We start from the raw sequence: 57,481 nt of genomic DNA, 5'->3' as shown, positions 1-57,481 counted from the left end.
TACAACGCGCTTTTTCGGCTTATGCTTATTGGTATAATCATAAACGATTACATTCTTCGTTAGGCTACTTGCCTCCCGTTGAATTTAAAAAACACTTACCCCTTAATTTTTTTGTTTGAAAATGTGTTGCCATTCCAATGTTTCTCTTTTAATTCATCAAATGGATTAGATATATGTGATATCTCTTTCCTGTTATTTTTTCCAACTAAATTTTTTACCCGATTGTTTTTTTTGTAAACATTCTTCAGTAGTATATTGTTGTGGGCAGGCAAAGCAGTCTTTTGTATTTTCATTGGTAAAATTTAAATCATCAGGGATTTTTATGATACCATTTATTGGTTTTATATCTTGACTTAAGCAGATCAAATTTGCTCTTTCAGCAGTATAATCATCTTTTGCTGTTTCTATTGTAAAAACTATACTATCCCAACCAGTTTGTTTGAAAATTTCCAATTTCTTATTTCTTTCTCGAATAAATAGTTGATAGGTGCTTACGCCTATTCTGTTTTGTATTTCGACAATAGCAAAATCCGATTTATTTATCAGAGAGATTTCAAAAACTCTTTCATAGATATTTAGTTGATCTAAAAAAACATCAGATTGCAAAATTATCTTATGAGAAAAAATATCAAAAGTATCCAAAATATAAGTACTTTCGAAATCAGCTTTTATGATGGGTGACATAGTTTTAGCCGTTTCATGAATATTCTTTTTTTCATTGAAGGAACTAACTTCCACATTTTTTTTATTTAATTGTTCATTGCTACAACTAGATAGTAAAACAATAATAAAAATATAGATTATTTTATTTTTCATATAGCTATCGGTTAGGACATTTTTTATCATATTCTATAAATTCTTTGATCCATTGAGTATATTTTTTTCTTTCTTCATTGTTAATAAATTTATATTGTCAGAATACTTTTTTATGCGCTGCAATCCATAGTATAAAAATCTAGAATGGTTAAATACCATTTATTATCCAGTTGTGTAAGATAAAATATGAAAATATTTTTTTCATCATTCGGTAATATACCTGGAAAGTTTTCTATATATACAACTTTAACTGTTTTAGAGGCTATTTTATCGGCAATGGATTGGTACTTCTCCCAAATAGGGCTTTTTTCAAATTGATAGTGTTTTAATTCCCAATGATAATAATCAAGCGCTATTTTTAAAGCCTCAATATTTTTTTCTTTTGGATTGGCATACAGACCTAGTTTAGTGACTTTTTCACTACATGGATTAAATGTAGGATATTGTTCATATTGTATTTTAGGATTGCCAGATATTGAAACCCCTAGCAATTCATCTTCTATCCAAGACGGTATAGTATTTTCAATTATTTTATTATTAGATTTTAAATTGTTCAATTCTTCAATTCTTCAATTCTTCAATTCTTCAATTCTTCTCATTGTTGGGCTGGTACTCGCATTATATACAATGAAAAGTCCTATATCTTTATGAATATATTGGTTAATTCCTTCAAAATCCTTTTTATTAAAAAAGTTAATAAGTTGATACACCGTTGGTTCAAACTCTTGTTGTGGGGCGGTTTGAGTAACTGCTTGTTGATTTTCTATTTTTTGACTGCATGATAGGTTAGCCAAAGACCATAGAATTAGTAATAATATTCTCATTTTAATTTTCCAAAAAATGGGCATTTGTTTTATAAGTATCCTTATTTTCGTGATAAGAATAAAAATTTTTTAAACCATCCTAAGTAAACGGTAAGGTATGTATAATAATGATTTTTATCATTTTTTAATCTCTTTTATGAACTTCAATGATTTTATTATCCATAATGTCCGGTGATTGAAAATAATATCTTTTATCCTTAATAAACAGGGTAAAGATAAAATTGCCTTGCGTTTGTTCTTTTGCTAATCCTTGATAAACTCGAATACTATCATCCTCTTTTAGAAATAGTGGTAAATCATAATCAAGCGTATTAAGTTTAATCTTAGTATCACTAATAGTAAGTGTTAAATTAGTGGAGAAATAATGCCCATTAAAATCTTTTAAGGTAGTAGGTTGATATTGCAAAATAGTGTTAATTGCTGTTTGATCATGTTGTTTGTACCGTTCTTCTAACTCAGGATGTTGTTCGACTAATGCCTCGGTGACAAAGTCACCGATAAAGTATTGTGAAATTTTAGGATCTCGACAAGAAAAAAGCTGTGATTTATCGGTATGCTTTTCGGTAAGTAAAAACCAAGATTCTGAGCCTAACAGAACATCATAAAGTTTATTATTTTTTGTTAATTCAGCTTTAATATAGATACCATCAGGGGTAAAACCATAAAAATGTCCAAAATCAACATCATTGGGTAAGTACTCTTCGTGCTTATTTTGAATAATTTCCAGGATATTGTCTGCACTTAAATTCCAATCTAAACACATTTGATAATAAATTAGATTTCGAAATTTTAAATCATTACATGACTTAGAAATATTGGTTATCTCATCTTGTGCTTTACAAGAGAAAATTATTAATAGGCTTGTTATCAGTATTAAAAATTTATTCATTATTTTCAATCTATATCGTTATTTTTTATATCATATTTGGAATGGCTAAATTTTCAAATAAAAAAATGATAAAGGTGAGCATTGTCTAATATATTGGTGAGGATCACACTGCTCGCTTTTTAGGTTAAATTTTTGTAAAAAATATTCAGGATTCTATACCGTCTAAAGATTAAAAAAATGATAAGAGTGATACGAACTTTAAATTGAGATATGACATAGCCAAAAAATATTTAGCAATTTAAATGATATAAAATAGAAACTTAAATGATTTTTTAAATTTTATTACAGTTAAACCGCATAAAACGATTTTGGAAAAAACACATTATGCATTTTAATTTTCATATTTGTGATCCAAATCTATTATTTGTCAGACAAAATAAATGTCAGCATAAATCAATTGTTGTACATTAAATGCAAAGACATGAAAATTAATTTATCTTGGGCAGTTATCATAAATAAAGAGGATCTATTTATGCAGTCAATCCCTGTTTTATCGGTTGATTTAACCAGTGAAGTTACGAATCTGAAATCATCCATCATTAATTTAATGGCTGAAACTAGCCAACCTTATTTAATAGATGTTAAAAGTTTTTTTGAAGATGTGATGGCTCATGAGCAAGAAATGGAAACAGATGTGTTGCCAGATATTGCATTGCCTCATGCTAAAAGTACCGCAGTTAATACACCATTTATTGTTGTCGGTAAATGTATTGATGGCATAGTTTGGAATAATGGTAATAAAGTTAAATTAGTTATTTTAATTGGTGCACCAGAGCATGCCAATAAAGAGCATTTATCCATTATTGCTAAATTAGCATCGAATTTAGCTAATGATGATTTTGTCGAAGATTTGCTCAAAAGCGATATTCAATCTGTGGCAAACAAGATTAGAGGTTTATATGAGTAGAAAAAAAATTGTTGCGATTTGCGCGTGTACCGCAGGCATGGCGCATACATATATTGCTAAGCAAAAAATTGAAAATGAAGCCAAAAAAAGAGGGTGGGATTATAAGGTTGAAACGCAAGGCGCTGCTGGAATTGATAACCCATTAACGGAGCAAGATCTTAAAACAGCGGATGTTATTGTATTAGCTACTGATATTTCAATCGAAAATGCTGATAGACTGGAACCTTATAAAAATATTATTAAAGTTAGTACTGGTGAAGCTGTAAAAAATACCGTTACAATTTTTAATAATGCGGATCAAATATCAACCAAAGAAGTTAAAGATAGTATAGGCAAAGAAATATTTAGAGCGTTAAATACAGGTATTAGTAAATTTTTACCAGTTATCATCGCATCAGGAATACTTTTTTCAATTGTGTTAATGACAGGCGATGTTACTAATGACGATATCTTACCAAGCAATCAATTTTTTGTCGATTTAAAACAGGTTGCACTATATGGTTTTGCCATGATGGTTCCCGTACTAGCGGCCTACATGGCTTATTCCATTGGAGGAAATGCGGCTTTAGCGCCAGCATTTATTATGGGATATGTAGTGAATAATCCAATTGGTGTTAATCAAGTCAGTACAGGGTTTATTGGTGCAATGATTTTTGGTATTTTAATCGGCTATTTCGTGAAATGGTTGAAAACGATTAAAGTCCATCCGGTAATTGCCTCGATTATGCCAGTGATGCTCATCCCTACGGTGACGATATTAGTGATGGCACCACTTTATATTTATGGATTATCTTATCCTCTCGATTGGTTTGTTAAAGTTATGGTCGCTACTTTAAAAGGGATGTCAGAGGTGAATGCCGCATTTTTAGGTATTGGAATCGGAGTATTAGCGGCGCTTGATATGGGAGGTCCATGTAGTAAAGCGGCGACTGCATTTACCTTAGCAGCAATGGCTGAGGGGGTTTATGGTCCAAATGGCGTGTTTCGTATGTGCTGCGCTATTCCACCATTAGGTTTAGCGGTGTCATCATTGATTATTTCACGTTCAAAATATACTAAAGAAGAAAAAGAGTTTGGAATAACAGCTTTTTTCTTATCGTTAGCCGGGATAACCGAAGGTGCTATTCCTTTTGCCGCCAAAGATCCTAAACGCGTTATCATTGCAATTGTTGTTGGTACAGCGGTTGCAGGTCTGTTAGGCATGATAAATGGCATAGATTCGCTTGTCGCATTTGGTGGTTTAGTGGCATTAGGTGGAGTCACTAAAGGTGCAATGTGGTATGTCATTGATATGTTTATAGGTGCGTTTATTATCGCAGCTATTTTACATTTCACTAAAAAAACAGCTGTTGAGAGCGAAGTAAATACGGAAGTTGAATGATAACAGGTAACTACACTGGCGATAGTTGCCAGTGTAGTGATTTACAGCGTTAAAAACGTAAAAGTTAACTGTGCATTTTGCACTATTGTTGATAAACTGTTTTTCCGCCAACGATAGTGGTTAGTACTTTCACATTTTGAATATCGGTTGTTGGAATAGTAAATGGGTTGCGATCTAAAATAATTAAATCAGCAAATTTACCTTTTTCAATTGAACCAATATATTCATCTTGATTTAATACATATGCAGCATTGATAGTGGCACTACGTAATACTTCGGTAATAGTTAAATTACGATCGCTGTCTAATCGTGGATGATCAGCATCAATTTGTCGAGTCATAGCAATTTGGAAATCATACCATTCGTTTAAAGGATCAATTGGCCAATCACTTCCAAATGCGCAAGTTACACCTGCATTTATATATTGTCCGTGAGCTTCTAAACCATTATAACGATCAGGGCCAAATAACGTTTTATACTGTTCGATCATCGCCGAGCTACAGCCAGCCCATTGGAACGAAAAGACTACACAAGTATTCAATTGCTGATATCTAGCAAATTGATGTGACGCACTAAGCTCATTATGGGCAGTACTTGGACGAATATCTGCATCAGGCAATGCTTTACGCATTTTTTCAATGGCATTTAAAACAACTTCAATCGCACCTTCGCCTACTGTATGCATATGTGGATGGAATCCAGATCGAGATGACTCAAGAATTAAAGCATCTAGCATTTCGGTAGAATAATAAAGATCACCATAACGATCTTTTTCATTTTCTAGCAAATAAGGTTTTAATAGCCTAGCAGTCATTAATGGAGCTTGCATTACACCGTCAACAAACAACTTAGTATGCGAAATTTTAATCCCTGGTTTAGGTTGCCAGTTTTTATCATCATAACGAGCAGCAAACTGCTTTACTTTCTCAATGACATTTGGAATATCGGCGATTGATGACACATCATCAGGTGGCAATTCCCGAGCGCCGAACAGACGGATAGAAAGCCCATCTTGTTGCTGTAGTCTTAAAAAGGCATCGGCTTGGGTTTCAGTAATTCGAGCATCCATAACAGCAGTAACGCCTTGTTTATTTAATTCTGCTTGCGATAATTTAGCAATATTAAGTGCTTGTTCATCTGTTAGTTTAGAAATACTATCAAAAGCACGCATGGCAGGGGCATCTTCTAATATACCATTTAATTCGCCGTCATCAGTACGACCAATTTTACCATCCGATGGTTCTGGAGTGTTTCTATCTAAACCAAATTTCTCTAATGCTATACTGTTAGCAACCAAAGTATGGCAATCATTTGAAAACAAAATAACAGGGCGTTTTGTATTGAGTTTATCAAGATCAAAACGAGTAATATCTGTACCAATTGGTAACACTTCTTGGCGTAACCAACCACGGATTTGTAGCCAATGATTATTATCGCTTATAGAATCTTTATCTAAATATTGTTGTATAATGGCTAAAGTCTCATCAATAGTTAAACTTTGGTAATTTAAATTACATGATGATAATTGCATGCCACCCCAAAAGGTGTGTAAATGTGAATCAATAATGCCAGGCATCATTGTTTTGCCTTGCAAATCATAAATTATTGTATGATTATCAATATAGTGACTGTTATTTATTTCTTGCGTGGAGCCTGTTGCAATAATATAGCCATTTTCAATTGCGATAGCTTCACACACGCTGTCTTGCTTATCTGCGGTGTAAATATAGCCATTAATATAAATAACATCAGCTTTAGCCATTATGTAGGGTTCCTTAAATAAAAAGAGCAAAATGAAAGGCTCACGATAACAGATTTATAAAAAATTTGTCAAACGCAATAATTTTCTTTATTGTGTGAGCAGATTATGCTACAAATAGCTATTTAGTTACAGCGTCACAAGATGAACGGATGAAATATCAACAGCTAGAAAACCTTGAATGCGGTTGGAAATGGAACTATCTAGTTAAAAGGCACTTAGAAGGCGAGTTAATTACACGCTATATTGAAAAAAGCGCTGCGCAACATGCGGTCAATGAGTTATTGTTGTTAGAACATAACCCAACTGGTGTTGTTGATTGGATAAAACAGCATTTAAACCCTGACTTAGATAATCGCCTGAAGCAAACTATTCGGGCAAGGCGAAAGCGCCATTTTAATGCAGAACAACAATATACTCGGAAAAAATCCATTGATTTGGAATTTTTAGTCTGGCAACGATTGGCTAATTTAGCTAAACGCCGTGGATGCACGTTGTCACAAACAATTACACAGCTAATTGAAGATGCTGAGCAGAAAGAGCAGTATGCAACAAAAGTATCAACAATTAAAGATGATTTGCTGTCAATGCTTGATGTAGAGCAAAACAGTAAATAACGTAAATTACAGGATAAATAGGTTTAATTATGGGAAAATCCCTTGTTATTGTGGAATCACCAGCCAAAGCAAAAACGATCAATAAATATCTTGGCAAAGATTTCGTGGTTAAATCAAGTGTAGGTCATATTCGCGATCTACCTGTGAGTGGTAGCAGCCAACGAGCTGAAAAATCAACAAAAGACAAAAAAGATAAGGCTGAGAAAAAAGTTAAACGATCAGAAAAACAGGTATTGGTTGATCGAATGAGCGTCGATCCATATAACGGTTGGAAAGCTCATTATGAAATTCTACCCGGTAAAGAGCGGGTTGTATCTGAACTTAAAAAACTAGCAAAAGACGCTGACATGATTTATCTCGCAACTGACTTGGATAGAGAAGGAGAGGCTATTGCTTGGCACCTTAAAGATGTCATTGGGGGCGATGATAGTAAATACCGCCGTGTGGTATTTAACGAAATTACCAAAACCGCAATCAAAAATGCGTTTAATCAGCCATCAATGCTGGATATGGATCGGGTTAATGCACAGCAAGCACGTCGATTTATGGATCGGGTTGTTGGCTTTATGTTATCGCCATTACTTTGGAAAAAGGTTGCTAGAGGATTATCCGCTGGCCGTGTACAATCTGTTGCTGTACGCCTTGTTGTTGAGCGTGAACGCGAAATTCATGCTTTCATTCCTGAAGAGTACTGGGATCTGTTTGCTGATTTGAACACGGCTAAAAATGAGCCATTAAGTTTACAAGTTACTCATTATAAAAATGAAGCATTCGAACCTAAAGATAAAGTTGCCATTGATATTGCATTAGCTGAACTTAGTAAAAACCAATATCAAGTAACTAATATTGAAGAAAAGCCAACTAAGAGTAATCCAACGGCACCTTTTATTACCTCAACTTTACAGCAGGCTGCAAGTACACGTCTTGGTTTTGGTGTTAAAAAAACCATGATGTTGGCTCAAAGATTATATGAAGCAGGTTACATTACCTATATGCGTACTGACTCGACCAATTTAAGTCAGGATGCGCTAGTGATGGTACGTGATTATATCGGTAAAAATTTTGGCGATAAATATCTACCAAAATCGGCTAATGTATACAGCAGTAAAAAGAACTCCCAAGAAGCGCATGAAGCGATTCGCCCATCAGATGTTACTATCTTAGCTGATAATCTTAGTGATGTTGAAGCTGATGCCGCTAAATTGTACCAACTAATTTGGCGCCAATTTGTAGCTTGCCAAATGACATCGGCTGAATATAACTCAACAACAATTACGGTTAATTCAGGTGATTTTACTTTAAAAGCCAAAGGTCGGACATTGCGTTTTGATGGTTGGACTAAAGTGCAGCCACAACTAGCCAAAAATAATGAAGATAAAATATTACCATCACTATCAATAAACGATAAGCTTGATTTTATAAACTTAAATCCAAATCAACATTTTACCAAACCACCAGCAAGATATAACGAAGCATCTCTTGTTAAAGAGCTTGAAAAGCGAGAAATTGGGCGACCATCAACTTATGCAACCATTATTTCGACAATTCAAGATCGTGGTTATGTGCGTTTAGATAATCGTCGGTTTTATGCTGAAAAAATTGGTGAAATTGTTACCGATAGGCTTAGTGAAAATTTCAATGATCTAATGAGTTATGATTTTACAGCACGTATGGAACATGCTCTGGATGAAATTGCTCATAAAAAACAAGAATGGCGGGAAGTACTTGATCAGTTTTTCAGCGACTTTAGTCAGCATCTTGAGGTTGCTGAACAAGCGCCAGATAAAGGAGGAATGCAGCTTAATCCATTAGTGCTAACACCTGAAATTAAATGTCCAAATTGTGGGCGTGAAATGGGTATTAAAACTGCCGGTACCGGTGTATTTTTAGCTTGTTCAGGCTATGCGTTGCCACCTAAGGAGCGTTGTAAACAGACCATTAACTTAATTCCTGAGCACGAAACATTAAATATTCTAGAAGAAGCTGAAACAGCAGAAACTGATGCTTTAAGAGCACGCAAACGTTGCCCAAAATGTCACACGGCGATGGATAGTTATCTACTTGATAATGAACGAAAACTACATATCTGTGGCAATAACCCGATTTGTGATGGTTTTATTGTCGAAAAAGGTAACTTTAAGGTTAAAAGTTACGAAGGACCAATTATTGAATGCGAAAAATGTGGTTCAGAAATGCATTTAAAATCAGGGCGATTTGGTCTATATATGGGCTGTACTAATCCTGATTGTAAAAATACACGTAAAATTCTAAAAAATGGTGAAGTTGCACCACCGAAAGAAGATCCTGTTGATTTACCGGAACTTCAATGTAGTAAATCCGATGCGCATTTTGTGTTACGTGATGGTGCTTCAGGAATCTTTTTAGCTGCGCATAACTTTCCAAAATCAAGGGAAACACGTGCCCCTTTGATTGAAGAGTTACAACGTTTTAAAGATCGCTTACCAGAAAAGTTTATTTACTTAACCGAAGCTCCAAATAAAGATCCTCAAGGCAATCCTTCTATTGTTCGTTTTAGTCGTAAAAATAAACAACAATATGTCACTTCTGAAGTTAATGGAAAATCGACAGGTTGGATTATGCAATATGTGGATGGCAAATGGGTTAATGGTAAAAAATAAGTAAGAACCTTTAAATTTTGTTAAAAACTTTCAGGAAAGTATGCGTTTGAGTATAAAAACAATTGTTTTTGTGCTGATGTGTAAAAAACTTACTTTCTAAATTCTCCCTTTTGAAGCATTATTAAAAGGGAGAAAAGTATACAGTTAAAGGAGCGTTTGAGTGTTATGAAATTGCAACAATTACGCTATATTGTTGAGGTCGCAAATAATGATCTTAATGTATCGCTGACATCCGATAAACTGTATACCTCTCAACCCGGTATTAGCAAACAAATAAAGCTATTAGAAGATGAACTTGGTGTGCAAATTTTTACTCGAACAGGTAAACATCTTTCTCAAATCACACCTGTTGGTGAAAAAATCATTGCTATTGCTCGAGAGATCCTCAATAAGTCCAATGATATTAAGATTATCGCCAAAGAGTTTAGCCAACCAAATCAAGGCTCATTAACGATTACCACTACCTATACTCAAGCACGTTATTCCTTGCCAATTGTGATTCAACAGTTTATGCAGCAATATCCAAGTATCACATTGCATATGGAGCAAGGATCATCCACTCAATGTATTTTACAAACTCAAGCAGGTCTGGCTGAATTTGCTATTGTGACCGATATCTCACAGCTTAGTGATGATATGATTGCCTTACCTTGTTATCACTGGAACCAAGCTGTGATAGTGATGAAAGATCATCCGCTTGCCAAAAGTAAATTAATTTCGATTGAAGAGCTTTCAAAACATCCGTTAGTTAGTTATGATTTTTCTAATGATGGTTCAGATTTAAATCAAGCTTTCTTGCGTGCTAACCAATCGCCTAATATTGTTTTTAGCACAACGGATGCTGAGTTAATTAAAACTTATGTTAAATTAGGCGTTGGCGTTGGTATTGTTGCAAAAATGGCGGTGATCAATACTTCAGATGACGATTTAGTTGTACTTAATGCTGGGCATATTTTTCCTTACAGCACGACTTATATCGTTTTTCCTCGCTCATTATATTTACGCAGTTATATGTATGATTTTATCAGTCAGTTTTCGCCTCATTTGAATCGACAAGCTGTAGATAAACTTATGTTATGTGAAAACAATTCCGAAGTATTAACGATGTTTAACGGGGTAAAATTACCCGTTTACTAATTTATTCTATCTTTTTATGAGAATAAAAAATTGAAACATTGAAATATTGAAACATTGAAACAAAGTGCGACATACTCGCACTTTGGATGGATTATAACTATTTATGTCTTGCTTTTAAAATACCAATGACATCTTGTAAAGACAAATTCTGGTCTTGGAGTAAAACTAATAAATGATAAATTAAATCGGCAGATTCATTTTTTAGTTCCTCTCTGTCATGAACTGTTGCAGCAAGGGCTGTTTCAACGCCTTCTTCTCCCACTTTTTGGGCTATGCGCTTAGTTCCGTCATGATACAGTTTTGCGGTATATGATGATTTAGGATCGGCATTTTTGCGCCCTGCAATTATCTGTTCTAATTCAAACAAAAATCCCCATTGGGTTTTAGTCGAAGCAAAACAACTTGTTGAGCCGGTATGACAAGTTGGGCCAACTGGATCAACTAAAATCAATAACGTATCATTATCACAATCCGTTGAAATACTCACAACATTAAGAAAATTGCCAGAAGTTTCACCCTTTGTCCAAAGGCGCTGTTTGGTTCGTGAATAAAAAGTGACTTTGCCGCTATTTTGTGTTTGTGCTAACGCTTCTTGATTCATATAGCCAAGCATTAACACATCGCCCGAAACATAATGCTGAATAATGACCGGCATTAAATTATCCACTTTTTGCCAATTGAGTTGTTGTAAATCTAATTGGGTATTGCAATTTTGCGTTAACATAATCGAATATTTACTCCATGCTGTGCCAAATATTGTTTAAGTTCACCAATATTAATAATTTGTTTATGAAAAACTGAGGCAGCTAATGCTCCATCAACTTGTGCTTCATTAAATGCCTGTAAAAAATGCTCAATAGTACCAGCACCGCCTGAAGCAATTAGTGGCACGTTGCATACTTCTCGAACGGCGTTTAGTTGAATAATATCATATCCATTACGAACGCCGTCTTGGTTCATCATATTAAGAACAATTTCACCTGCACCACGTTTTTGTACCTCCTGTACCCAGTCGAGAGTGTTCCATTTTGTGGCAACGGTACGTTTTTCGTCACCAGTAAATTGATAAACATGATAATTGTTTGACTGTTTGTCATACCAGCTATCAATGCCAACTACAATGCACTGTACTCCGTAACGATCTGCAAGCCGTGTAATTAAACTAGGATCAGCAAGGGCAGGGGAATTAATCGAAATTTTATCAGCTCCAAAGGTTAATATTTGACCTGCATCTTCAACCGTTTTAATACCACCAGCAACACAAAAAGGGATATCAATCACTTCGGCAACTTTTGCGATCCAACTTTTATCGACAACACGGCCATCTGACGAAGCGGTGATATCATAAAAAACGAGCTCATCTGCGCCTTCATCAGCATATCTTTTTACTAAGGGGACTATGTCTCCAATAATTTCATGATTACGAAATTGTACACCTTTAACCACTTGTCCATCGCGAACATCTAAACAGGGAATTATTCTTTTGGCCAACATGAAATTGCCTCCTGAACTGTAAATTTTTCTTCAAGTAAAGCACGGCCAACAATGACACCTTTAACACCACTGTCTTTCAGTGCTTTGACATCACTCAATTGACCAATTCCGCCAGACGCTTGAAATGCAATCTGTGGGTATTTACGACTGATTTGCTGATACAACTTAACGTTTGAGCCACTGAGTGTGCCATCTTTAGAAATATCTGTACACAATACATGCCTTAAGCCATAAGGAAGGTAATCATCAATCACTTGTTCTAGTGTTTGACAGGAATCTTCTTGCCACCCATGAATAGCGACATATTTATTTCCTTGATTGTCAATGCGGACATCAAGAGCCAATACTAGCCTTTCTGCGCCATATTTTGAAAACCACTGTTTGACCAATTCGGGTTGCTTAATAGCTGTCGAACCAATTACTATGCGAGCAGCGCCGGCAGATAGCAATGATTGTATATCTTTTTCAGTACGAATTCCTCCACCAACTTGAACTGGTATTTGCACACCATTAATCAGAGTTTGTATTAGCGAAATTTGCCGTTTTTGAGGATCTTTCGCACCGGTTAAATCAACAAGATGTAATAGTTTAGCACCTTGTTTTTCATAATCCCGTAAGCGTAAAAGTGGATCGTTGCCATAATCACGTTTTTGCTCATAATCGCCTTGATGTAATCGCACAACGGAACCATCGATTAAATCAAGTGCAGGAATGATTATTGGAAAAGCTATCATAGTTACATCTCCAAAAAGTTTTTTAGCAATTTTGCACCGGCTAAGCCAGAACGCTCGGGATGAAATTGCACGCCGTAAAAGTTTTCTTTTTGTACGGCTGCGGTAAAGCTTTCGCCGTAATTGGTTTCTGCTATTGTTGCTGAGCATAATGGCATCGCGTATCCATGTACAAAGTAAAAATAAGCATCATCAGGAATACCTCGAAATAGATGATGACCGGCTTTAGGGGAAACCTGATTCCACCCCATATGTGGTAAAGGTAAACCACAATCAGGAATTTTTCTAACTTTTTCGTGAATAATTCCCAATGTGTTAACATGTCCTTCGGTACTATAATCGGCTAAAAGTTGCATACCAAGGCAGATCCCTAATACAGGTTGAGTACAGACTTTGATAAGTTCAATTAAATTACGCTCTTTTAATTTTTTCATTGCTGAACTTGCGGATCCTACTCCAGGTAAAAATAACTTATCTGAGCTGAGCACGATATCTGGGGAAAGGCTAATTATTGGATCATAACCTAATCGTTGCACGGCATATTTGACCGAAGATAGATTAGCACAGCCAGTATCTAGGATGACAATCTTCATTTATAGTACTCCTTTTGAGCTTGGTAATCGGTCACTTTCAATTTTGATGGCTTGCTTTAATGTTCTAGCAAAAGCTTTAAATAAACTTTCTACTTTATGATGATCATTATCGCCTTCTGTTTCAATATGCAATGTAATAGCCATAGCATAACTTATTGAGTAAAAGAAATGTTCTACCATTTGCGTGCTCATATCGCCAACTTTAGGGTGAGTAAACTCTGCTTTAAATTTTAGATAAGGGCGTCCTGAAATGTCTATTGCACATTTGGCCAAACACTCGTCCATAGGGATAACAGAGGCATAACGGGTAATACCACGTTTATCACCGAGTGCTATTTTTAGTGCCTCTCCTAAAGCTAGTCCAGTATCTTCTATGGTATGATGATCATCAATATGTAAATCACCATCAACTTGGATATTGAGTTTAATTCCGCCATGAGTCGCAATTTGATCGAGCATATGATCAAAAAAACTAATTCCAGTATTAATTTGACTGCCACCTTGGCGATCAAGCCACACTTCAACAAATATTTTAGTTTCTTTGGTATTACGTTCAACTTTTGCATAACGATCTTTAGTGGTTAATCGTTGGGCGATTTCGTCCCAGTTTAAATTTTCAGGATGATATCGTAATCCTTTGATTTGCATGTTTTCAGCCAATCGAATATCCGTGACCCTGTCACCAATAACATAACTGTTTTGTTTATCTAATTTACCACTAGTAAGATATGGCAAAACTAATTGGATTTTCGGCTTACGACACTCACAATTATCTTCTGGAAAGTGTGGGCAAATTAAGACATCCTCAAAATTAACACCTTGCGATTTAAAAATCTGCATCATTAGATTGTGTGGACCATCAAAATCAGCCTGTGGATAACTACTAGTCCCAAGCCCATCTTGATTGGTGACCATCACTAAATGGTATCCCGCAGTTTGTAGCTTGAGTAGGGCTGGGATCACATTAGGTTCAAAAGCCAATTTTTCAAACTGATCAACCTGAAAATCAACCGGCGGTTCAGTAATTAATGTGCCATCTCGATCAATAAATAAGTACTTTTGTAACATTTTTGCTCCTATTTAATTGTTTTGAGCGCAGAAATGACTGCTTCGCACTCGGCTTGGGTACCAATGGTAATACGAATAATATTTTGTTGCCCAATAGAGCTACTTTGATCTCGTAAAATAATACCTTGGCGCCATAAAATATTAAATACATCTTTATCATGTTGAAATTTAACACATAAATAGTTGGAATAACTCGGATAAACTTTTTCGACAATTGGCAATTGTCGAAGTAATTTGGTAAATTTTTCCTTTTGATTATTTAAATTTACCACATGTAGCTTCATGGTATTCACACCATCTTTACTCAATGCTTGAGCTGCAATATCAGCAACTGGGGTTGCTAGAGGGTATGGTGCAATAACCTTCTGTAAGGCTTCGATCACAGGTTTATTAGCAATGGCAAAACCGCAACGTAATCCAGCCAAAGCAAAGGCTTTGGATAATGTCCGTAAAATCACCAAGTGAGGATAGTCATTAAGCCAACTAACGACACTAGATTCAGGCGAAAACTCAATATAAGCCTCGTCAATAATGACCAAAGCACGATCTTTGGCAATATTAAGTAAAGCTTTGATATCATCAGAATCGATTAAATTACCGGTCGGATTATTTGGTGAACAGACATAAATTAGTTTTACAGTATCAATATTTTGTTTTATACCCTCAAGATCAAGCTGCCAATCAGAAGTTGTTAGCACGGTTTTAGTTTTAATACCTAATGTCTCAGCACTCACTTGGTACATGCCATAAGTTGGTGGACAATATAAAATACTATCGTGCTGAGGCTCACAAAATGCACGCATTAAAAGCTCAATGGCTTCATCAGCTCCACGGCTAACAATTAACTGATCGGGTTGCACACCTGCATATTGTGCATAACGCTGAATTACTTTTTCAGGCTGTGGTTCTGGATAACGATTTAAGGTTTGCTCGGACAACTCAAAATGTGGTGCGACGGGGTATTCGTTCGCATTGAGCCACACATCGCCTTGACCACCAATTCGCCGAGCAGATTGATAAGGTGTTAATTGCTGAACATTTTTTCGAACTAATTTATTGATATCCATTTTAGCCACCTATTTTTGATTTGTTGAATTTAATACCGCAAGCCTAAGGCTAACTGCTTGTTTGTGGGCGGTGAGTTGTTCAGCCTCTGCCATAAGCTCAACGGCATTACCTATTGCTTTTAATCCTTCTGGTGTTAATTTTTGCACCGTCATACGTTTTTGAAAATCAGCAAGCCCAAGGCTAGAATATGTGGCTGTATAGCCATAAGTTGGCAAAACATGATTGGTTCCTGAAGCATAATCGCCTGCTGACTCTGGTGACCAATCACCCAAGAAGATCGAGCCAGCACTAGTAATTTGTTCAACTAATTCATCCGCATTCGCAGTTTGAATAATTAAGTGTTCTGGACCATAGCGATTGCTAATAGCAACACATTCATCCAAATTTTTAGTTACAATAAGGCGACTTTCTTGTAATGCTTTTTTAGCGATATTTTGGCGCGATAGTTGCGTAAGTTGCTTATCGACTTCAATCGATACTGCTTGTGCTATTTTTTCATCAGGTGTTAACAAAATAACTTGTGAATCAGGACCATGTTCAGCTTGCGACAAAAGATCGGCAGCAATAAAAGCAGGATTTGCTGAACTATCTGCAATCACTAGTACTTCAGACGGACCAGCTGGCATATCAATGGCTGCGCCATCAATGCATTGACTAACTTGGCGTTTAGCTTCGGTAACGTAGGCATTTCCTGGACCAAAAATCTTAGCTACTTTAGGCACTGATTCGGTACCAAATGCCATAGCTGCAACCGCTTGGGCTCCGCCAAGCTGGTAAACTTCGGTCACGCCACAAAGTTCAGCCGCATATAATATTTCATCAGCAATGGGCGGTGGTGAACATAAAATAACTTGACGACAACCCGAAATTTTAGCAGGTGTTGCAAGCATTAACACAGTAGATAATAAAGGGGCAGAACCACCTGGAATATAAAGCCCAACTGAATCAATAGGGCGCGTTACTAACTGACATTTTACGCCCGGCATTGTTTCGACCATAATGGGTTGATAGGCTTGCGCTTGGTGGAATTTTTCAATGTTGGCAACCGCTAATTGCATAGCTTGTTTTAATTCAGAATTAACACGATTTGCGGCGGTTTTTATTTCTTCTTTTGTGAGTTTTATTTGTTCAATTTTAACTTTATCAAATTTGCGACTTAATACTTTTAGTGCATCATCGCCGTACTGTTTTACTTGTTCCAAAATATCTGCCACCGCTTTACTAATTGAATCAGAAGCATTAATTGCAGGGCGAGTAAGTAGTTTATTTCGTTGATCGTTAGTACATTGTTGCCAATAAGAGAGCTTCATATTATTACTCCATCATTTTTTCAATTGGTAATACAAGAATTGAACTTGCGCCTAGTGCTTTTAGTTTTTCCATGGTTTCCCAAAAGAGTGATTCACTACTCACCATATGTAACGCAACACGATTTTGCTCGCCTGTTAACGGTAAAATGGTTGGATTTTCGGCACCCGGCAATAGCGCAACAATATCATCTAACACCTCAGTAGGGGCGTGGAGCATAATATATTTAGATTCACGCGCCTGAATAACGCCTTGAATGCGCGTCATAATTTTATCGATTAACGCCTGCTTTATCGGGGATATTTCGCCTTGACGTTGAATTAAACAGGCTTTTGATTTATAGATAACTTCAATCTCTTTTAGTCCATTGGCCTCAAGCGTTGCACCACTCGAAACCAAATCACAAATTACATCAGCAAGCCCTGCACGTGGCGCAACTTCGACCGAACCATTAAGCAAACATGTTTTAAAGTTAACATTATATTGAGCAAGATAACGACGGAGCAGGTGAGGGTAAGTGGTGGCAATACGCAAATCATTTAAACATTCTGGTCCTGTATACTCAAAATCACGAGGTGCTGCGATCGACAACCGACAGCCACCAAAATCTAAACTGCGCAATTTTTTAAATTGTGGATCTTCGCCTTCGGCCTGCCTATCTAATACTTCCTCCTCTAAAACATTTTCGCCGACAATCCCAATATCGACAACGCCATCAATAACCAGTCCGGGGATATCGTCATCACGAACACGTAAGATATCAATGGGCATATTTTCGGCAAAAGCAATTAACCGTTGTTCTTGAAGATTAATCTTAATACCACATTGTGCCAGCAACCTTTTTGATTCATCACTTAAGCGACCAGATTTTTGCAACGCAATGCGTAAACGCGAATTATCCAACATATCTTTCTCCAAAGTTATCTAAAAATTTACAAACTACAAACAAAAAACCCTCGGAAGTTTGATCTTCCGAGGGTTTCTGCTTGCTTTTGCGATATCACCGGAAGACCAAAGTCTTCCAGCACCAATCGCCCGAAGACTATTCAGGATTGATGGTGATGATGATGTGTACTAATAGCATTAGTAATAAAAACGCAAAAACAATTCATAAAAATAAAAAACCTTTAACTGAGTTGATAATTAAAGCTACTGAACAAAATATAACAGAATTTATTTGCTCGCAACTTTTTTTTGTTTTTTATGTAAAAAATCTTTATACAAAAAATAGTCAACAAGTTTAGGTGTAAATTTTTAAAATAGCGTTATTTAATCACTTTTGACTGATGACTAACTTTATAACGGCAATAGAGCTCAAGTTTGTCTAAAAAATGTGGTAAGTTTTGGTCTGTAAATTCACTTTTTATAAAATAACACCCATCGCCTGTGATTTTATAAAATTCGATGATTTCTTTAAACGACATGACCATGTTTTCGAACGAGGTGAATTGATTTGAATTCATATAAATCGTTATAAACTGAAGCTGATTTGTTTTTTCTTTAATAGTAAATTTTTCAATAATATGATTATCATACAATTCTTGAACTCGCTGTCCAACAGCCTGTCCAGACAAATATACTTTTTCGCCAATTTCTTTCCATGATTGACGACTATTTTTTTTAAGTTCATCTAAAATAGCGCGATCTTTTTTATCCATACTTGTTTATCTTTTTCATTTTGAAAGTAAGTAATAATAAATACTTTCAATTCGTTATGTAACAGATAGCGTAATTATCGCATAATTATCAACTCAAACATAATTTAAGGACAAAACAATGAAACAAGGGTTAATAATTATCGACGTACAAAATGACTATTTCCCAACGGGTAAATTTACTTTAAACAATACAGAATTAACTTTACAAAATACCTTAAAACTACAAAAACACTTTAGAGCACAACAATTACCGATCTTTTATATTCAGCATATAAAGTCTGATCCTCATGCGGATTTTTTTGCTAACGGAAGTTTAGGCGCTGAAATTCATCCAAGTTTGTTACCGCTTGGTAACTTGCATGAGTATCTTGTCAAAAAAACATTCCCTAATAGTTTTTATCAAACTGAGCTACAAAAAAAATTACAACAAGAACAGATCCAGCAGATGGTTATTTGTGGAATGATGAGCCATATGTGTGTTGACTCAACAACACGTCACGCATCCGAACTAGGTTATCAACCGATATTAATCCACGATGCTTGTACAACTTGTGATCTCGAATTTGATGGTAAAACGATTCCATCCCAAGTGGTACATAACAACTTTATGTCTGCCTTAACCAATTTTGCATCGGTTGTAAGTTGTGAAATGTTTGTTCAAACCAAACTGGCTATTTTATAAATTATAGCATTGTAATTAAATGATTATGGATAATGGATGCCAAAAAAGTGATAACATAATTATAAACAATCTAAATTGGCTCGATCACAAACCGAGCCTTTTACGCTGTATTGCAATTTTAATTATAAAGATAACCAATATTGCCGTGCTGTCTACCTATATCAAAAAAATGAATTCACAACAAACCCTCAAAACTATAGTGAGTCTTACATGGACAAACAAATAGCTGCAGCCTAAAAAGCCCACCAAATTGTCACATCAATTTTTGAGGAAATGCGCATAAAACAATGAGGAGAATAATTTTTGCGTAGATACTATTGTCATTTTTATTATTAAAAAAATGCCCAAACCTAGCGCACCTAAGTATATAAAAATTTATAAGCTACAAACTCAAAAACTCGAAAGTTTAATCTTTCTTATTAGGAAGTAGTTACAAAGTATTTTTGCTTAATCGGAATCACTATAAAAAAATAGCAGCGCGACTAATTAGTCGCACCGTTATTGCTTATATTATTGTTAGTGTCTTTGAATTGATTTAAATTTTTTTGTAGTTTGTTTTAATGCCAGCTCTGTTGGTAAGCGCTCCATTGAGCTTGCCCCATAAAATCCATTACAATCAGGACAATTATTTAAAATATATTCGGCATCTTCAGGAGTGGCAATAGGGCCACCATGGCATAAAATAATAATATCAGGGCGAATTGCTTTAGCTGCTTTGGCCCATTGATTGATTAATGGTACACAATCAGCAAGTTTTAATGCTGTTTCTGCACCAATACTACCACCTGTTGTTAGTCCCATATGAGGTACTAAAATATCAGCACCCGCTTTAGCCATATCGATTGCATTTTGTTCACTAAATACGTAAGGTGTTGTAAGTAGATCTTTTTCATGTGCTTTACGAATCATTTCGACTTCTAAGTCGTATCCCATGCCTGTTTCTTCTAAATTTGCTCTGAAGTTGCCATCAATAAGTCCTACAGTTGGAAAGTTTTGTACACCAGCAAATCCTGTTTCTTTAATTTTATCTAAAAATTGGTCAAACTGGCAAAATGGATCAGTACCATTTACACCTGCTAGCACTGGTGTATGTTTGACTACAGGCAATACTTCTTTTGCCATATCCATAACAATTTCGTTAGCATTACCATAAGCTAGTAATCCTGCTAATGAACCTCTACCTGCCATACGGTAACGTCCTGAATTATAGATAACAATAAGATCAATTCCACCTGCTTCTTCACATTTTGCAGATAATCCTGTCCCTGCACCGCCACCAATAATTGGTTGACCTTTAGCAATCATATCGTAGAATTTTTTTAACAATTGAGCACGTTGACTACCCATTATATTCTCCAAATATTTATTTCATTACATTCGTAAATTCATTAATGACAAGATCACAAAACTGTGGTGAGTTTATGTGATAAGACGTTTTTATTAACTTCCTTTTTGAGGTTTGGATAAAAGTTTTTTCAAATTCATCAATAAATGCTTGATTAGCTTGTGGTGACCAAAAAATACCATCTTTAATATCTAAAGCTGAAAATCCGCCTTCAGGAATAATAAAAGTCACATAACCTTGGCATTGATTAAGTTTATTTGCAATCCAATTAGCCATTTTTTTGTTTTCTTCAGCCGTTGTTCTCATTAAAGTTACTTGGGGATTATGCGGATAGAATAAACGATCTTTATATTTTTCTGGAATGGTATCAGGACTTGCAAAATTTACCATATCAAGTGCACCGCATGAACCAATATAAGGTACTTTACTTCTAGCTATGGCACCAAAACGGTCTTCACTACAAGCTAAAACTCCGCCGAACAAATAATCGCAAACCTCAGTTGTTGTGATATCAAGGACACCACGCAATAAGTGACTGTCAGCGAGTTTTTCCATGGCTTTACCACCACTACCTGTTGCATGAAAAACCAAACAATCATATTGTTTATGTAATTTTGCTAATGCGGATTGAACACATTTAGTTGTAACACCAAACATAGTCAATCCTATTGCCGGCTTATCTTCAATAATATCTTGGCTTTTAAAAAGCATCGAACCTGCAATAAAGTTTGCAGCATTGGTTAAAACTTTTCTAGATATGACATTAATACCTGCAATATCTGTAACTGAATACATCATCGCAATATCACTTGCACCAATATAACCAGAAATATCGCCTGATGCCATTGTCGATACCATCAGTTTAGGAACTCCAACAGCTAGTGATTGCATAGCCGGAGTAATTAATGCTGTACCGCCTGAACCGCCTAACCCTAGTATTGCTTCTACATTATTTTGATCAATCAAAAATAATCTGAAAGCATCGGCCATTGCAACAATTGCTTTACCTCTATCTCCACAAAAAACAGCTTGTTTACCATTTGGGTGGTAATTAGCAACAGTTTCAGCTTCAATCGTTGCTAAATGATTAAATTGATGAGGTTGTGTAGAAATATCAACAATTTTACAATTAAGATTTCTTAAATTTAGGAGGTTTTTGATATAAACGATTTCTTCCCTTTTAGTGTCTAATGTTGTGACCAAATAAATTGTACTAGGTGATGTCATTTATTACTCCTAACTAAGTTAATTTGGTGAGTATTTATAACCAACGGTGGTTAATTGTTAAACATTATATATCAAAATGAGAATGAAGTCTCATTTATTTATTAAATGATAAATTTTAACTAATTTATTAAATATGATGTATCATATCCATAATTAATAAAAATTGAATATATGCCCAATGATTCAAAAGAATTTAATCTCTTCTTCAACATATGCAGGCGTAAAAAAGCGGACTTATGAACGTTTAATTAATACTGCATTAGAAGTGTTAGAACAAGGATGTGAACTTACTATAACTGAATTAGCTGATAAATCAGGTATTTCAAGAGCAACGGCATATCGTTATTTTCCTACACAAAGTGATTTAATTGCAGCAGTGGTTGAAAGCTCGTTAGGACCTATTTTTAGTTGGCATTCCCAAAAACAGAATGTAGAAGAACAACTTAATGATTTTTTAGCTTTTGCCTTTCCTCAAATGTTAAAACATGAAGGAGCGCTACGTGCGGCATTAAGGATTTCATTACAACAATGGGCAACAGCACGAGCCTCATCATCATTGCAAACTGAAAAATTGGTTAGAGGTAATCGAAAAGAAATCCTTTCTACAATATTATTGCCACTCAAAACTGAGTTACCTGAGGAAATTTATAATAAAGTTATTTATGCTATATCAATCATTTATGGCTCAGAAATATTTATGGTTTTAAAAGATATTTGGAAATTGGATAATCAAAAAATTGTATCATTAACACAGTGGATAGCAAAAGCTGTAATTAACCAAGCTCGGCAAGATGCATCAAAAATGTAATTTAGCCATAAAGTAATTTAGTATTAATTTTATACAGCTACGATAAAATAGTGATGATTAATAGATGAAGATTTTGATTGAATTGCTTAATTATCTCCTTTTCCCTATATACAAGCCCAATTTTTGCCAGTTAAAACAGTCTTTACAACATAAAACAATTATTATTACTGGCGCTAGTTTTGGAGTTGGTGAGGCATTATGTTATCTTTTGGCTGATATTGAGTGTCAACTTATTTTAGTGGCTAGAACAGCAGATAAATTGCAATTAATTAAGCAATCGTTATCAGGCAAAAAAGTAAAAGTTGCACTGTTTAGTGCCGATTTGCGTGATGCTAAACAGTTAGATAATTTTATTACTTATTTAGAACCTTATCATGTTGATATCTTTATCAATAACGCGGGTATATCAATTTGTCGCCCAATTATGCAATCGTTAGATCGTATGCATGATTTTGAAAGAACCATTAAACTAAACTATTTGGCACCAGTTAAATTGTGTTTGGCATTAATTCCTAAATTACAACAATCGAAAGGGCACATTGTTAATGTTTCGGCAATAAACGTTTTGTTAGCACCAACAGTTAATTGGGCGGCTTATCAAGCATCTAAAACCGCTTTTGATCAGTGGCTACGTTGTGCTAGTAGCGAGTTTGAAAACCAGCAGATAGTTGTTTCGACAGCTTATTTACCTTTGGTTAAAACCCGAATGATAGCGCCGACTAAAATCTATAAAAAACTTCCTGCACTGCAACCTAACCAAGCGGCAACTATTATTAGTCGTTTGCTTGTTACTAAAAAACGTCAATATAAACCATGGTGGGCGATTTTGGGGCAACTGGCCTCTGTTATTTTTAACGGCGTTTGGTGTAAATTAAATTATTATTATATTAAGAAAAAACAATGATAAAATCGATTTTAGCTTTGTATAAAACGCAATTACTGACCTTTAAAGGCATTGGGTATTTATTTACTAGTATTCGTCTTGTTGGTATGAATTTAATGGCTTTGCTATATATTCGCCAAAGACTTTGTCCTGAGCAAATTGCGATTAGCCAAGAGGGTGTTTGCATTAATTACCGCACGCTTTATTGCCAATCTCAACATTTGGCAATGCAATTAGCGTTACATTGTGGTATTAAACCTCATCAAAAAGTCGCTATTATGGCAAATAATCACGCAATTTTGGTTCATACTTTATTTGCAGTGGCAAGGCTTGGGGCTGATATTTATTTATTAAATACTGAGCTATCGGCAGCACAAGTTAATGATATTAGCAATAATGTGAAATTTGATTGCGTCATTTATGATCCTGATGTTACTGCGCTACCACCTATAAAAAACAGTTTGCCGACTTATCATGAAAGCCAAACTTCAGTTTATTCTTTATTAACCGCTTTGCCGTTAGCGCATCAAACTAAAATTAAAGTAACGCATTTTGCTAAAGTGACCGTTTTAACCAGTGGTACAACGGGGCGCTTTAAGATGGCAGGGCGTAGCAGTAAAGCGCAGAATTTTATGCGTCCATTTTTGCAGTTATTAGTAAAATTGAAACTTAGCCATTATAAAAAAATCTATATTGCTACACCGATTTATCATGGTTTTGGCATAGCGACTTTATGTATGTCGGTATTATTAGGAGCAACCATGTTTTTAACTAGACGGTTTGAAGCTAAAAAATCATGTCAATTAATTGTTGATAATCAAATTGAAGTGGTGACATTGGTGCCTTTAATGTTAAATCGAATGCTGACATATTCTGTTGATCAACTCAAAAGTCTAAGTTGTATTATTACTGGTGGGGCACCGATTACTGCGATGTTGGTTAAACAAACATTAGATCAGCTTGGTAAAGTTTTATTCAATTTATATGGTACGTCTGAAGCTGGCGTTTGTATGATTGCCACTCCTGATGATTTAGCTATCAAGCCAACGACAATAGGCAGGCCACTTAAAGGTCTTTGTGCTAAATTAGTAGCAAAAGAAGATAAAAAGGAGCTTTATATCAAATGCGCTTGGTCAACATTGGGCAATCGTTGGGTTGCAACTGGGGATTTAGCAGATAAAGATGCAGAGGGATTTTATTACCTAAAAGGTCGAGTAGATGACATGATTGTTTCAGGTGGGGAAAACGTTTATCCGTTTGAGCTAGAGCAACATTTACTGTCGCATCTTGAAATTAAAGATACCGCTGTTATTAGTGTTCCTGATACAGAATTTGGGCAACGGTTAGTGGCTTTTGTTGTTTTAGTACCTAATAGTAAACTAACCGAAACAGTATTATTGGGTTGGTTAAAGTCTCAAATTGCCCGTTATCAAATGCCGAAAAAGATCAATATTATTGATCAATTGCCCATGACAAAGATCGGTAAAGTTGATCGAAAACGACTAACTCAACTGTATTTGTCTTGTTAGTCATATTTTGTAATTTAATGATATTGAATTGGCTGTTCGTCGTTGACTAAAAGTAGACAGGTATTACTTGATAATACGGCTTGCTGTAATCGTTGTTTGTCTTGTTCATTGAGATTGTTGATGCAAGCAACGATATAACTACAGGTTTGGCTTCGTAAAGCCTTTTCTATTGTCGATATTAGATTTTCATTTTTTAAATTACTTAAATGAATAACTTTTTGTTTGTCTAACCCTGCAGTATTGATCCATGAACGTTTTAACATTGGGCGTTCAGAAAGCCATAATTGCCATTTTTTGGCTTTATTAAGTGATTTTAATAAAGGGCGTTGCTGTTGTAGCAATTGTTGAAAAGGTGATTCAAAATGAATTGCCATAAGTTGTTGTGATGAATGCTCGATTAACATAATAACCTCAATACTGTCTCTACGTACAGTGTATATTAATACAGTATTTTAGTGTTGTAAACTCTATTTATGATTATTTTTTGTATTATTTGTTAATTAAATCACTTTAAGAACGCAAATATTGATACGATAAAATCCCTAAAAATGTCATTAAAACTGAGCCAATTACATGAATCAATATGGCTGCTAAGCCCCAAGATATTCGACCTTCTTGTAAAAAGTTAACAATTTCGGCTGAAAAAGTTGAAAAGGTTGATAGTCCTCCACAAAAACCAGTTATCACCATTAAACGCCATTCGGCAGAAAGGTTAGAATGGTTAAAAAAAGCAATGGCAAAACCAATAATATAACCAGCAATCAAATTAGACAGTAATGTGCCTAGCGGAATAGCAAAAGCAATAATATTTAATTTAAGCGATAAAAACCAACGCAACAAACCACCCGCCACCGAACCGACCGAAATAGCTAAAATCAGTTTTAACATAATGATATATCCTTGCTTATATACTGAAATAAAAAGTTACTTTATAAAATTGAAATATGAATTTGCTATCAATATTAATAATAATTGATCAATAAACATTTGAAACGATCATACCAGTAGAAAATAGAAATAGGAAATTCTAATCAGATTGAGATAGAATATTTAGCATTATCAAGAATTGAGGTTTATATATGTTTACAGGTATTGTGCAAGGTGTTGGTCAGATCATTGATATTGAAGATAAAGATAAATTAAGAACATATAAAGTTAAATTACCCCATCAATTGCTCGATAAAATTGAAATTGGTGCTTCAATTGCTAATGATGGTTGTTGCTTGACAGTGACAAGTTTTGAGCAAGATTGGGTAACGTTTGATATTATGCAAGAAACCCTAGCGTTAACAACATTAGGCAATAAAAAAATCCACGATTTTGTCAATATTGAACGTAGCGCAAAATATGGCGATGAAGTGGGTGGGCATATTATGTCTGGTCATATTTCTTGCACAGCAACTATAATTGATATTCAAAAAACAGCAACCAATTGCCAAATGACATTACAGTTGCCAGCACAATTTAGTAAGTATGTATTATATAAAGGCTTTATTGGGATTGATGGTGCAAGCTTGACAGTTGGCAAGGTTAGCGATAACTGTTTTCATATTCATCTAATTCCCGAAACACTCGCTGTTACTACCCTAAACGCAAAAAGAGTTGGGGACAAAGTTAATATCGAAATCGACTCACAAACTCAAGCAATTGTCGATACGGTTGAGCGAGTGCTTGCCACTAGATAATCTACTTATATTAAAAATATTTGTGCTAATTTTTAATTATTTGCGTTACATAAATATTCCATTTTTATTATAAGGATATAGAGAAAGCCTAGATTTTTATTAAAAGTTTAGTTTTTGCTATAATTTTATACTTTGTCATCGATTCCTTGCGGTGCAACGACAGTAATTAACTGATCAAACAGAGGCGTTTTTTGAATTAAATACTTTTCTTCCAAAGTACTTGGAACTTTTGTTATATTTACTAACCCTAAATAAGATAAATAACGGTCAAAATTTCTAAAATAATAACAGTACTTAAGACTTTTTTTATTGTGCCTAAACTGCGAGTTGTTATTATTATCGATTAATAATTGAGGGAAAGCTTTAAAATACTTATCTGTATAAAACTCAGCTGGTTGTGGTTTGTCGCCATATTTCGCTAGCAATACTAGGGTAAACCCAAATCCCAATTGGCCAATTTCAAAATTACCATAACCATCAAAATATCCCCAATTAAATTGATAGGTTAAAACATGTAATATGCAATGTAGTAACGCAGGCTTATTATTAAGTAGTTTCTTGCCATGATGAGTTAGAGATAGTTTGTTATGGCGTTGTTTACACAAACGATAAATCTTTAATATTATTCTGGCTAACTGTACTGCAATAGTATCTTGCTCTTTAATTATGTTTTTGGAACTCATTTCAATTGCTAATTCAGGTGGGCCTAAAACATAAAGTGCTTTTACCCATTTGGGCGGTAAATTACCGACTTTTGTTAATAGTAGGTTTTCCTGCTCTTCTAAAATAGACATAAGCAAGCAGGTTTGATTAAGTAAAGGAATCTCTTTGTAGGCTTTATCTGAAAGCACATTAATCTTAAGCGGGGAGCGAGGATCATTTAAAAAATTCAGCAAAGATCCCATTTCATAAGGGGAATAACCCTCAAAATCCTCATGAGGTAAATTATTAACCTTATTAATAAGTGTATCAATATGTGATATTATCCATTCATTTTCTTGGTTTATCATAGTTAATTCCTAAAAATATTTATCGATACTTAGAATACCTAAAATCAGCACTTAAATAAAATTACTGTATTTTCTAATCTTTTTATAAGGAAAATATAAGCTTTTATGAATTTGTATTTTAACAGCAGTCGATCACATCCACCAGCATAGCTGGCGGATCGTTAGGTTAGTTGATTGTTCAGCTATAAATTATTAAATAATTGGTTTTTTAACACCTTTTTACCATTAACACTAACTTCATCACTGTCTTTAGTTAAGCTAATATCTAAATAAAAGCCGTCTGTTTTACCGTTGGTTAACGCTAAAAATGGAAAATTATATGTCAGTGATGCTGCTACCGATTGTATCAATTGATTACTTTTTGTTATTTGTTGTTGTGTTACATTGTCATCGTTAGAGTTTTCTATTTGTGCTGATATACGTGCTAATACGTCAAATGGTGCTTCAAGCTTGAATTTTAGCGAATTAATTTTTTCAGAATTTTTTTGAACAAGAGACATATTGTCTATATCAAATAGATCCAACATTAGACTAATATTTATATCGCCAGAAGGGGTGTGCCAATTGAATTTTTTGATCGATAATTTGGTATGCTGTTCTGGATTAACACTACTCAAATCTGTATAATTCATATCCAATTGGCTGCCGAGCCAATATTTATTTAACCTTTGAAGGTCAAAATCGATCGCAATATTACCTAGATTCTGTTTACCATAAATTACCGAATCAAAATTGGTAAAACACGAACTATCGATGATATTAGTTACGTTATTAAAGACATTTTTTTGATTCATTATAATGTTATTAAAAACCAGCGGTTTCATATTTGCGGTGTATGGTGATGGGAATTCTAATGTCATTTTATCAATACTGCCTTGCGAATCGCCATTTTGCGTTTTGTAGTTAAAATTTCCCGTTGATTTGATGTTATCAATATTAACCTTAGTTGGTGAATAACTGATAATACTGTATTTCATATTACCAATATTTGATTTGTAATCAATATAGTCTGAAGTGCTAAGTGATTTTAGGGATAGATTTAAATCACTAAAGCTAATATTAGCGCTGTTTTCTGAAAAAGATATTTTATCTAACTGCAATTTAGCCATCATATCAGAACCATCAATATAACTACTAAAGGTAAAATAACCTTTACCTATATCAAAGTCCTTGCTCATGGTTTTAGTTGCTTCACTTGTTAGTTTAGCAATTATATATTCGCCATAACTTATTCCCATATGCCCAGTAATAAATGGCCGATTACCTACTAATTTCCAAAGTTTTGGATTAGTTTGTTCGGTCATTTCGTATTCTAACCAAGCCATTTGTGGGGTAAATGTACCTTTTGTAAGGGCTGCAATAGGAAAAGGACCATGATGAATGGTAACATCATCATCAAACAGGGTTTGGGGAGTAGAGGCTTCATCGGAAGATTGATTCTGTGACGCGGTCACCTTTAAGTGGAGTTTAGTTGACAATATCCCTTTGTCATAGTTACTTTTTTCAACTGTAAAGGTGAAATTGTTTTGAATATGGTTAATGTTGTTTGTGATTTGAGATAATTGGTTGTCAATATCTCTTTCAATTATGTTACCCGTGTACCATGCTGTTCCAACGTAAGCGATTCCTAATACGGCAACTATTCCTATAGCGAGTGTTGTTTTTTTCATTACTATTTCCTATTTGTTAATTATTTATTCTATTTTAAATTATCACTCTTGATGATCTGCAAAATTAGGCAACAAATTTTCAATATAATCATTCGTTGTAAATTTTATTTTTACAATTTTAATCGATTTAAATTTGTTAGGCGATTAATTTTTGAATTAATTTTGGATATCAACTTATATCTATTGACAGGTTTCTTTTTAAGGGGAAAAGGGGGAAAGGAAAAACAAAATTCCACCAATAGTATTGGTGGAATTGGTTATTTTGGAAAGTAATTTGGTAAGTTATAGGTTATCAAAAAATTCTTCTTTTGACACTTTTTTACCATTTACGTTAACTTCGTCGCCGTCTTTGGTTAGACTAACATCTGAATAAATACCATCGGTTTTACCATTGCTTAATGTTAAAAATGGGGATTTATGGACAAGGAAGCCAGACATTTGTTGTATGTTTTGCTTTTCTTCAGCAATTTGTGAAGTTATATCATTGGTATCAGGAGACTTAATTTGTGCTGATAAACGAGCTAATACGTCAAATGGTGCTTCAAGCTTGAATTTTAGCGCGTTAATTTTTTCGTAATCTTCTTTATCAAGGACTTCACTATTAAAATCAGAGATATCAAACATTAGGTTAGCATTAATATCGCCACTAGATGTTTGCCAATTGAATTTGTTTAATGAAAATCTGATATTATGTTTTTTGTCGATATCATTTAAGTCAGAATCAGGGTAGTTCATGCCTATTTGATAATTAAATAGTTGTTTATCAAATCCTTGGAAATCAAAATCTAATGAAACAGTTCCCAAATTGTGTTGACCATAAATAATTGAATCAATATGACTAGAAAGCGACCCCTCAGCTGTATTTGTGTCGCTATTTAAATTAGCATTATGATTCATAACGAATTTATTAACCACCACCAAAGTAGGATCAGCTCTAAATAATTGGAAATGATTAAATGAAAACTTATCGATCTCTATTTTAGAGCTAATGTCCGTACCACTAGTATACCCGCTAAAGGTGTAACTACCTTTGCCAAGAGACAATGTACCATTGAGAATTGGAATTTCGTTTTGCCCGACCTCGATGGCTTTGTTTTTTAACTTAACAGTGAGATATTTGCCATAACTCATACCAACATGCCCAGTAATAAATGGCTGATTACCGGCTAATTTCCAAAGTTGTGGGCTGATTTGTTCACTCATTTCGTATTCTAACCACGCCATTTGTGGAGCGAATGTCCCTTCAGCAAGAGCCACAATAGGGAAAGGGCCATGGTGGATGGTGACATTGTCATCAAATAGCGTTGTTGGGGCTGTGTCTTCACCATAAAACGAATTGTTTTCTGACGCTGTTACAGTTAGGTGTAATTTAGTTGAGAAAATTCCTTTTTCATAATGACTTTTGGTAATAGAAAATGTTAAGTTATTTTCAAGTTGATTGGCTTTGTTGTTGATTAGTGCTAATTGGTTGTCAATATCTCTTTCAATTATGTTACCAGTGTACCATGCCGTACCAACGTAAGCGATTCCTAATACGGCAACTATTCCTATAGCTAAAGTTGTTTTTTTCATTTTCGTTCTCTTAAGTTATATTTTAAATTATCATTCTTGATGATTTGTAAAATCAGACAACAAATTTTTGATATATTCAATACGATCGATTCGTTGCAATTCTGATTTTTGTAATTTTAATCGATTTGAACTTTCTAAGCGATAATTTTTTGGTTCTTTTTGAATTATTTCAATTAAGTAATCGACTGAAACCTTATTACTATTACCGAATTCAATATAACCGCCTTTTTCACCAAATTCAATCTTAGTAATGCCTAATTGAGTTGCGTGATAACGGATTTTGGTAGTTTCTAGTAAAAAAAGCACTGCATCGGGCAATTTACCAAAACGATCTCGCATTTCAACTTGAATATCGGTGAGTTCGATAAGATCGGTGATACTCGCAATACGTTTATATAGTGATAAACGTGTATTAACATCGGGAATAAAATCATCAGGAATGAGTGTTGGCAAGCGTAACTCAATTTCTGTTTGTTGATTATTGAGTAATGATTCGAGTGTTGGTTCTTTGCCTTCTTTTAGTGATTTGACCGCATCATCAAGCAGTTCAATATAAAGGTTAAAGCCAATAGTTTCAATTTGACCACTTTGATCGCTGCCTAATAACTCCCCAGCACCTCGAATTTCAAGATCGTGTGTGGCTAGAGCAAAACCTGCACCTAAATCTTCAAGTGAGGCAATTGCTTCTAGGCGTTTTTTTGCATCTTTAGTGAGTAATTTAGGATGTGGAGTTAATAGATAAGCATAAGCCTGATGATAAGAACGTCCAACTCGTCCTCTGAGCTGATGTAACTGGGCTAAACCAAATTTATCGGCACGATCAATGATAATAGTATTGGCATTAGGAATGTCGATACCAGTTTCAACAATGGTTGTACAAACAAGTATGTTAAAACGTTGATGATGAAAGTCATTCATTACGCGCTCTAAGTCGCGTTCATGCATTTGCCCATGACCAATAGTAATTCGTGCTTCGGGCACCAGCTCTGCTAGTTTTTCGCTTACTTTTTCGATATCAGAAATATCATTGTGTAAGTAATAAATCTGACCACCACGTAAAATTTCACGCAAAATGGCTTCTCTAATCACGAGATCATCATATTCTCGAACAAAGGTTTTCACTGCTAATCGGCGAGCTGGAGGGGTCGCAATAATAGAAAGATCCCGCATACCACTCATTGCCATGTTGAGGGTTCTTGGAATTGGCGTTGCGGTTAGTGTTAGAATATCAATGTTTGCTCGCATTGCTTTAATTCGTTCTTTTTGGCGGACGCCAAAACGATGTTCTTCATCAACAATCAACAAGCCTAAATCTTTCCATTTGATATCTTCTTGTAACAATTTATGTGTGCCAATTACAATATCAATTTTGCCTTCACCAAGAGCTTCTATAATACTTTTTTGTTGTTTGGCGGTTTTGAATCGAGACAGGCTTTCTATGCGAATTGGCCAGTTTGCAAAGCGATCACAAAAGCTTTCGTAATGTTGTTCTGCAAGTAAAGTTGTAGGAACTAAAACTGCTGTTTGTTTATGATTAATAACGGCTAAAAAAGCAGCGCGGATCGCTACTTCTGTTTTACCAAATCCAACATCACCACAGACTAATCTATCCATGGCATAAGGAGAGCACATATCGCCAATTACTGCCCCAATGGCATTTTGTTGATCATCGGTTTCTTGATAAGGAAACCCTTGGCAAAATAGTTCATACTGCTCTCGGTCTTGTTTAAATTCAAATCCGGGTTTACTTTCACGTTCAGCGTAAATATCTAGTAATTCAGCTGCAACATCTCGTACTTTTTCGGCCGCTTTTTGCCGTGCTTTACTCCAAGCATCAGTACCTAATTTATTGAGTGGTGCGTTTTCTTCATCGCCACCAGAATAACGGCTAATTAGATTTAATGATGAAACAGGAACATAAAGCTTGGTGTCATTGGCATATAATAGAATAAGATATTCAGCCGTAATCCCCCCTGTTTCTAATGTGGTAAGTCCTGCATATCGACCAACGCCATGTTCTAAATGGACAACGGGTTTGCCGGGTGTGAGTTCAGCTAAACTACGAATAAGTGAATCAGTATTGATAGCTTGTTTATTTTCTTTTTTGCGACGAACTACTCGTCGTCCTAATAGCTCATTTTCAGTAATAAAGGCAAAATTATCTTGCTGATTGATAAAGCCTTGTTCACTAGCTCCAACGATTAAATAAAATCGGCTATCACTGCTTTTTCGTTCATCAAGTAAATTGATGGTAGTGGGATGAATACGAATTCGTCCAAGAATTTCTTGTAAAGCCTCTTTGCGTCCTTCTGATTCAACCGAAAAGATGATTGTTCCTGCAAAATTTTCAACAAATTTTTGAAATTGCAAATAAGGATCTTTTTGTTGGATCTCAATAGCAATATTAGGTAATGCTACATAAGGCAAATTAACGTTTTTATTTGATTCAGTCGTTATTGCATGCGATAAAACCATTCTTGGGTAGTTTTTGAAATTGGCAAAAATCTCGTCAGTTTTAGACCAAATAACATTTGGTGCAAGTAATGGTCGCATAGGATCGACTTTGCGGCTTTCATAACGTTGGGTAATATCTTGCCAATATTTGTTAGCATATTGCTCAATATTAACTGTATTGATAATTAAGCTATTTGCTAAAAAATAAGAGAATAGAGGTGTCAATGGTTCGTTAAAAAACAGTGCTTGCCAATATTCAATACCGGTTGGCAAAATATTTTTACTAACTTGTTGATAGATGCTTTCTGAGTCTAATCTAACCTCAAATTGTTCTCGAAATTGACTACGAAACAACTCGATAGCTGTTTTATCGAAAGGAAACTCATGGGCTGGTAGCAATTGTATTTCAGCAATTTCACCAAAGGTACGTTGAGTTTCGACATCAAAAGTACGGATGCTGTCGATTTCATCATCAAAGAAATCGATACGATAAGGCTTATCACTGCCCATGGGGTAGATATCAAAAAGTGCTCCACGAGTAGCATATTCGCCATGCTCCATAACTTGGCTGACTGAACGATAGCCAGCATTTTCAAGTTGAAGGCGTAAATGTTCTCGGCTAATTTGTAAGCCTTTTTTCATAATAAAAACATGTCCACCCAAATAACTTTGTGGGCAGACTTTTTGCATTAAGGTATTAATGGGTAAAATTAACGCCCCTTTGGTTAAATGTCCAAGATGATAAAGGCAAGATAAGCGTTCTGATACGATATCTTGATGAGGAGAAAAGCTGTCATAAGGCAATGTTTCCCAATCTGGAAAGATAATAGAAGGGAAGGATGTAAACTGCTTTAGTTCTTCATGAATGCGCGAGGTTTGTTGCATATCATCAGTGACAATCACAACAATACCTTCATGTGCATCTATAGCTTGAGCGCAAAATTGTGATAAGGAAGAGCCAACTAGCTGCCCAATTTGCTTTACTTCACCTGATTTTTGAGGAATTAAGTTTGAAATATTAACTGTTTTAGACATGATGAGTTCGTTGATGTCGCTGAAAATTTATTGTCAGATTATAACGTAAGTATGAGGTTGTTTTCTATAACTGTTTAATCCTGTATGATAAGCACCTTGCATTTAACTAGCAAAACTTTGTAAAAAAGTTTCAGGTAATATATACGTTTATGTCAAAAATATTTCGTCCATTAGTATTTTTTATTGGTTTGCGCTATGTATACGGGCAAAAAACAGATGGGTTTGGTCGCTTTGTATCATGGTTGTCGATGATTGGGATTATGTTAGGTTCAATTGGTCTAATTGTGGTCTTATCAGTCATGAACGGGCTTGAAGATCAGATGCAAAGTAGTATTTTAAAGTTTTTACCTCAAGCCCAGATCACAACACCACAAGGTAGGATAGATCCTAAGGTCATTACTCGCGAGCAATTCAATCTGATTCAAGGTGTTAATCGTATTAGTCCTTTAGTGTCGAGTGATGTGGTTTTGCAAAGTGAGCAAAGTATCACTGTAAGCACACTAATGGGCATTAACCCAGAAGATGATGATCCTATTAATGATTATATCTATAGTGGATCGTTCTTAGATCTTCAAGCAGGGCAGTACAATGTTATCATAGGGCAAACGTTAGCTAATCAATTAGGTGTAACCGTTGGCGATAAAATACGTTTAATGGTAACAGATGCAAGTCAAATTACCCCAGTTGGGCGTATACCTTCCCAGCGTTTATTTAATATTGTAGGACTGTTTACGGTTAACCACGATATCAATCAAACGCTTATTTATGTCAATCAATCAGATGCTAAAAACTTATTACGTTATCCTCCTAATATGATTAGCAGTTGGCGTCTATTTTTAGATAAACCACTCGATATTGCCTCGATAACCAGCACCCCATTACCTGAAGGATTAGTCTTTAAAGATTGGCGAGCTAAACGAGGTGAATTATTTCAGGCCATTAAAATGGAAAAAAATGTTATGGGATTACTCATTAGCCTGATTGTGATTGTTGCGGCTTTTAACATTATTACTTCATTAAGCTTGTTGGTGATGGAAAAGCAAGGCGAAGTCGCTATTTTAAAAACACAAGGTCTGTCTCGCTTTAAAATTATGTTAATTTTTATTATTCAAGGTGCAAGTTCAGGAATAATTGGCACGTTATTAGGTAGCGCCTTAGGACTGCTACTTGCCATTAACTTAAACGAAATCATGCAAGTGTTAGGTTTATCTTTAGCTGGTATCTTGCTACCTTCATTAGTTGAACCATCGCAAATTATTTTAATTATTATTGGATTGCTTATGTTATCGCTAATTTCAACACTTTATCCTGCATATCGTGCCGCCAATATTCAACCTGCCGAGGCTTTACGTTATGAATAATTCACAAATATTACTAAGTGCCAAAAATCTTTATAAAACTTATAACGAAGGCAAAATGGTAACCGAGGTTTTAAAAAATGTCTCGTTTGACATTTATTCACAATCATTACTCGCCATTATAGGTAGTTCAGGATCAGGTAAAAGCACTTTACTGCATTTGCTTGGTGGCTTAGATAATCCCACATCTGGCGAAATTATTTTTAAATCACATCAGTTAAATCAATTATCTGAACAAGAAAAGGCACGTCTACGCAATCAAGAAATTGGCTTTGTTTACCAATTTCACCACCTATTGCCTGACTTTACCGCGCTTGAAAATGTAGCCATGCCACTATTAATTGGCGGCGTTTTACCCAACGAAGCTAAAAAACGGGCTATGGCAATGCTAGAGTCGGTTAATTTAGTCAAACGAGCAAATCATCGCCCTTCCGAGCTTTCTGGTGGAGAACGCCAACGAGTGGCAATAGGGCGTGCATTAATTAATAACCCCGCTTTAGTAATGGCTGATGAGCCAACGGGTAACCTTGATAAATCAACAGCCGATTCTATTTTTGAGCTACTGATTAAATTAAATCGTGAACACGGAACCGCGTTTTTGGTTGTTACACATGATCTTGAGCTTGCCAATAAACTTGATAAACAAATGGTGATGAGAGATGGTCAACTTTCTGATAGCGCATCATCAGATAACAATTAATGGATAATTAATATGAATTTATCTTTAATTACCGCCATAAAATTTCGAAAAGGGCGTCGTAAAAGTGGTATGGTGTCGTTAATTTCGATTATCTCAACACTCAGCATTGCTATTGGTATTGCGGCATTAATTATTGGTTTAAGTGCCATGAATGGCTTTGAACGTGAATTACACAATCGAGTGTTATCGGTAGTGCCACATGGACAATTCTATCCAAAATACGGCAATTTAGATAATTGGCAACACGTTCAACAAGAACTTAAAGACAATAGTAATATTGTATCAGCCTTACCATTTGTTAATTTTACTGGATTAATTGAAAACGGTAGCAAGCTTGGCGCTGTGCAAGTACAAGGTCTTGACCCTGAACAAGAAATGCAATTCAGTTCACTACCGAATTATGTACTGAATAATAAATGGCAAGATTTTAAGCCCGATAGCCAACAAATTATTATTGGAGCAGGGCTTGCTAAAAATTTATCAGTGAGTGAAGGGGGATGGGTTTCTTTATTAATTCCTGTTTCGAGTAGTCCAAATCAACTCAAACCACCTAAAAGAGTCCGTTTGCAAGTAGTAGGGATTTTAGAATTAAGTGGCAGCTTGAGTAATAACATGGCCTTAATTCCATTAACAGATGCACAGAAATTACTAAATATGGGCGATAGCGTTACAGGTATTATGGTAAATGTAAAAGACGTTTATCAATCCAATAACCTTATTGGTCAAGCAGCATTAGGGCTTGACGAAGATCTGTTATTTAATAGTTGGGAACAGACGTTTGGCTTTATGTATCGTGATATTCAAATGATTAGGCAAATCATGTATCTGGCCATGATTGTGGTCATTGGCGTGGCCTGTTTTAATATTGTATCCACTTTAGTCATTGCCGTAAAAGATAAACAGCGTGATATTGCCATATTAAAGACCCTAGGCGCAACTAATCGTTTAATCAAACATATTTTTATATGGTATGGGGTGATTTCAGGGTTAATTGGCAGTCTAATTGGAGTTATTTTAGGCGTAATACTGTCATGGCAACTATCTAACATCATGGGCTTTATTGAGTCACTAATGGGGCATAAAATTTTAAATAGCAATATCTATTTTATCGATTTTTTACCATCCGAAATTCATCTGTTTGATGTGGTGATAGTGTTTATAACAGCCATGCTACTTAGCTTAATTGCTAGCTATTATCCAGCTAAACGAGCCTGTAAGATTGAGCCTGCACGGATTTTAAATAGCTTTTAAATAGCTTTTGCATAAATAAGGCGCTGTTTAATGATAATCAGCGCCTTTTTATTATTAATAATAGACATAATAACCACTAGGCAAAGCATAGTGCATATATTGCACATAGATCCCCAATGCAGTCACAATAAATACAAAACCAATAATAAGCAGAGTTAACTTACTTGGGTATTTGAACATTTTAATACATAACGAAACAGCCCCACCAAGTACAAAACCAGCGCAAGCACCACCGATATGCGCCATATTATCGATAGATGGCAATAACCCTAACCCAGCAGTTAATACTAAACTCACCAACATTGCTTTGACTGGCATTTCTTGTATATTGGTTTTAAACACCAAACAATAAGCCAACAATGCGGTAATAATACCCAAAATAGCACCCGAGGCACCACAGCTAATCACATTTTGATTGATGGTGGCAATATCGCTTGATAAGCTTCCTACTAGCCCTGAAAAAAAGTAAATGCCAACAAAAGCAAGGCGAGGAGTGCGCTGTTCTAAAATAGGACCAATGCTCCATAATGCCAGCATATTCATCGCTAAATGCGTTACGCTGATATGCATAAATAAATTGGTAAACATCCGCCAATACTGGCCAGAAAAAGTTAACTCCGCAACATCGGCTCCCCAATCAATCAAAAAATGATTTTCATATAATGGCGAAAACCCACGGCTATCAACTAGCCGAAATGCAAAAAAACACAGAATATTGATTACTACTAGCGTTGTGGTGATTTTAGATTGACTAGCGTAATATTTAATATCATTAAAGGTGCTCATTAAAAATCCTTTTGAATAGGTAAATTTTATCGATAGAGGTCAGTTAATCTAACCGTTTACCTAATATCACTAAATCACGCTGAACATTATCTAATTCAGCAATTTTTGGAAGAAGTCCCCATTGTTGATACTGCATTTTTTTAAATAAATTAACACTAGGTAAGTTATGTCGAAACACATAGCTAAAAATTGCCTCAATTCCAGCCTGTTTAGCAAATTGTTCGATTTTATCCACCATAAATTGACCAATTTTTTTGCCTCGAAAATCTTGATGAAGATATAAGCTAATTTCAACGGTTTTATAAAAAGCAGGGCGACCATAAAACGAAGATAAACTAATCCAACCACAAGGTCTATCTTGATATTTAATTAACCAAATTGGGCGATTTTTAGGGTTATGCTGATAAAACCATTCCAATCGACTTTCAACAGAAACAGGCACTGTATCGGCAGTCACTTGGCGACCAGCAATTGTTGAATTATAGACATCGACAATAAATGATAAATCTTCTAATGTAGCATCGTGGTAAGTAATCATGTTTTTTGCTTTAAGTGGTTTAAAGTGAAATTATTGTAATTTTATTATTGTTTGTTGGCAATAAAGCATATTTTTTATAGTGAGAAAAATAATGTATAGTAATATTTTACAGTTAAAATAAAATCAATTCACTAGATGGATTTTTTAAAATACAATTTAAAAATTGCCTCAAAATATAAAATTTAGCTAACCCTTTTTTTTAACAATAAATTAAAATAAATAAAAACAAAAGGTTAAGAATGTCTTGTAAAAAAGGGTTTTTGACAGAAAAAATCCTATTTGCCTTTTGCTAAATGGAGTTATAGTATATTGGCTTCTAGTTCACCGCCGTGTAGGTGGTTTAGAAACTCCTGACCTGATATACATTTTATGTATACCAGTTCACCGCCGTGTAGGTGGTTTAGAAAAAAACGATTATTGAAAAAAACGTTGATATTCCGTTCACCGCCGTGTAGGTGGTTTAGAAAACATCTTTTTGGTAAATTCTGAATAACGCTACGTTCACCGCCGTGTAGGTGGTTTAGAAATAGCCGTGCGTTAAACCATTCATCCGTTCGCTGTTCACCGCCGTGTAGGTGGTTTAGAAATGCAATGTTCTTGGATGGTGATTTAATTGCAAGTTCACCGCCGTGTAGGTGGTTTAGAAAATCCAAGCCAACAGTAAAGGTGATTACTTCATGTTCACCGCCGTGTAGGTGGTTTAGAAAAGTATACAAGCGTGTTGTTACGATGAACGTGAGTTCACCGCCGTGTAGGTGGTTTAGAAAAATTTCACGCTCACCTAGCAAAATAGCCACAGGTTCACCGCCGTGTAGGTGGTTTAGAAATCGTGTCTCAAACGAAATACCTTTTATTTCCCGTTCACCGCCGTGTAGGTGGTTTAGAAAGACTAATAATGATGATGCTACTCAAATGTTTTGTTCACCGCCGTGTAGGCGGTATTTTGTATAAAAAATAGAAATTTCTGTATAACTGGTTGATTTTAATAAAAATAAAAAATTAAATAAAATCAATACTCTAACTGAACAATTTTATGAGCGTAATACACCCCATAACATGGTAAGGATTATATGTTCATTGGTTTTAGGTAATTCACTAAATCCTTGATTCAGAAATTATCACCAATATTCATTTTTTTCACAAAAGTTAAGATTTACAAAGCCTAGCATCATATTCTAATTAAAAAATTGTATAAAAAACTAGCCAAGTTTTTTTTAAATGGCTATACTTTAACCTACCTTAAAGAGGTAGAACATTAAATAAGCAAACAAATCAAAATAAATCATTAACTTACTTGACAGGTGAACCATAATGCATTATCATTTTAGACACCAGACACCAGACACCAGCACTGGCAAACCTATGTCTTAAATTTATCAGATAAACACACTAGTTGGATTTTTAACCCTGCCACGTTTATATCTTCAAAGTTATCTTTCAAATTATTATCAAAACTATTCCGAAAAGTTTCGTTAGTATTGGTATTGTTATTATTGTCTTGTTTATGGAGTTTACAGGCATTACCCGTTAAGAATGTTCGAAGAACTAATCGTAGTGATGCCATAATACTGCCATCGTTACAATGGGGTGAGCTTAAATTTGTAAAGCCCTATCTTGAGTATGGTAGACTCCACTTTGCAGGCCCTGCTGATATATGGCATCCAGATTATGGATTCTTAGTTCAATCAACCGATCAGGCATCATACAACCTAAATTTTCCGACAACGGGCGCAAATGGGTTATATTTTGATTTAATCATAAGGGGAGATGCCGATGAATTAACATGGGGAGCGCCAATTACGCATGATGGAATTACCGCTACAGTGACGAGAAAAACAAAATGTAATGCCCAATGCGATGTTGAATTTCGCGTTACACTAACAGGTCCAGAGGCAAGAAATCAATGGTTCAATCCTTATCCTAGTCGAATTGCTAAGCCAAGGTTACCGCAGACCTTTGAGTTAGTGGGTAGAGATAGAGAGGGGAACGAGGTAATAAAATATGGATTTGTCCTGCAAAAATGGTTCGTGGTTAGGGGGGCTGAATTATATCACTATCCTGATATGGTAACTTGGTGTAGTGGTTTGGGTTATCGAGTGCCACAGGTTAAGGAGCTGACTAATGCAGTTTGTTCTGGTATTGGCTCAGGTCCGAATTGCCAAGGCTCTATCGGCGCTACACCTCCATCAAAAAATAATAATTACCTGCGTACAATAGGTGCTGGATTATTTTCGGAGTGGGGCTTTATGTATCATTACGCTGGTGCGGACTTCGTTGACCAAAACTATTGGACAAGTGACACGACTAGAATAGGGCCGTTTAGTGGTCAGTTTGATGTGGGAGCTAGTAACGGTGATATTTTTTGGTTCAAGACTTCTATTATTAATTATGGTCTTTGCACCACCCCTTAGTTTTTATTACTTAGTTATTAATCTTTATGGCGCTAATGATATTCTGATATTAATAAAGAATAATCAATAAAAGAATAAAATTCCAGTGCGAGGAGGATAGCCAAAATAGCAAAGCCTGAGAGCTTTGCATTTTAATGACTGAAAGTCCAAAAGCACTTTTCTTAAAAATTAAACTTGCTACAACAAAAAATAGTCAATAAAAAATCAATTTTAAAAAAAATAATAAAATCAATATCTTTCTAACCGATTTTTATGTGCTCAAAATGGTTATTTTATTGTTTTTTTGTTTGAAAAATGTACTTGATTTTTTATTAAATTGGCGGTTATATATACAGTGATAAGCATTGGGCTTGTCGCTTATTTAATTTGGAGGGTCTTAGAATGGTACACAAATTTGCTCCATATGGTAGTGATGTTTCGTCTGGTACTTATAAGTGCGCTGACTGTGGCTATATTTATTCAAACCAAAGTAAGAAATCGTTACCTCCTTGCCCTGATTATAATAAAAAACCGCATAGCAAAAATGGTTGGTACATTATGACTGGACAGGGTGATTCTGTTAAAGATCCGCATCCACATAAAAAGTGATTTTAGTTTGTTAATACAATTAAAGGCAGCCATTAGGTTGCCTTTTTTGATTATATTTTTGTAAAAAATATTCAGGAGTCTATACCGTTTAAAACTTAAAAAACGGGAAAAAAGTGATATATATTTTAATTGATACGCTAAATAATTAATAATATTCAATAAGTTAAGTTTTAAAAAAAGAGATGCCTTGTGTATTTTGAGTTTTGTTATTTACACTTAATTTGATATTAACCTACGCAATAGGTTATCTACTGCGTAGCTGCTTAAAGCATAATATTATTTTTGGATTTTTTAATCCAGATGACTAAAAATAGTGTTCGACCTGTGCTAAATAAAATATAAGAGAGCCATAACCCATGATTGCCCCAAATGGGTACAAATAGATATTGTGCAATTAACCATAGCAATAGCGCTAAAATCATTGAGTCTCGAATGGATGATGTGTAGCTAATGCCTGAAAACACGCCATAATAAATAAGCCCACCAGCAACCACAATAGGGAACACAATAATCCAGTATTGATATTTAGTACATAGGTTAATAATGTCGGTTTGATTAGTGAGTAAATGGATAATGGTTGAATCAAATCCCAACCAAATTGCAATCAAAACAGTGGGGCAAATAAAGCACGATAGCAATGACCAACGTAGTGTTTGATTATATAACGTGACGTCTTTTGTTCCTTTAGCTTTACCACTAAAAACACTCGAGGCATTGGCAAAACCATCAAATAAATAAGCCATTAAATAATGGATTTGAAATAAAACCGCATTAGCGGCTAACACTTCGGTACTAAAACGAGAGCCAATCGAGATAAAATGATTGGTAACAACAAGCAAACAGATAGTTCGAATCATTAAATTAGTATTAACTAAAATTACCCCTTTTAAAGATTGCCAAGATAATATGGCTTTGAAATCTGTTTTTTGCTCGGTTTTAGGTAAATAGGCATAAATAAACCAGATTCCTAATAGTGTACAGATGATTTGTGCGCTAAGTGTAGCAAAAGCGACACCTTGAATATCAAAATGAAACCCCCAAACAAAGGTGACAGCCATAACAATGTTAAGTAAATTGATTAATACTTGCAAAAACAAAACCGCTTTTATTTTTGCCATGCCCATTAACCACCCCACTAAGACATAATTGATTAAAACAAAAGGCGCCCCCCAAATTAGAATAGTAAAATAGGTGTGGGCATGGTGTTTTACTTCTTCATTTGGTTTTATAAGTTGCATGGCGGTATTAAATATTAGGCTTTGAAAAATAATAAAAACAATGCCTAATAAAATGGCAATAAAAAACGGGCGAATAAGCGAGGATCTTAATAAAATAGGATCATCTAATGCTTGAGCCGAAAACCCTGTGGTGCTGACTCGTAAAAAGCCAAATAGCCAATAGATAGTATTAAAAATCACGGTGCCTATAGCAATACCAGCAATAAAGGCAGGGTTAGGTAAGTGACCAACTAGAGCTGTATCAACCACCCCAAGCAGTGGCGTTGTGATTGTTGAAATAATAAAGGGGATAACCAGCGCAAGGTAGTCTTTAAAATGATATTGTTTATTTGAATTTGAAGATGTAGTCATAATCTAAAATCCTAAAATAGATTCAAGAAGTTGTTTAGAATAAGGATGATTGACTTGGCTTAATTGAGAAATATTGTCCACCTGTTCAACAATTTGTCCTTGATAAAAAAAGATCACCTTATCGCACAAATAAGTGATAGTCGTTAAATCATGAGTGATAAAAATCGTGGTTAGGTTTAGCTGTTTTTGTAAATCGGCAAGTAAAGATAAAATTTGAGTTTGTACTGATATATCTAACGAACTGACTGCTTCGTCAAATAGAATAAATTTAGGCGAGCAAGCAATCGCCCGTGCAATACAAATTCGTTGCAATTGACCGCCACTCATTTCATGAGGAAAGCGGTGATAAAAGGAGTGATCTAACCCGACTTGTTCCAACAGCGAATCAATTCGTTTTTGACGTTCTTTAGTTGATATTTTTTGGTAAATATCAATAGGTTCGGCAATAATTTCAGCAGTAGTAAAATAAGGGTTAACTGATGCATTATAATCTTGAAATACGGCACTGATATCACGCCGTATTGAGGATTTTCGCCAAGCGCGTTGAGATGTATCAAATCCATTAAAGTAAATGTTTCCACTATCTGGCTTTTCAAGCCCTAAAATCAGTTTAGCTAGGGTGCTTTTACCACTGCCACTTTCCCCAATAATTCCCAAACATTGCTCTTGATATAGTGAAAACGAGACATCATTAATTACCGATATCTTTTTACGACCAAGTAAGCCTTGATTGGGTTGTAAAAACGATTTTTTTACATGATCGAGCTGTAACAACGGTGGCATTTAGATTGTCTCCGAACTGGGTGTTATATAATTGGGTTGAACAACACAATTAAATTTTGCTAATAATTGCTTACGAGCATTAATTAAATATTGAGTGTAATCATTTTTAGAATGATAAAAAATATGATCTCGACTTCCTTGTTCAACAATGGTTCCTTTGTTCATTACCAAAATGTGATCGGCTATATGGTGAATAACGCCTAAATCATGCGAGATAAATATCATGGATGTTTTGGATTGTTGTTTAATTTGTTCAAATATTTTTAGAATATTAAATTGGTTAATTGAATCTAATGCAGTTGTTGGTTCATCGGCAATAATCAGCTCAGGTTCAAGCATAAGAGCAATACCAATCATTATTCGTTGTAGCATACCGCCACTTAATTGATGAGGGTATCGATTATAAATTTGTTTAGGATTATCAAGACCAATCTCTACAAGCATATTAAGCGTTTTAGTTATGGCTTGATTTTTACTGATTGGTTGATGAGCCAATAGCGTTTCAACAACTTGGTTACCAACACAGTAAAGCGGATCAAAAGCACTCATTGGGTGCTGTAAAATGACCGAAATCACATTACCACGCATAAAACGTAATGTTTCGTTATTTTGTTTTAACAAATCGCCATTTTGTTGTAATTTGATTTGTGTTTTTTTAGGGGAAAACAGGATTTGCCCTTGAACTGAAAAATAAGGTTCTAACAAGCCCATAATCGCTTTGCATGTTAAGCTTTTGCCACTACCGCTTTCACCAACTATACCTAAACATTGATGATGTTTTAGATGAAACGAAATATTATTTAATAGTGGCTTGCTGTTATCTAGTGTTACGGTGAGATTGTTAACTTGAAGCAATGTGTCACTCATGCTGTTTTTTCCTTTGGATCTAAAATATCTCGCAAACAATCTCCTAGCATATTAAATGCAGCAACCACAATCAAAATAGCCATTCCTGGAAAGACCATCTGCATCGGGTGCTGAATCATTACGTTTTTGGCTTCGCTTAACATTAATCCCCATTCTGCGGTGGGAGCTTGTACGCCTAATCCAATAAAAGAAAGTGCCGAAATGTTTAAAATAACCCACCCTGTATCGAGTGTAGCGAGTACAACAAGTTCAGACATAATATTAGGTAGCAAGTGGCGCCGAATAATAAAAAAATGAGGAGCACCAATTGTGCGTGAAAAAAGAATATAGTTTTTACGGCTATACTTGATTACAGAACTACGAATCATTCGGCTATACCAAGCCCATTTGACAACAATATTAGCAATAATCACGTTTTCAATGCCGACTCCAAGCACGCCGACAATGGCTAGTATCATTACCTGACTTGGAAAAGAAAGCATAATATCGCAAAGGCGCATAATACATTCGTCAAGTTTACCTCTATTATAGCCCGAAATAAGCCCAATGATGGTTCCAATAACAATTGTTATTGCCATGGTCAATATCGACAAAAATAGTGTTGAGCGAATACCATAAAGTAACCGAGAAAAGATATCCCGACCTAAATGATCACAACCAAACCAATGCTGAGCAGAAATTGCCGCATACTTACGCACAATGCGAACTTTATTTGGATCAAATGGAGCAATATAAGGCGCTAAAATACCTAAAACAATAATCACCCCAATAATCGTTAAACAGCATAATGCTATTTTATTTTTGAACAGTTGCTTAAGTTGGCTCATGAAAGACTACCACTCTCTTTTAACCGTGGATCGAGTAATAGGTGTAAAACATCCACAATAAAATTACAAACAACAAATAAAATAGCCATCAATAAGATATAAGCTTGAATAACAGGGTAATCTCGATTCATTATTGCAGAAATACACAACCGCCCAAGCCCTGGCCACGAAAATATATACTCAACAACAAACGAACCCGCAATTAATTGTGGAATGGTCATACCTAATGCGGTAATGGTGGTTTGTAATGAATTGACTAGCACATGTTTTAAAATGATGGTGCGTTCTTTTAACCCACGGCTACGAGCATAAAAAATAAAATAATTATGCATGTTTTCAATCATGTTATTACGAATAAATCGAATATAAGTAGAAATATACACAAACGATAATGTAATTGTAGGTAAAACTAAATTTTGCCAAGAACCATAACCATTAGTTGGTAATAGGTCAAGGTAATTAGCAAATAACCAAATAAATAACAACCCCAGCCAATAGCTTGGCATCGCTGTGCCTAAAAAGATAATGATACGCAAAATCCGATCAAACATAGAATTGGCAAAAATGGCACAGAGTATGCCCAAAATTAAACTAATTATAAGGGTAAAAACAAAGGATGATGTAGCTAAAATAAGTGTTGGTTTTAAACAGCGAATCATCTCATCCCAAACGAATCGGTCACGATGAATAAATGAACGGCCAAAATCGAGATGAAAAACATTATACAGCCAGTTAAAATAACGATACCAAAAAGGTTCATTTAAACCAAGCTCTTGGCGCATACTTTCAATGGCTTCGGGCGTTGGCATGATTTCGTTTAGGCGTAATGCAACTTCGGCAGGATCTGAAGGAGCTAAATTAATCAGCAAAAATGCAATAAATGAGATACCGATAAGAATCGGTATCATCATAATTAAACGTTTAAAAATATAATTTAACATTCTTATTAAATAATAAAATCAACAACCTAATAATGCATTTTATCAAATGGAATATCAAATTGTGACGGTGCAAATTCAATGCCTTTTAATGACTTAATGGCAATAGCTCGGTTACGTTCATAAGTTAAAGGAATGTATACTGCTTCGTTATGAAGTGTTTCTAGTACATAGCGGTAAAGTGCTTGTCGCTCTTGTTCATCGGTGGAAATAAGCGCTTTGCTAATACTTGCGTCAATTTTAGCTTTTTCTGCTAAGCCTTGCTGAGCAATATAATCACCATAAACAGGCAACTTCATGCCAGATAAGAAAGACTGCGGATCATAAGGCATCCCCCACGAAATATCAAAAACCATATCAAAATCACCGGCTTTTTGACGATCGCGATAGCCTTGTTCTTCTTCACCGTGAATGTTCAATTTTAAACCAACTTGCTCAAATTCATCTTGCATATATTGAGCAATGGTTTTTTGCGAAGCTGTGTTGCTATCATAGTAAAGGGTGATTTCGAACGGTTTGCCTTCTTTTTGACGATATTGCTCGCTATTCACTTTAACCCAACCCGCTTTATCAAGTAGTTGCGCTGCTAAGTTGGTATCATACTCATAGGGTTTTAACCCGATATTAGCATAAGGAATATTAGTTGCCATTAAAGTATCGGCTGGTGCTTCGCTATTATTAAAAATACCTTCAGAAACATCTTTTTTACTGATGATATGCTCAATAGCTCGGCGCACATTGGCATCTTTAAGTTGTGGCCTTGTTGTATTCATCAGAACGATTCGGCTTGAAACGGGTTTTGACATTAATGTTTGAAAATTATCCATTTTAGCAAATCGTTCATACGAATCAGCATCGACCATATTTTTACCGTAAATAAGATCAATTTCACCTTTTTCAAGCGCCATCAAACGGCTTTGGTTATCAGCGATCACTTTCATTGTGACCTTTTTAATTTGCGGTTTTCTGCCCCAGTAGTTAGGGTTTTCGTTAAAAATGGCATACTGATCTTTTTTATGATCGCCTAAAACATAAGGGCCAGTACCAATATAAGATTTAACACCATTTTTTGTTTCGCCATCAATCATAGAATTTGGTGAAATAAAGCGCATTGGTCTTGTAACGGCAATTTCAATCAAAAATGGGTAGTAAGGTTCGGATAGGTTAACTTGCAAAGTATAATCATCTACGGCTTTGATTTCGGTAATTAGGCGTACCATTTCAAGCCAAGTATGACGTACTTTATTTGAAAGCACCGCATCCCAGTTTAGTTTAGCGCTATGGGCATCAAATTTAGCACCATCACTAAAAGTAACATCTTTTCTTAACTTAAAAGTATAAGTTTTACCATCGTTAGTAATGGTCCAGCTTTCAGCTAGCCAAGGCGAAAAGGTACCATCTTCATTATAATGAACTAGCGACTCATAAAGCATATTTTGCGCCCACATTTCGCCACCATAAAGGTGTGGGTTCAAATCACGAATATCGCGAAAGTTTGCAAAAGTAATATCATCTTTAGCAAAACAGTTAATACTAAGGGTTGTTAAAAGTAAAGCAATGAATAAACGTTTTATATAGCTAAGATTAAAATGCATACAAAATCCATTAATTATCATTATCAAAGCCAAAATAGTAGCATACACTTAAATGATAATAAATATCATTTAAGTGTTTTTATTAAAGATATTATGAAAAAATATTATTTGTAGGAAAACGCCGAGTTGTTTACACTTAATGGTTAAAATACCCCTCTAAAAATGCATAAGGTGTTTTCCCTAAAATTGCTTAAGCTTTTATTATCTATTTTTTGAATCGCTAAATAATTGCTGATTATACTAAATCTTAATTCAAAATTCGTATCACGCTTTCGATTATGTCATTCGTTTGTGGATAGGTTGGTTTGATGAATTTCTGATTGGTACAGTGGGTTATTACACAGTTTATCTAAACAAATAAAGATTGCCTCATTTTTGTTAAAAAGTTTCAGGAACACACCGTGTTTAAGTAAAAAATGCTGTTTAAATTGATAAAAATTAACGTATAATTACGTATTTTTAGCAAGATTTTAACTGAAATAACAAAGTTGTTTAACTAATGTTATCGGATTAAATACATTCAATAGCATAAGTACATTGCTACCCCTCATAGTCAAGATGTGGGAATGCTTTTCATTTTTGTGGTATTATTTTATTGGTTATCGTTTTAATATTTTAAATCTTGATTGGATAACTTTATTGTATTTTTATATGTGAGTATATTTCCTTGTTTAGGTTGCCTTGCGTATCGCATATTACTTCTGGTTAAAGTATTAAGATGATTTGTTTGCTCTAGTTTAGAACAAACATGTAATGCAGCTAAACAAAACTTATGAACCCAATAATATAAAACGATAACAATATCAATGGGGTTGATTTTGTTACAAACAATAACAAAAAAACTAAAATCAAATCAATGGATTTTATGGGGGGGTTATGTTGTAAATAATTAATATCTACTAAACGACGTTATATGAATTTAAGGAAAAAATGAACAGACTAAACTTTTTAAAACAAGAAAATAACTTGACCACCTTCAGATTTGTTTTGTTTTCCATCATTACTTTGGGTATTTATAGTGTAGTTTGGTTTTATAAACGTAATAAGCTAATCCAAAATGCGCTTGGCGTAAAAATAGTTAGTGATATTTATGTGATTATTTTGATTATTTTGAATGTTGTTTTATTTTGTGCAGATGTTATATCAATACTATATGAAAATAATCTTTTTGAAATAACAAGTAATATCTTGTTTTTTGTTAGTGTCGTCATGTTTTCCATCTGGGCAAATTGTGCACGAAGCGTATTAACTTACTATTGTTGGGGCGAATATAATATTAAACCCAAAACAAAATCAGTGTATGCGGTTATTTTAGGTGTTTTTTACATAAACTATCTAATCAATGCATTAGGTAAGATAAATAAACCTGATATCAGTAAATAGGCAAATTTGACATAATCTGCTGACCTATCTAAATAAAATAACGCTTTGGTATAATAAATGTTTTTTTAATTAGTAATATACTAATATTATTTAAATAGTCAGACATTTATTATTCAATTGCTTTATAATGTATATGAATAATTTATTTTTCATTTTAGGAATATTTCATGTCATTTGACTCTCTTGGTTTAGATACCAAGATTTTAAAAGCAATTCAAGAACAAAACTATACCGACCCAACTCCCATTCAACAACAAGCTATACCTGTAATCTTATCTGGTAAAGACCTTATGGCGAGTGCACAAACAGGAACAGGTAAAACGGCAGGCTTTGGTTTACCAATATTACAAAAACTTATTGAACAGCAAGCAAAAGAAGCTAATAATCCAAAACCTAAAAAAGGCAAACGTCCTTTATATGCCTTGATTTTAGCCCCAACGCGCGAACTGGCTGCGCAAATAGGTGAAAATATTTGCGATTATAGTCGTTATTTGCCCATTCGTTCATTAGTAGTTTTTGGTGGGGTGAGTATTAATCCGCAAATGATGAAATTGCGTGGTGGTGTGGATATTTTAATTGCAACACCAGGGCGATTGCTTGATTTACAGCAACAAAATGCGGTGGATCTGTCAACGGTTAAAATACTGGTGTTGGACGAAGCTGATCGCATGCTAGATATGGGCTTTATTCATGATATTCGTCGTGTGATCGCTAAGTTGCCTAAAAAACGCCAAAATTTAATGTTTTCAGCGACTTTTTCAAGCGAAATAAAAGCCTTAGCCGAAACAATTTTACATTCACCAAAATTGATTGAGGTTGCTAAAACTAATAGTGCTTCAGAGCAGATCACGCAATATGTACATCGCGTTGATAAACGTCGTAAGCGTGAGCTACTATCTTATTTAATCGGTAAAAATCAGTGGCAACAAGTGTTAATTTTTACACGAACCAAATATGGTGCAAATCATTTAGCGGAACAATTAACGAAAGATGGCATTAAATCAGCAGCTATTCATGGTAATAAAAGCCAAGGAGCTCGAACAAAAGCATTAGCTGATTTTAAAAGCGGGCAAATTAGAGCATTGGTTGCCACAGATATTGCCGCTCGAGGTCTTGATATAGAGTTATTACCTTATGTTGTCAATTATGAGCTTCCACAAGTTGCTGAGGATTATGTTCATCGTATTGGTCGAACAGGGCGAGCGCAGAATCAAGGGCAAGCTCTCTCGCTTGTGTGCATTGATGAATTGCCACAATTAAAAGCAATTGAAAAATTAATTAAAAAAACGATTCCAGAATTAACAACCAAAGGGTTTGAAGTTGATCCTAAAATTAAAGCTGAACCTGTAAAAAAATCGTTACCAAGGCGTGCGCCAGTAAAAAGAGCAAGCTCATCTTCAAATCGATCGTCGCAATCCAATCAAAATAGTGTGAAATCCTCCAATAAGCATAATCACACTAAAAATAAGCAAACTTAATTTAATTAAAATAAGAAGGAAATGATTATGGTTAATCGTAGTAGACGTTTACGAAAAAAATTACACATCGACGAGTTTAAAGAATTAGGTTTTACTGTTAGTTGGTCTTTTGACGAAGGTACAACTGAAGAAACTTTAGATAATATTGTTGATCAATTTATTGTTGAAGCTATTCAACCCAATGGTTTAGCTTATGAGGGTAGTGGTTATTTGAATTGGAAAGGGATTATTTGTACTCAAAAATTCGGCAACTGTACTGATGAACATCGTGACGTTGTCACAAAATGGCTTGAAAGTCACGGCTTAAAAAATGTCAAAACCAGTCCACTTATCGATATTTGGTGGGATGAATTAGAATTCTAACCTATTGGTGATTCTAAATAGAAAATAGTCACTGGTGTGGCTATTTTTATAACTAAATTAGTCATGTGATAATGAGTAGTTTGTTTTTTATTGTTTAAAATCCATTGTACTTATATCATTCTTAAAATGATCAAATAACGCAAATATAAGTTCGTATAAATCAGTTAGCCTAATTCTATCATCTAAACAATTACAATATAGTATTTCGGTAAGGAGCACTTATATAATGAGCAAAAATACTATTTTTAAACTTGATAAAAAATATACTCCTTTTTTATTCAAAGCGATAGAAGCAGTAAAGAAAAGTGAATTTGTGACCAAATATAAATATGATATCAATCATTTTTGACAATTATATAAGAATAAATAATGGAGTGAGTTGTTATACAATAAGCTTTTATTCGGAAGAGGTGACGCAAGACAATTGGATGGATATTGGGACAGATGGAATAGTATAGATGATATAAATGTTGATATAGACATTGGTTCTGGAGAAGTTGTTTCCATTTATGCAAGTTGTTAACATAAAAAAGAATTTATAAAAATTATTAGTATGTAAAAATAATTACATTAGCGGTTATATTTATTGCTACTAAAATTTTTTAAATTATTTAAGAGTAAATCACTTTATATATTGGTACAGCTAGTTTTTCAATGATAGACTATCAACGGATGATATTACAATTTTAATATGCTTTTCTTTTTTATGATTTCCTTTTTAACTGTAAGTAAAATATATTTAAGCTAATATTTACAAATCCTAATAAAAAGGTTAACATTTTATACTAAAGTGATGTTATTTTTTATTTATATAGGCTTGTTTTAGTGAGTTACTATAATTTTTTTATCTAAAACAAAAATGATTTTATAAAAACTAATTGGCGTATTATATGAAAACATCAAATTAAAAAATAATTTCATAAATTGAATAGGTTATAGAAGAATGGAAGCAACACGGTACAATACAGCATTAATTTGTTCTTTATGTAAAAAATATTTCCAGGTAAATTCCTCGAAGATTCATTCCTTGTTTATAAAAATTGCCATAAATACATTATTTATTATCTTTATGGCATTATTAACTATTACTAATAGTTATGCTGCTTTATCTGCAAAGACAATAAAAAAAATTGAAGGTTCAGCCCCTTATATCAAATTAAATGGCTCTGCTATTAATGAACTAGCTGATTTATTAAGTTTTCAAAAACCTGATAGTTCCTCTGGCTATGTAGAAATCTATCCATCTATAGATAAAGTAATTTATGCGCATAATGGGGACAAATTTAATCAATTTATTACAAAAGTTGTTGCTGATGGACAACCAAATCATTTATCAAATATTGTAGGGGTAAGTTATGCTGATGATGATGGTGATTTAGCTCATTTAACTATGGGAATAACAGGTACATTAACTGCTACTTGGAGTTATCGACAGCCAGATGGTACGATAAGAACATTATCTGCTGATGAATTAAAAAATAAATTAGATTCATGTCAAGGCCCATATCAATTGACGATTAGTGCTAATAATGTTAAAGTACAATCTCAATATGGCATACCATCTGAACGGGCTTATGGTAGTCTTAGTAAAACGTATACAATAAAAGTTGATGATTTCAAAATTTGCTATATAAAGCCTGCTAGTTTACAAATTTATGATGCTTCTGGCGTTGGCGTAAACACTTGTACCAATACGACAAATTGTAAATTTATTGGCGGTTATAACCCTAGCGTTTTCATTCCTAATGAAGGGTTTTCGGCTTTGGCTCCTACTAAATTCCCCACAACGGCTTTTGATAAAGCAAAATTTACTTTAATAATGAGTGGCGAACAGAGTGATTATATTTATACATCAAGTAATCCAAATTTAGTCTCAATAAGTAATGTAGCAGGAAGTGAAGGTGTTGTTACCTTTAATTCATCCGTTCATCCTAATTTACCTTTTGATGTAACCTTATCAGCAAGAACAAAACCCAATATAATAACGCCTTCAAAAACGTCTATTTATTCTTTTACCATTAATAAATGGATACGAGCACTTCCTCCAACACAATATAAAACAGAGAGAGAGTTAGCTGGAAATGGTATTTTCCCTGCAGCTAATGCTTGTGCTGGACGTGATTTAGGGATGATTAGTGCAGAAGAAGCGGCAAGTTATTTTTATTCACCAATGGAACTTAGCAATGCTCCAAATGCAGCGACAGCCGTAACAGGGCATGGAACCGGATCATTACCTAGTTGGATACATAATAAAAATACCAGATTATCTCGAGATATAGATGGGACGTTTTATGGTGAATGGGGGAATTTATATAGTTATCCTCAGAGTGGTTTTAATTTAGCTCGAGGATGTACTTGGAGTAGTCAGACGGCTACAAATACATGGATATTTGGCGTTAATGTCCAAAGTGGTTATGTTGGTTATAATGCGCTTCAAAATAATGGATGTATTCCCGTTTGTCGAAAATAGCATCGATAAAAAGATACTTTATCATTGTATTAAAATAATAAAAAATATTAATATACAAAAAATAGCCACATTATTAGTGGCTATTTTATTAATAACTGATTATTCAATTCCTTGACTATGCAAGTAATCTTCATAATTACCTGTGTAATCAATGACTTTTTTAGGTGTAATTTCAACAATGCGTGTTGCCAATGAACTAACAAATTCACGATCGTGTGAAACAAAAAATAGGGTGCCTTGATAGAGTTCTAAGGCCATATTGAGTGATTCGATCGATTCCATATCTAAGTGGTTGGTTGGCTCGTCCATAACAATAATATTTGGGCGTTGCATCATCAATTTACCAAATAACATACGTCCTTTTTCACCACCAGATAGGACTTTAACTTGCTTTTTAATATCATCTTGTGAAAATAATAATCGACCTAAAATACTACGTACAGCTTGCTCGTCATCGGTTGGTTGCTTCCACTGACTCATCCAGTCAAAGACCGTTAAATCTTCTTCAAACTCGTATTCATGATCTTGTGCATAATAGCCAATATTGGCATTTTCTGACCATTTTATATCGCCTTGCTCAGGCGTAAGCTCGCCCATTAGCGTTTTTATTAATGTGGTTTTACCAATACCGTTAGTTCCTAAAATAGCGACTTTTTCGCCCACTTCGACCATTAGGTTTAAGTTTTTAAATAGTGGATCATTATCAAAACCTTTGGTTAGGTTTTCAACAACAAGCGCATTACGGAATAGTTTTTTATCTTGCTCAAAACGAATAAATGGATTTTGACGACTAGAGGCCTTGACTTCTTCGAGTTTAATTTTTTCAATTTGTTTTGCGCGCGAAGTTGCTTGTTTTGATTTAGACGCATTGGCACTAAATCGACTAACAAAAGATTGTAGCTCACTAATTTGTGCTTTCTTTTTAGCATTGTCAGCTAATAAACGCTCTCTCGCTTGTGTTGATGCTGTCATATAATCATCATAGTTACCTGGATAGATGCGAAGCTCGCCATAATCCATGTCTGCCATATGCGTGCAGACCATATTTAAAAAATGGCGATCATGCGAAATGATGATCATGGTGCTTTCACGTTGATTTAAGGTGTCTTCTAACCAGCGGATTGTATCAATATCTAAGTTATTGGTTGGTTCATCAAGCAATAATATATCAGGATTTGAAAATAGGGCTTGTGCCAATAATACACGCAGTTTCCAACCAGGGGCAACTTCGCTCATTAAACCATAGTGTTGTTCAATTGGAATACCAACGCCTAATAATAATTCACCTGCACGCGCTTCGGCACTATAGCCATCCATTTCAGCGTATTGAGTTTCTAAATCAGCCACTTTAAAGCCGTCTTCTTCACTCATTTCAGATAGTGAATAGATGCGGTCACGCTCTTGTTTGATTTGCCATAATTCGGCATGTCCCATAATTACCGTATCAAGCACGGTAAACTCTTCAAACGCAAATTGGTCTTGGCGTAACTTACCTAATCGTTCATGAGGATCTAAAGCAACATTACCAGATGTTGGCACTAAATCACCACCAATAATTTTCATAAAAGTTGATTTACCGCTACCATTGGCGCCAATTAAACCATAACGATTACCATTACCGAATTTAACCGAGATATTTTCAAATAATGGTTTACTGCCAAATTGCATTGTGATGTTATTTGTACTTAACACTAGAATTTACTCTCTTTAACATGCGTTTCACTCATATAAGTAATAATTAGCCTTTGAGTGAAGTCGTGGAAATATGAATTAGCGCATATTATGCCATAATAAAACTTGTTTGAGGATCTTTGATTTGTTACAGGTATTTATGGTAGTGATTTTAATTTGCCAACTACTTATTAACCAATGTTCGTATTCGTCGTATACAAGAAGGTAATTTTGGTGATGTCAAACCTGTAGGAAGTGGGTGTATCAGAAATACGTATTCACTGCGGAAAAAGATATAGAGTTTATTTTGTTAATCGCAATAATGAGATTGTTATTTTATTGTGTGGTGGTGATAAGAATACACAAAAAGAAGATATAAAAATTGCTAAGGAACTAGTAAATAAATGGGGCTAATTATGACTACAAAACTTAAAACTTTTGATGTGGTTGATTTTTTAAACACCGATGAAGAAATGCAAGAATATTTAAATGCTGCAATAGAAGAAGGCGATCCTAAGTTCTTATTTATTGCGCTTGGTGATATAGCTAGAGCTAAAAACATCAGTCAGCTTTTACGAGAGAAAGGTATAAGTCGTGAGGGTATTTATAAAGCGTTATCAGGTGAGGATAATCCTACTTTTAATACAATCTTTAAAATTGTTCAAGAATTAGGTTTGCAAATGCAGTTTTCATCACGAAAACATGCAGATTGTTGTTAACAGGATATAGAAAATCTGATATACAAATCAAATCTAAAGCTCGCAAATGCGGGCTTTTTTTAGAGTAATATGCAATAGTCTTTACTTAATCTGACATTTAAGTTATTTTATAACACAAAAAGGAGAGTCAGAAATGAATCAAACCGCCAAAATCATTAAACCTAAACTAGGACTGCTAGAATTAGCTAAGCAACTCGGTAACGTTCAACAAGCTTGCAAAGTCATGGGATACAGTCGAGATAGTTATTATCGCTTTAAAAAACTGTATGAGCAAGGGGGTGAGCTTGCGCTTCAAGAAATCAGTCGTAAAAAGCCTATCGAAAAAAATCGGGTAGAGCCACATATAGAACAAGCCGTTGTCAATATGGCCTATGAAT

At 34.7% G+C, this 57,481-nt stretch carries 55 protein-coding genes, 1 CRISPR repeat array and 1 other annotated feature; of the genes, 24 read left to right on the top strand and 31 right to left on the bottom strand.

What is annotated here, in order from left to right:
* On the top strand, positions 1 to 119 hold a 119-nt coding region (locus GA0061080_RS13110), incomplete at its 5' end, for an integrase core domain-containing protein (RefSeq protein WP_141683093.1).
* A gap of 73 nt (positions 120 to 192) precedes the next feature.
* Here GA0061080_RS13110 and GA0061080_RS05445 read toward each other — a convergent pair.
* From GA0061080_RS05445 to GA0061080_RS05430, 4 genes are all read right to left on the bottom strand, one after another.
* The gene (locus GA0061080_RS05445; RefSeq protein WP_141683092.1) at positions 193 to 816 is read right to left on the bottom strand and encodes a hypothetical protein; all 624 of its coding nucleotides are present in this window, start codon (positions 814 to 816) and stop codon (positions 193 to 195) included.
* 110 nt (positions 817 to 926) lie between these two features.
* Positions 927 to 1,373, bottom strand: a complete 447-nt coding sequence (locus GA0061080_RS05440) for a hypothetical protein (protein ID WP_065635762.1) — start codon at positions 1,371 to 1,373, stop codon at positions 927 to 929.
* A 12-nt stretch (positions 1,374 to 1,385) separates the two neighbouring features.
* A complete protein-coding gene (locus GA0061080_RS05435) occupies positions 1,386 to 1,640 on the bottom strand; it encodes a hypothetical protein (RefSeq protein WP_091122295.1) in 255 nt (84 codons plus the stop codon).
* Positions 1,641 to 1,764: 124 nt separating this feature from the next.
* Entirely contained in the window at positions 1,765 to 2,529 is a 765-nt protein-coding gene (locus tag GA0061080_RS05430; RefSeq protein ID WP_091122292.1) for a hypothetical protein, read from the bottom strand.
* Positions 2,530 to 3,001: 472 nt separating this feature from the next.
* Between GA0061080_RS05430 and GA0061080_RS05425 the strand changes: the two genes are divergently transcribed.
* Both GA0061080_RS05425 and GA0061080_RS05420 read left to right on the top strand, forming a co-directional pair.
* Complete coding sequence (locus GA0061080_RS05425) at positions 3,002 to 3,436, top strand: PTS sugar transporter subunit IIA (protein ID WP_167349188.1); 435 nt, start codon at positions 3,002 to 3,004, stop codon at positions 3,434 to 3,436.
* A complete protein-coding gene (locus GA0061080_RS05420; protein ID WP_091122288.1) occupies positions 3,429 to 4,817 on the top strand; it encodes a PTS fructose transporter subunit IIC in 1,389 nt (462 codons plus the stop codon). The genes GA0061080_RS05425 and GA0061080_RS05420 overlap by 8 nt, the downstream gene beginning before the upstream one ends.
* An 82-nt stretch (positions 4,818 to 4,899) precedes the next feature.
* On the opposite strand, the gene GA0061080_RS05415 is transcribed toward GA0061080_RS05420, so the two are convergent.
* A complete protein-coding gene (locus GA0061080_RS05415) occupies positions 4,900 to 6,579 on the bottom strand; it encodes an amidohydrolase (protein ID WP_091122285.1) in 1,680 nt (559 codons plus the stop codon).
* A gap of 149 nt (positions 6,580 to 6,728) precedes the next feature.
* On the opposite strand from GA0061080_RS05415, the gene matP reads away from it, so the two are divergent.
* The 3 genes from matP (at position 6,729) to cysB (ending at position 10,969) form a co-directional block, all read left to right on the top strand.
* Positions 6,729 to 7,193: a macrodomain Ter protein MatP gene (gene matP, locus GA0061080_RS05410; protein ID WP_091122283.1), complete on the top strand. Its 465-nt coding sequence runs from the start codon at positions 6,729 to 6,731 to the stop codon at positions 7,191 to 7,193.
* Positions 7,194 to 7,222: 29 nt separating this feature from the next.
* On the top strand, positions 7,223 to 9,832 hold the full coding sequence (gene topA / locus GA0061080_RS05405) for a type I DNA topoisomerase (RefSeq protein WP_091122281.1): 2,610 nt from the start codon (positions 7,223 to 7,225) through the stop codon (positions 9,830 to 9,832).
* 165 nt (positions 9,833 to 9,997) lie between these two features.
* The gene (gene cysB / locus GA0061080_RS05400; protein ID WP_091122279.1) at positions 9,998 to 10,969 is read left to right on the top strand and encodes an HTH-type transcriptional regulator CysB; all 972 of its coding nucleotides are present in this window, start codon (positions 9,998 to 10,000) and stop codon (positions 10,967 to 10,969) included.
* 97 nt (positions 10,970 to 11,066) lie between these two features.
* Here the strand turns inward: cysB and hisIE are convergent, their stop codons facing one another.
* From hisIE to GA0061080_RS05350, 9 genes are all read right to left on the bottom strand, one after another.
* Complete coding sequence (gene hisIE / locus GA0061080_RS05395) at positions 11,067 to 11,693, bottom strand: bifunctional phosphoribosyl-AMP cyclohydrolase/phosphoribosyl-ATP diphosphatase HisIE (RefSeq protein WP_091122276.1); 627 nt, start codon at positions 11,691 to 11,693, stop codon at positions 11,067 to 11,069.
* Positions 11,687 to 12,463 (bottom strand): imidazole glycerol phosphate synthase subunit HisF, encoded by a 777-nt coding sequence (gene hisF, locus GA0061080_RS05390; RefSeq protein WP_091122273.1) that lies wholly within the window; start codon positions 12,461 to 12,463, stop codon positions 11,687 to 11,689. The genes hisIE and hisF overlap by 7 nt, the downstream gene beginning before the upstream one ends.
* On the bottom strand, positions 12,445 to 13,182 hold the full coding sequence (hisA, locus tag GA0061080_RS05385; RefSeq protein ID WP_091122309.1) for a 1-(5-phosphoribosyl)-5-[(5-phosphoribosylamino)methylideneamino]imidazole-4-carboxamide isomerase: 738 nt from the start codon (positions 13,180 to 13,182) through the stop codon (positions 12,445 to 12,447). Before hisA ends, hisF begins: the two co-directional genes overlap by 19 nt.
* Before the next feature lie 17 nt (positions 13,183 to 13,199).
* Entirely contained in the window at positions 13,200 to 13,787 is a 588-nt protein-coding gene (hisH, locus tag GA0061080_RS05380) for an imidazole glycerol phosphate synthase subunit HisH (RefSeq protein WP_091122271.1), read from the bottom strand.
* Positions 13,788 to 14,855 carry a bifunctional histidinol-phosphatase/imidazoleglycerol-phosphate dehydratase HisB gene (gene hisB / locus GA0061080_RS05375; protein WP_091122269.1) on the bottom strand — a complete coding sequence of 356 codons (1,068 nt, stop codon included), beginning with the start codon at positions 14,853 to 14,855 and terminating at the stop codon, positions 13,788 to 13,790. It lies immediately after the preceding gene.
* Between the two features lie 8 nt (positions 14,856 to 14,863).
* Positions 14,864 to 15,922, bottom strand: coding sequence for a histidinol-phosphate transaminase (gene hisC, locus GA0061080_RS05370; protein ID WP_091122266.1), 1,059 nt, complete (start codon positions 15,920 to 15,922; stop codon positions 14,864 to 14,866).
* Between the two features lie 9 nt (positions 15,923 to 15,931).
* Entirely contained in the window at positions 15,932 to 17,233 is a 1,302-nt protein-coding gene (hisD, locus tag GA0061080_RS05365; RefSeq protein WP_091122263.1) for a histidinol dehydrogenase, read from the bottom strand.
* A gap of 4 nt (positions 17,234 to 17,237) precedes the next feature.
* Positions 17,238 to 18,137, bottom strand: coding sequence for an ATP phosphoribosyltransferase (gene hisG, locus GA0061080_RS05360; RefSeq protein ID WP_091122261.1), 900 nt, complete (start codon positions 18,135 to 18,137; stop codon positions 17,238 to 17,240).
* 38 nt (positions 18,138 to 18,175) lie between these two features.
* Positions 18,176 to 18,299: a sequence feature (His leader region), on the bottom strand.
* A gap of 197 nt (positions 18,300 to 18,496) precedes the next feature.
* On the bottom strand, positions 18,497 to 18,889 hold the full coding sequence (locus GA0061080_RS05350; protein WP_065590964.1) for an AsnC family transcriptional regulator: 393 nt from the start codon (positions 18,887 to 18,889) through the stop codon (positions 18,497 to 18,499).
* 118 nt (positions 18,890 to 19,007) lie between these two features.
* On the opposite strand from GA0061080_RS05350, the gene GA0061080_RS05345 reads away from it, so the two are divergent.
* The gene (locus tag GA0061080_RS05345) at positions 19,008 to 19,571 is read left to right on the top strand and encodes a cysteine hydrolase family protein (RefSeq protein ID WP_034913065.1); all 564 of its coding nucleotides are present in this window, start codon (positions 19,008 to 19,010) and stop codon (positions 19,569 to 19,571) included.
* Positions 19,572 to 20,087: 516 nt separating this feature from the next.
* Here GA0061080_RS05345 and GA0061080_RS05340 read toward each other — a convergent pair.
* Positions 20,088 to 20,918: a phosphoenolpyruvate hydrolase family protein gene (locus GA0061080_RS05340; RefSeq protein ID WP_091122258.1), complete on the bottom strand. Its 831-nt coding sequence runs from the start codon at positions 20,916 to 20,918 to the stop codon at positions 20,088 to 20,090.
* 16 nt (positions 20,919 to 20,934) lie between these two features.
* Positions 20,935 to 22,143: a Tm-1-like ATP-binding domain-containing protein gene (locus tag GA0061080_RS05335; protein ID WP_091122256.1), complete on the bottom strand. Its 1,209-nt coding sequence runs from the start codon at positions 22,141 to 22,143 to the stop codon at positions 20,935 to 20,937.
* 178 nt (positions 22,144 to 22,321) lie between these two features.
* On the opposite strand from GA0061080_RS05335, the gene GA0061080_RS05330 reads away from it, so the two are divergent.
* From GA0061080_RS05330 to GA0061080_RS05320, 3 genes are all read left to right on the top strand, one after another.
* Positions 22,322 to 22,951 (top strand): TetR/AcrR family transcriptional regulator, encoded by a 630-nt coding sequence (locus GA0061080_RS05330; protein WP_091122254.1) that lies wholly within the window; start codon positions 22,322 to 22,324, stop codon positions 22,949 to 22,951.
* A 64-nt stretch (positions 22,952 to 23,015) separates the two neighbouring features.
* Positions 23,016 to 23,855 (top strand): SDR family NAD(P)-dependent oxidoreductase, encoded by an 840-nt coding sequence (locus tag GA0061080_RS05325; RefSeq protein ID WP_065635776.1) that lies wholly within the window; start codon positions 23,016 to 23,018, stop codon positions 23,853 to 23,855.
* The gene (locus GA0061080_RS05320) at positions 23,852 to 25,363 is read left to right on the top strand and encodes a class I adenylate-forming enzyme family protein (RefSeq protein WP_091122252.1); all 1,512 of its coding nucleotides are present in this window, start codon (positions 23,852 to 23,854) and stop codon (positions 25,361 to 25,363) included. The genes GA0061080_RS05325 and GA0061080_RS05320 overlap by 4 nt, the downstream gene beginning before the upstream one ends.
* Before the next feature lie 14 nt (positions 25,364 to 25,377).
* Here GA0061080_RS05320 and GA0061080_RS05315 read toward each other — a convergent pair whose 3' ends face one another.
* Positions 25,378 to 25,767 carry a SulA-like leucine-rich domain-containing protein gene (locus GA0061080_RS05315; RefSeq protein ID WP_065635778.1) on the bottom strand — a complete coding sequence of 130 codons (390 nt, stop codon included), beginning with the start codon at positions 25,765 to 25,767 and terminating at the stop codon, positions 25,378 to 25,380.
* 106 nt (positions 25,768 to 25,873) lie between these two features.
* A complete protein-coding gene (crcB, locus tag GA0061080_RS05310; RefSeq protein WP_091122249.1) occupies positions 25,874 to 26,251 on the bottom strand; it encodes a fluoride efflux transporter CrcB in 378 nt (125 codons plus the stop codon).
* Between the two features lie 191 nt (positions 26,252 to 26,442).
* Here crcB and GA0061080_RS05305 point away from each other — a divergent pair, with 191 nt between their 5' ends.
* Positions 26,443 to 27,048 (top strand): riboflavin synthase subunit alpha, encoded by a 606-nt coding sequence (locus GA0061080_RS05305; RefSeq protein WP_091122247.1) that lies wholly within the window; start codon positions 26,443 to 26,445, stop codon positions 27,046 to 27,048.
* A gap of 125 nt (positions 27,049 to 27,173) precedes the next feature.
* On the opposite strand, the gene GA0061080_RS05300 is transcribed toward GA0061080_RS05305, so the two are convergent.
* From GA0061080_RS05300 to mfd, 4 genes are all read right to left on the bottom strand, one after another.
* Positions 27,174 to 28,058 (bottom strand): hypothetical protein, encoded by an 885-nt coding sequence (locus tag GA0061080_RS05300; RefSeq protein ID WP_091122242.1) that lies wholly within the window; start codon positions 28,056 to 28,058, stop codon positions 27,174 to 27,176.
* A gap of 182 nt (positions 28,059 to 28,240) precedes the next feature.
* The gene (locus GA0061080_RS05295) at positions 28,241 to 29,728 is read right to left on the bottom strand and encodes a DUF945 family protein (RefSeq protein ID WP_091122238.1); all 1,488 of its coding nucleotides are present in this window, start codon (positions 29,726 to 29,728) and stop codon (positions 28,241 to 28,243) included.
* A 282-nt stretch (positions 29,729 to 30,010) separates the two neighbouring features.
* The gene (locus GA0061080_RS05290; protein ID WP_091122234.1) at positions 30,011 to 31,300 is read right to left on the bottom strand and encodes a DUF945 family protein; all 1,290 of its coding nucleotides are present in this window, start codon (positions 31,298 to 31,300) and stop codon (positions 30,011 to 30,013) included.
* A 30-nt stretch (positions 31,301 to 31,330) separates the two neighbouring features.
* Positions 31,331 to 34,789 carry a transcription-repair coupling factor gene (gene mfd, locus GA0061080_RS05285; RefSeq protein WP_091122230.1) on the bottom strand — a complete coding sequence of 1,153 codons (3,459 nt, stop codon included), beginning with the start codon at positions 34,787 to 34,789 and terminating at the stop codon, positions 31,331 to 31,333.
* A gap of 158 nt (positions 34,790 to 34,947) precedes the next feature.
* Between mfd and lolC the strand changes: the two genes are divergently transcribed.
* Genes lolC through lolE form a run of 3 tightly spaced genes read left to right on the top strand, consistent with a single transcriptional unit; the run spans position 34,948 to position 38,098 of the window.
* The gene (lolC, locus tag GA0061080_RS05280) at positions 34,948 to 36,150 is read left to right on the top strand and encodes a lipoprotein-releasing ABC transporter permease subunit LolC (RefSeq protein ID WP_091122306.1); all 1,203 of its coding nucleotides are present in this window, start codon (positions 34,948 to 34,950) and stop codon (positions 36,148 to 36,150) included.
* Entirely contained in the window at positions 36,143 to 36,847 is a 705-nt protein-coding gene (gene lolD / locus GA0061080_RS05275; protein WP_065590452.1) for a lipoprotein-releasing ABC transporter ATP-binding protein LolD, read from the top strand. The genes lolC and lolD overlap by 8 nt, the downstream gene beginning before the upstream one ends.
* A gap of 12 nt (positions 36,848 to 36,859) precedes the next feature.
* Complete coding sequence (gene lolE, locus GA0061080_RS05270) at positions 36,860 to 38,098, top strand: lipoprotein-releasing ABC transporter permease subunit LolE (RefSeq protein ID WP_209435745.1); 1,239 nt, start codon at positions 36,860 to 36,862, stop codon at positions 38,096 to 38,098.
* Positions 38,099 to 38,152: 54 nt separating this feature from the next.
* Here lolE and GA0061080_RS05265 read toward each other — a convergent pair whose 3' ends face one another.
* Positions 38,153 to 38,884 (bottom strand): rhomboid family intramembrane serine protease, encoded by a 732-nt coding sequence (locus tag GA0061080_RS05265; protein ID WP_091122220.1) that lies wholly within the window; start codon positions 38,882 to 38,884, stop codon positions 38,153 to 38,155.
* Positions 38,885 to 38,927: 43 nt separating this feature from the next.
* Positions 38,928 to 39,422 (bottom strand): GNAT family N-acetyltransferase, encoded by a 495-nt coding sequence (locus GA0061080_RS05260; protein WP_091122217.1) that lies wholly within the window; start codon positions 39,420 to 39,422, stop codon positions 38,928 to 38,930.
* Between the two features lie 319 nt (positions 39,423 to 39,741).
* Positions 39,742 to 40,309: a CRISPR direct-repeat array (repeat unit 28 nt; unit sequence GTTCACCGCCGTGTAGGTGGTTTAGAAA).
* Positions 40,310 to 40,915: 606 nt separating this feature from the next.
* Here GA0061080_RS05260 and GA0061080_RS05255 point away from each other — a divergent pair.
* Positions 40,916 to 41,833 (top strand): hypothetical protein, encoded by a 918-nt coding sequence (locus tag GA0061080_RS05255; RefSeq protein ID WP_091122214.1) that lies wholly within the window; start codon positions 40,916 to 40,918, stop codon positions 41,831 to 41,833.
* Between the two features lie 381 nt (positions 41,834 to 42,214).
* Complete coding sequence (locus GA0061080_RS05250) at positions 42,215 to 42,421, top strand: hypothetical protein (protein ID WP_065635792.1); 207 nt, start codon at positions 42,215 to 42,217, stop codon at positions 42,419 to 42,421.
* A gap of 263 nt (positions 42,422 to 42,684) precedes the next feature.
* On the opposite strand, the gene GA0061080_RS05245 is transcribed toward GA0061080_RS05250, so the two are convergent.
* The 6 genes from GA0061080_RS05245 to nikA are packed head-to-tail and all read right to left on the bottom strand — an operon-like array spanning position 42,685 to position 49,020.
* A complete protein-coding gene (locus GA0061080_RS05245) occupies positions 42,685 to 44,010 on the bottom strand; it encodes an MATE family efflux transporter (RefSeq protein WP_091122211.1) in 1,326 nt (441 codons plus the stop codon).
* Positions 44,011 to 44,013: 3 nt separating this feature from the next.
* Complete coding sequence (locus GA0061080_RS05240; RefSeq protein WP_091122209.1) at positions 44,014 to 44,793, bottom strand: ABC transporter ATP-binding protein; 780 nt, start codon at positions 44,791 to 44,793, stop codon at positions 44,014 to 44,016.
* Entirely contained in the window at positions 44,794 to 45,660 is an 867-nt protein-coding gene (locus GA0061080_RS05235) for an ABC transporter ATP-binding protein (RefSeq protein ID WP_091122205.1), read from the bottom strand.
* Entirely contained in the window at positions 45,657 to 46,487 is an 831-nt protein-coding gene (opp1C, locus tag GA0061080_RS05230) for a nickel/cobalt ABC transporter permease (protein WP_091122202.1), read from the bottom strand. The genes GA0061080_RS05235 and opp1C overlap by 4 nt, the downstream gene beginning before the upstream one ends.
* Positions 46,484 to 47,428, bottom strand: a complete 945-nt coding sequence (gene opp1B, locus GA0061080_RS05225; protein WP_091122198.1) for a nickel/cobalt ABC transporter permease — start codon at positions 47,426 to 47,428, stop codon at positions 46,484 to 46,486. Before opp1B ends, opp1C begins: the two co-directional genes overlap by 4 nt.
* A 26-nt stretch (positions 47,429 to 47,454) precedes the next feature.
* Positions 47,455 to 49,020 carry a nickel ABC transporter substrate-binding protein gene (gene nikA / locus GA0061080_RS05220; RefSeq protein ID WP_209435743.1) on the bottom strand — a complete coding sequence of 522 codons (1,566 nt, stop codon included), beginning with the start codon at positions 49,018 to 49,020 and terminating at the stop codon, positions 47,455 to 47,457.
* Positions 49,021 to 49,950: 930 nt separating this feature from the next.
* Here nikA and GA0061080_RS05215 point away from each other — a divergent pair.
* The 5 genes from GA0061080_RS05215 (at position 49,951) to GA0061080_RS05200 (ending at position 54,714) form a co-directional block, all read left to right on the top strand.
* Positions 49,951 to 50,403, top strand: a complete 453-nt coding sequence (locus tag GA0061080_RS05215; protein WP_091122192.1) for a DUF4234 domain-containing protein — start codon at positions 49,951 to 49,953, stop codon at positions 50,401 to 50,403.
* 167 nt (positions 50,404 to 50,570) lie between these two features.
* Positions 50,571 to 51,881, top strand: a complete 1,311-nt coding sequence (gene rhlE / locus GA0061080_RS05210) for an ATP-dependent RNA helicase RhlE (protein WP_091122189.1) — start codon at positions 50,571 to 50,573, stop codon at positions 51,879 to 51,881.
* 24 nt (positions 51,882 to 51,905) lie between these two features.
* The gene (locus tag GA0061080_RS05205; RefSeq protein ID WP_091122303.1) at positions 51,906 to 52,244 is read left to right on the top strand and encodes a YggL family protein; all 339 of its coding nucleotides are present in this window, start codon (positions 51,906 to 51,908) and stop codon (positions 52,242 to 52,244) included.
* A gap of 226 nt (positions 52,245 to 52,470) precedes the next feature.
* On the top strand, positions 52,471 to 52,593 hold the full coding sequence (locus tag GA0061080_RS13005) for a hypothetical protein (protein WP_280642392.1): 123 nt from the start codon (positions 52,471 to 52,473) through the stop codon (positions 52,591 to 52,593).
* Positions 52,594 to 53,271: 678 nt separating this feature from the next.
* Positions 53,272 to 54,714 carry a hypothetical protein gene (locus tag GA0061080_RS05200; RefSeq protein WP_091122186.1) on the top strand — a complete coding sequence of 481 codons (1,443 nt, stop codon included), beginning with the start codon at positions 53,272 to 53,274 and terminating at the stop codon, positions 54,712 to 54,714.
* 99 nt (positions 54,715 to 54,813) lie between these two features.
* On the opposite strand, the gene GA0061080_RS05195 is transcribed toward GA0061080_RS05200, so the two are convergent.
* Positions 54,814 to 56,406 (bottom strand): ABC-F family ATPase, encoded by a 1,593-nt coding sequence (locus GA0061080_RS05195; protein ID WP_091122183.1) that lies wholly within the window; start codon positions 56,404 to 56,406, stop codon positions 54,814 to 54,816.
* Between the two features lie 234 nt (positions 56,407 to 56,640).
* Here GA0061080_RS05195 and GA0061080_RS13105 point away from each other — a divergent pair, with 234 nt between their 5' ends.
* From GA0061080_RS13105 to GA0061080_RS05180, 3 genes are all read left to right on the top strand, one after another.
* Positions 56,641 to 56,799: a type II toxin-antitoxin system RelE/ParE family toxin gene (locus GA0061080_RS13105; RefSeq protein ID WP_245174440.1), complete on the top strand. Its 159-nt coding sequence runs from the start codon at positions 56,641 to 56,643 to the stop codon at positions 56,797 to 56,799.
* A 2-nt stretch (positions 56,800 to 56,801) separates the two neighbouring features.
* The gene (locus GA0061080_RS05185) at positions 56,802 to 57,104 is read left to right on the top strand and encodes an addiction module antidote protein (RefSeq protein WP_091122301.1); all 303 of its coding nucleotides are present in this window, start codon (positions 56,802 to 56,804) and stop codon (positions 57,102 to 57,104) included.
* A 133-nt stretch (positions 57,105 to 57,237) separates the two neighbouring features.
* Positions 57,238 to 57,481 (top strand): helix-turn-helix domain-containing protein (locus GA0061080_RS05180; protein ID WP_141683091.1); only part of this gene is annotated, 244 nt, incomplete at its 3' end.

Source organism: Gilliamella intestini (assembly GCF_900094935.1).
Classification (GTDB): Bacteria; Pseudomonadota; Gammaproteobacteria; order Enterobacterales; family Orbaceae; genus Gilliamella; species Gilliamella intestini.
The sequence above is the reverse complement of the archived record's forward strand: the minus strand, read 5'-3'. Positions and strand labels throughout refer to the sequence as shown.

Coding starts and splice junctions, on each gene's coding strand:
- mfd (WP_091122230.1), bottom strand. CDS start 34,789: ATGTCTAAAACAGTTAATATTTCAAACTTAATTCCTCAAAAATCAGGT.
- lolE (WP_209435745.1), top strand. CDS start 36,860: ATGAATTTATCTTTAATTACCGCCATAAAATTTCGAAAAGGGCGTCGT.
- GA0061080_RS05185 (WP_091122301.1), top strand. CDS start 56,802: ATGACTACAAAACTTAAAACTTTTGATGTGGTTGATTTTTTAAACACC.
- GA0061080_RS05250 (WP_065635792.1), top strand. CDS start 42,215: ATGGTACACAAATTTGCTCCATATGGTAGTGATGTTTCGTCTGGTACT.
- nikA (WP_209435743.1), bottom strand. CDS start 49,020: ATGCATTTTAATCTTAGCTATATAAAACGTTTATTCATTGCTTTACTT.
- GA0061080_RS05335 (WP_091122256.1), bottom strand. CDS start 22,143: ATGACATCACCTAGTACAATTTATTTGGTCACAACATTAGACACTAAA.
- GA0061080_RS05425 (WP_167349188.1), top strand. CDS start 3,002: ATGCAGTCAATCCCTGTTTTATCGGTTGATTTAACCAGTGAAGTTACG.
- GA0061080_RS05330 (WP_091122254.1), top strand. CDS start 22,322: ATGATTCAAAAGAATTTAATCTCTTCTTCAACATATGCAGGCGTAAAA.
- GA0061080_RS05340 (WP_091122258.1), bottom strand. CDS start 20,918: ATGGGTAGTCAACGTGCTCAATTGTTAAAAAAATTCTACGATATGATT.
- GA0061080_RS05300 (WP_091122242.1), bottom strand. CDS start 28,058: ATGATAAACCAAGAAAATGAATGGATAATATCACATATTGATACACTT.
- hisC (WP_091122266.1), bottom strand. CDS start 15,922: ATGGATATCAATAAATTAGTTCGAAAAAATGTTCAGCAATTAACACCT.
- hisB (WP_091122269.1), bottom strand. CDS start 14,855: ATGTTACAAAAGTACTTATTTATTGATCGAGATGGCACATTAATTACT.
- GA0061080_RS05350 (WP_065590964.1), bottom strand. CDS start 18,889: ATGGATAAAAAAGATCGCGCTATTTTAGATGAACTTAAAAAAAATAGT.
- opp1B (WP_091122198.1), bottom strand. CDS start 47,428: ATGTTAAATTATATTTTTAAACGTTTAATTATGATGATACCGATTCTT.
- cysB (WP_091122279.1), top strand. CDS start 9,998: ATGAAATTGCAACAATTACGCTATATTGTTGAGGTCGCAAATAATGAT.
- GA0061080_RS05290 (WP_091122234.1), bottom strand. CDS start 31,300: ATGAAAAAAACAACTTTAGCTATAGGAATAGTTGCCGTATTAGGAATC.
- GA0061080_RS05320 (WP_091122252.1), top strand. CDS start 23,852: ATGATAAAATCGATTTTAGCTTTGTATAAAACGCAATTACTGACCTTT.
- hisH (WP_091122271.1), bottom strand. CDS start 13,787: ATGAAGATTGTCATCCTAGATACTGGCTGTGCTAATCTATCTTCGGTC.
- GA0061080_RS05315 (WP_065635778.1), bottom strand. CDS start 25,767: ATGTTAATCGAGCATTCATCACAACAACTTATGGCAATTCATTTTGAA.
- rhlE (WP_091122189.1), top strand. CDS start 50,571: ATGTCATTTGACTCTCTTGGTTTAGATACCAAGATTTTAAAAGCAATT.
- GA0061080_RS05235 (WP_091122205.1), bottom strand. CDS start 45,660: ATGAGTGACACATTGCTTCAAGTTAACAATCTCACCGTAACACTAGAT.
- GA0061080_RS05305 (WP_091122247.1), top strand. CDS start 26,443: ATGTTTACAGGTATTGTGCAAGGTGTTGGTCAGATCATTGATATTGAA.
- GA0061080_RS13005 (WP_280642392.1), top strand. CDS start 52,471: ATGAGCAAAAATACTATTTTTAAACTTGATAAAAAATATACTCCTTTT.
- GA0061080_RS05420 (WP_091122288.1), top strand. CDS start 3,429: ATGAGTAGAAAAAAAATTGTTGCGATTTGCGCGTGTACCGCAGGCATG.
- GA0061080_RS05415 (WP_091122285.1), bottom strand. CDS start 6,579: ATGGCTAAAGCTGATGTTATTTATATTAATGGCTATATTTACACCGCA.
- lolD (WP_065590452.1), top strand. CDS start 36,143: ATGAATAATTCACAAATATTACTAAGTGCCAAAAATCTTTATAAAACT.
- hisG (WP_091122261.1), bottom strand. CDS start 18,137: ATGTTGGATAATTCGCGTTTACGCATTGCGTTGCAAAAATCTGGTCGC.
- GA0061080_RS05245 (WP_091122211.1), bottom strand. CDS start 44,010: ATGACTACATCTTCAAATTCAAATAAACAATATCATTTTAAAGACTAC.
- crcB (WP_091122249.1), bottom strand. CDS start 26,251: ATGTTAAAACTGATTTTAGCTATTTCGGTCGGTTCGGTGGCGGGTGGT.
- GA0061080_RS05345 (WP_034913065.1), top strand. CDS start 19,008: ATGAAACAAGGGTTAATAATTATCGACGTACAAAATGACTATTTCCCA.
- GA0061080_RS05430 (WP_091122292.1), bottom strand. CDS start 2,529: ATGAATAAATTTTTAATACTGATAACAAGCCTATTAATAATTTTCTCT.
- hisD (WP_091122263.1), bottom strand. CDS start 17,233: ATGAAGCTCTCTTATTGGCAACAATGTACTAACGATCAACGAAATAAA.
- GA0061080_RS05295 (WP_091122238.1), bottom strand. CDS start 29,728: ATGAAAAAAACAACACTCGCTATAGGAATAGTTGCCGTATTAGGAATC.
- GA0061080_RS05445 (WP_141683092.1), bottom strand. CDS start 816: ATGAAAAATAAAATAATCTATATTTTTATTATTGTTTTACTATCTAGT.
- GA0061080_RS05215 (WP_091122192.1), top strand. CDS start 49,951: ATGAACAGACTAAACTTTTTAAAACAAGAAAATAACTTGACCACCTTC.
- hisF (WP_091122273.1), bottom strand. CDS start 12,463: ATGTTGGCCAAAAGAATAATTCCCTGTTTAGATGTTCGCGATGGACAA.
- GA0061080_RS05260 (WP_091122217.1), bottom strand. CDS start 39,422: ATGATTACTTACCACGATGCTACATTAGAAGATTTATCATTTATTGTC.
- GA0061080_RS05435 (WP_091122295.1), bottom strand. CDS start 1,640: ATGAGAATATTATTACTAATTCTATGGTCTTTGGCTAACCTATCATGC.
- matP (WP_091122283.1), top strand. CDS start 6,729: ATGAAATATCAACAGCTAGAAAACCTTGAATGCGGTTGGAAATGGAAC.
- hisIE (WP_091122276.1), bottom strand. CDS start 11,693: ATGTTAACGCAAAATTGCAATACCCAATTAGATTTACAACAACTCAAT.
- opp1C (WP_091122202.1), bottom strand. CDS start 46,487: ATGAGCCAACTTAAGCAACTGTTCAAAAATAAAATAGCATTATGCTGT.
- GA0061080_RS05265 (WP_091122220.1), bottom strand. CDS start 38,884: ATGAGCACCTTTAATGATATTAAATATTACGCTAGTCAATCTAAAATC.
- topA (WP_091122281.1), top strand. CDS start 7,223: ATGGGAAAATCCCTTGTTATTGTGGAATCACCAGCCAAAGCAAAAACG.
- GA0061080_RS05240 (WP_091122209.1), bottom strand. CDS start 44,793: ATGCCACCGTTGTTACAGCTCGATCATGTAAAAAAATCGTTTTTACAA.
- GA0061080_RS05325 (WP_065635776.1), top strand. CDS start 23,016: ATGAAGATTTTGATTGAATTGCTTAATTATCTCCTTTTCCCTATATAC.